The sequence below is a fragment of the Metabacillus mesotrionivorans genome (assembly GCF_052171315.1).
GTDB lineage: Bacteria > Bacillota > Bacilli > Bacillales > Bacillaceae > Bacillus_P.
On record NZ_JBQMFF010000013.1, the window covers coordinates 1 to 56,444 of the forward strand.

At 45.3% G+C, this 56,444-nt stretch carries 57 protein-coding genes and 2 tRNA genes; 58 read left to right on the forward strand and 1 reads right to left on the reverse strand.

From position 1 onward, the window contains the following. Positions 1–609 precede the first annotated feature (609 nt). The 11 genes from ACTSEZ_RS19960 (at position 610) to rsmI (ending at position 8,320) form a co-directional block, all read left to right on the forward strand. The gene (locus ACTSEZ_RS19960; RefSeq protein WP_369736010.1) at positions 610–813 is read left to right on the forward strand and encodes a sigma factor G inhibitor Gin; all 204 of its coding nucleotides are present in this window, start codon (positions 610–612) and stop codon (positions 811–813) included. Positions 814–1,010: 197 nt separating this feature from the next. Next, positions 1,011–2,435, forward strand: coding sequence for an aminotransferase class I/II-fold pyridoxal phosphate-dependent enzyme (locus ACTSEZ_RS19965; protein ID WP_369736011.1), 1,425 nt, complete (start codon positions 1,011–1,013; stop codon positions 2,433–2,435). Positions 2,436–2,440: 5 nt separating this feature from the next. Then, positions 2,441–3,067 carry a dTMP kinase gene (gene tmk, locus ACTSEZ_RS19970; RefSeq protein ID WP_369736012.1) on the forward strand — a complete coding sequence of 209 codons (627 nt, stop codon included), beginning with the start codon at positions 2,441–2,443 and terminating at the stop codon, positions 3,065–3,067. 86 nt (positions 3,068–3,153) lie between these two features. Further along, positions 3,154–3,483, forward strand: a complete 330-nt coding sequence (gene darA / locus ACTSEZ_RS19975; RefSeq protein WP_029286018.1) for a cyclic di-AMP receptor DarA — start codon at positions 3,154–3,156, stop codon at positions 3,481–3,483. 9 nt (positions 3,484–3,492) lie between these two features. Then, complete coding sequence (locus ACTSEZ_RS19980) at positions 3,493–3,930, forward strand: YaaR family protein (RefSeq protein ID WP_369736013.1); 438 nt, start codon at positions 3,493–3,495, stop codon at positions 3,928–3,930. 18 nt (positions 3,931–3,948) lie between these two features. Next, positions 3,949–4,938: a DNA polymerase III subunit delta' gene (gene holB / locus ACTSEZ_RS19985; RefSeq protein ID WP_369736052.1), complete on the forward strand. Its 990-nt coding sequence runs from the start codon at positions 3,949–3,951 to the stop codon at positions 4,936–4,938. A 2-nt stretch (positions 4,939–4,940) separates the two neighbouring features. Then, the gene (ricT, locus tag ACTSEZ_RS19990; RefSeq protein WP_029286024.1) at positions 4,941–5,768 is read left to right on the forward strand and encodes a competence/sporulation regulator complex protein RicT; all 828 of its coding nucleotides are present in this window, start codon (positions 4,941–4,943) and stop codon (positions 5,766–5,768) included. Between the two features lie 13 nt (positions 5,769–5,781). After that, on the forward strand, positions 5,782–6,150 hold the full coding sequence (yabA, locus tag ACTSEZ_RS19995) for a DNA replication initiation control protein YabA (RefSeq protein WP_029286025.1): 369 nt from the start codon (positions 5,782–5,784) through the stop codon (positions 6,148–6,150). Between the two features lie 266 nt (positions 6,151–6,416). Next, a complete protein-coding gene (locus ACTSEZ_RS20000; protein ID WP_369736014.1) occupies positions 6,417–7,160 on the forward strand; it encodes a tRNA1(Val) (adenine(37)-N6)-methyltransferase in 744 nt (247 codons plus the stop codon). Then, positions 7,147–7,470 carry a GIY-YIG nuclease family protein gene (locus ACTSEZ_RS20005; RefSeq protein WP_369736015.1) on the forward strand — a complete coding sequence of 108 codons (324 nt, stop codon included), beginning with the start codon at positions 7,147–7,149 and terminating at the stop codon, positions 7,468–7,470. Before ACTSEZ_RS20000 ends, ACTSEZ_RS20005 begins: the two co-directional genes overlap by 14 nt. Next, a complete protein-coding gene (gene rsmI / locus ACTSEZ_RS20010) occupies positions 7,442–8,320 on the forward strand; it encodes a 16S rRNA (cytidine(1402)-2'-O)-methyltransferase (RefSeq protein ID WP_369736016.1) in 879 nt (292 codons plus the stop codon). Before ACTSEZ_RS20005 ends, rsmI begins: the two co-directional genes overlap by 29 nt. A gap of 42 nt (positions 8,321–8,362) precedes the next feature. Here the strand turns inward: rsmI and abrB are convergent, their stop codons facing one another. Continuing rightward, positions 8,363–8,641, reverse strand: coding sequence for a transition state genes transcriptional regulator AbrB (gene abrB / locus ACTSEZ_RS20015; RefSeq protein WP_029286033.1), 279 nt, complete (start codon positions 8,639–8,641; stop codon positions 8,363–8,365). A gap of 594 nt (positions 8,642–9,235) precedes the next feature. On the opposite strand from abrB, the gene metG reads away from it, so the two are divergent. From metG to lysS, 47 genes are all read left to right on the forward strand, one after another. Then, positions 9,236–11,194 (forward strand): methionine--tRNA ligase, encoded by a 1,959-nt coding sequence (gene metG, locus ACTSEZ_RS20020; protein WP_369736017.1) that lies wholly within the window; start codon positions 9,236–9,238, stop codon positions 11,192–11,194. Between the two features lie 91 nt (positions 11,195–11,285). Then, complete coding sequence (locus ACTSEZ_RS20025; RefSeq protein WP_369736018.1) at positions 11,286–12,056, forward strand: TatD family hydrolase; 771 nt, start codon at positions 11,286–11,288, stop codon at positions 12,054–12,056. A gap of 233 nt (positions 12,057–12,289) precedes the next feature. Then, complete coding sequence (locus ACTSEZ_RS20030; protein WP_369736019.1) at positions 12,290–13,504, forward strand: ubiquitin-like domain-containing protein; 1,215 nt, start codon at positions 12,290–12,292, stop codon at positions 13,502–13,504. A gap of 151 nt (positions 13,505–13,655) precedes the next feature. Next, on the forward strand, positions 13,656–14,219 hold the full coding sequence (rnmV, locus tag ACTSEZ_RS20035) for a ribonuclease M5 (protein ID WP_369736020.1): 564 nt from the start codon (positions 13,656–13,658) through the stop codon (positions 14,217–14,219). After that, entirely contained in the window at positions 14,212–15,093 is an 882-nt protein-coding gene (gene rsmA, locus ACTSEZ_RS20040) for a 16S rRNA (adenine(1518)-N(6)/adenine(1519)-N(6))-dimethyltransferase RsmA (RefSeq protein WP_369736021.1), read from the forward strand. The genes rnmV and rsmA overlap by 8 nt, the downstream gene beginning before the upstream one ends. Positions 15,094–15,324: 231 nt before the next feature. Beyond that, positions 15,325–16,215: a sporulation peptidase YabG gene (yabG, locus tag ACTSEZ_RS20045; RefSeq protein WP_369736022.1), complete on the forward strand. Its 891-nt coding sequence runs from the start codon at positions 15,325–15,327 to the stop codon at positions 16,213–16,215. A 230-nt stretch (positions 16,216–16,445) separates the two neighbouring features. Continuing rightward, entirely contained in the window at positions 16,446–16,715 is a 270-nt protein-coding gene (veg, locus tag ACTSEZ_RS20050; RefSeq protein ID WP_029286047.1) for a biofilm formation stimulator Veg, read from the forward strand. Between the two features lie 174 nt (positions 16,716–16,889). Continuing rightward, positions 16,890–17,075: a small, acid-soluble spore protein, alpha/beta type gene (locus ACTSEZ_RS20055; protein ID WP_029286049.1), complete on the forward strand. Its 186-nt coding sequence runs from the start codon at positions 16,890–16,892 to the stop codon at positions 17,073–17,075. A 169-nt stretch (positions 17,076–17,244) separates the two neighbouring features. After that, complete coding sequence (gene ispE / locus ACTSEZ_RS20060) at positions 17,245–18,114, forward strand: 4-(cytidine 5'-diphospho)-2-C-methyl-D-erythritol kinase (protein ID WP_369736023.1); 870 nt, start codon at positions 17,245–17,247, stop codon at positions 18,112–18,114. Positions 18,115–18,169: 55 nt separating this feature from the next. Continuing rightward, a complete protein-coding gene (gene purR, locus ACTSEZ_RS20065) occupies positions 18,170–18,994 on the forward strand; it encodes a pur operon repressor (protein ID WP_203289318.1) in 825 nt (274 codons plus the stop codon). Between the two features lie 324 nt (positions 18,995–19,318). Then, entirely contained in the window at positions 19,319–19,693 is a 375-nt protein-coding gene (locus tag ACTSEZ_RS20070) for a RidA family protein (RefSeq protein WP_369736024.1), read from the forward strand. Positions 19,694–19,884: 191 nt separating this feature from the next. Then, a complete protein-coding gene (gene spoVG, locus ACTSEZ_RS20075; protein ID WP_029286057.1) occupies positions 19,885–20,175 on the forward strand; it encodes a septation regulator SpoVG in 291 nt (96 codons plus the stop codon). Positions 20,176–20,391: 216 nt separating this feature from the next. Then, positions 20,392–21,747: a bifunctional UDP-N-acetylglucosamine diphosphorylase/glucosamine-1-phosphate N-acetyltransferase GlmU gene (gene glmU, locus ACTSEZ_RS20080; RefSeq protein WP_369736025.1), complete on the forward strand. Its 1,356-nt coding sequence runs from the start codon at positions 20,392–20,394 to the stop codon at positions 21,745–21,747. Positions 21,748–21,839: 92 nt separating this feature from the next. After that, positions 21,840–22,793, forward strand: coding sequence for a ribose-phosphate diphosphokinase (locus ACTSEZ_RS20085; protein WP_029286061.1), 954 nt, complete (start codon positions 21,840–21,842; stop codon positions 22,791–22,793). Positions 22,794–24,115: 1,322 nt separating this feature from the next. Next, positions 24,116–24,766: a 50S ribosomal protein L25/general stress protein Ctc gene (locus tag ACTSEZ_RS20090; protein WP_369736026.1), complete on the forward strand. Its 651-nt coding sequence runs from the start codon at positions 24,116–24,118 to the stop codon at positions 24,764–24,766. A 184-nt stretch (positions 24,767–24,950) separates the two neighbouring features. Further along, a complete protein-coding gene (gene pth / locus ACTSEZ_RS20095) occupies positions 24,951–25,508 on the forward strand; it encodes an aminoacyl-tRNA hydrolase (protein ID WP_029286065.1) in 558 nt (185 codons plus the stop codon). Between the two features lie 62 nt (positions 25,509–25,570). Continuing rightward, positions 25,571–25,801, forward strand: coding sequence for an anti-sigma-F factor Fin (gene fin, locus ACTSEZ_RS20100; protein ID WP_029566237.1), 231 nt, complete (start codon positions 25,571–25,573; stop codon positions 25,799–25,801). Positions 25,802–25,939: 138 nt separating this feature from the next. Then, positions 25,940–29,476 (forward strand): transcription-repair coupling factor, encoded by a 3,537-nt coding sequence (gene mfd / locus ACTSEZ_RS20105; RefSeq protein ID WP_369736027.1) that lies wholly within the window; start codon positions 25,940–25,942, stop codon positions 29,474–29,476. Between the two features lie 188 nt (positions 29,477–29,664). After that, complete coding sequence (spoVT, locus tag ACTSEZ_RS20110; RefSeq protein WP_369736028.1) at positions 29,665–30,201, forward strand: stage V sporulation protein T; 537 nt, start codon at positions 29,665–29,667, stop codon at positions 30,199–30,201. A gap of 160 nt (positions 30,202–30,361) precedes the next feature. Continuing rightward, positions 30,362–31,954: a putative polysaccharide biosynthesis protein gene (locus ACTSEZ_RS20115; protein WP_369736029.1), complete on the forward strand. Its 1,593-nt coding sequence runs from the start codon at positions 30,362–30,364 to the stop codon at positions 31,952–31,954. 20 nt (positions 31,955–31,974) lie between these two features. Then, positions 31,975–33,438, forward strand: coding sequence for a bifunctional methyltransferase/pyrophosphohydrolase YabN (gene yabN, locus ACTSEZ_RS20120; RefSeq protein WP_369736030.1), 1,464 nt, complete (start codon positions 31,975–31,977; stop codon positions 33,436–33,438). 18 nt (positions 33,439–33,456) lie between these two features. Continuing rightward, the gene (locus ACTSEZ_RS20125; protein ID WP_029286077.1) at positions 33,457–33,720 is read left to right on the forward strand and encodes an RNA-binding S4 domain-containing protein; all 264 of its coding nucleotides are present in this window, start codon (positions 33,457–33,459) and stop codon (positions 33,718–33,720) included. 82 nt (positions 33,721–33,802) lie between these two features. Next, on the forward strand, positions 33,803–34,108 hold the full coding sequence (gene yabP / locus ACTSEZ_RS20130) for a sporulation protein YabP (RefSeq protein ID WP_029286079.1): 306 nt from the start codon (positions 33,803–33,805) through the stop codon (positions 34,106–34,108). Beyond that, on the forward strand, positions 34,105–34,734 hold the full coding sequence (gene yabQ / locus ACTSEZ_RS20135; RefSeq protein ID WP_369736031.1) for a spore cortex biosynthesis protein YabQ: 630 nt from the start codon (positions 34,105–34,107) through the stop codon (positions 34,732–34,734). The genes yabP and yabQ overlap by 4 nt, the downstream gene beginning before the upstream one ends. A 12-nt stretch (positions 34,735–34,746) precedes the next feature. Continuing rightward, on the forward strand, positions 34,747–35,127 hold the full coding sequence (locus tag ACTSEZ_RS20140) for a septum formation initiator family protein (RefSeq protein ID WP_369736032.1): 381 nt from the start codon (positions 34,747–34,749) through the stop codon (positions 35,125–35,127). An 81-nt stretch (positions 35,128–35,208) separates the two neighbouring features. After that, positions 35,209–35,661 carry a S1 domain-containing RNA-binding protein gene (locus tag ACTSEZ_RS20145; protein ID WP_029286085.1) on the forward strand — a complete coding sequence of 151 codons (453 nt, stop codon included), beginning with the start codon at positions 35,209–35,211 and terminating at the stop codon, positions 35,659–35,661. A 170-nt stretch (positions 35,662–35,831) separates the two neighbouring features. After that, a tRNA-Met gene (locus tag ACTSEZ_RS20150) sits at positions 35,832–35,908 on the forward strand. Between the two features lie 9 nt (positions 35,909–35,917). Next, positions 35,918–35,989, forward strand: a tRNA-Glu gene (locus ACTSEZ_RS20155). Positions 35,990–36,255: 266 nt separating this feature from the next. Then, complete coding sequence (spoIIE, locus tag ACTSEZ_RS20160) at positions 36,256–38,736, forward strand: stage II sporulation protein E (RefSeq protein WP_369736034.1); 2,481 nt, start codon at positions 36,256–36,258, stop codon at positions 38,734–38,736. A gap of 103 nt (positions 38,737–38,839) precedes the next feature. Next, positions 38,840–39,577: a VWA domain-containing protein gene (locus ACTSEZ_RS20165; RefSeq protein WP_029286089.1), complete on the forward strand. Its 738-nt coding sequence runs from the start codon at positions 38,840–38,842 to the stop codon at positions 39,575–39,577. Next, positions 39,543–40,625, forward strand: coding sequence for a serine/threonine protein kinase PrkT (gene prkT / locus ACTSEZ_RS20170; protein WP_369736036.1), 1,083 nt, complete (start codon positions 39,543–39,545; stop codon positions 40,623–40,625). Before ACTSEZ_RS20165 ends, prkT begins: the two co-directional genes overlap by 35 nt. 108 nt (positions 40,626–40,733) lie before the next feature. After that, positions 40,734–42,122, forward strand: coding sequence for a tRNA lysidine(34) synthetase TilS (gene tilS, locus ACTSEZ_RS20175; protein ID WP_369736037.1), 1,389 nt, complete (start codon positions 40,734–40,736; stop codon positions 42,120–42,122). A 21-nt stretch (positions 42,123–42,143) separates the two neighbouring features. Then, entirely contained in the window at positions 42,144–42,686 is a 543-nt protein-coding gene (gene hpt, locus ACTSEZ_RS20180) for a hypoxanthine phosphoribosyltransferase (protein WP_029566244.1), read from the forward strand. 103 nt (positions 42,687–42,789) lie between these two features. Further along, positions 42,790–44,721: an ATP-dependent zinc metalloprotease FtsH gene (gene ftsH / locus ACTSEZ_RS20185; protein ID WP_369736038.1), complete on the forward strand. Its 1,932-nt coding sequence runs from the start codon at positions 42,790–42,792 to the stop codon at positions 44,719–44,721. Positions 44,722–44,935: 214 nt separating this feature from the next. Continuing rightward, positions 44,936–45,703, forward strand: a complete 768-nt coding sequence (locus ACTSEZ_RS20190; RefSeq protein WP_029286099.1) for a type III pantothenate kinase — start codon at positions 44,936–44,938, stop codon at positions 45,701–45,703. 18 nt (positions 45,704–45,721) lie between these two features. Further along, the gene (gene hslO / locus ACTSEZ_RS20195) at positions 45,722–46,597 is read left to right on the forward strand and encodes an Hsp33 family molecular chaperone HslO (protein ID WP_369736039.1); all 876 of its coding nucleotides are present in this window, start codon (positions 45,722–45,724) and stop codon (positions 46,595–46,597) included. Between the two features lie 23 nt (positions 46,598–46,620). Continuing rightward, positions 46,621–47,529 carry a peptidyl-prolyl cis-trans isomerase gene (locus tag ACTSEZ_RS20200; protein ID WP_369736040.1) on the forward strand — a complete coding sequence of 303 codons (909 nt, stop codon included), beginning with the start codon at positions 46,621–46,623 and terminating at the stop codon, positions 47,527–47,529. Positions 47,530–47,649: 120 nt separating this feature from the next. Further along, positions 47,650–48,573, forward strand: a complete 924-nt coding sequence (gene cysK, locus ACTSEZ_RS20205; protein ID WP_369736041.1) for a cysteine synthase A — start codon at positions 47,650–47,652, stop codon at positions 48,571–48,573. A 112-nt stretch (positions 48,574–48,685) separates the two neighbouring features. Then, on the forward strand, positions 48,686–50,104 hold the full coding sequence (trpE, locus tag ACTSEZ_RS20210; protein ID WP_369736042.1) for an anthranilate synthase component I: 1,419 nt from the start codon (positions 48,686–48,688) through the stop codon (positions 50,102–50,104). Positions 50,105–50,115: 11 nt separating this feature from the next. Further along, positions 50,116–50,700, forward strand: a complete 585-nt coding sequence (pabA, locus tag ACTSEZ_RS20215) for an aminodeoxychorismate/anthranilate synthase component II (RefSeq protein ID WP_369736043.1) — start codon at positions 50,116–50,118, stop codon at positions 50,698–50,700. Next, the gene (gene pabC / locus ACTSEZ_RS20220) at positions 50,700–51,560 is read left to right on the forward strand and encodes an aminodeoxychorismate lyase (protein ID WP_369736044.1); all 861 of its coding nucleotides are present in this window, start codon (positions 50,700–50,702) and stop codon (positions 51,558–51,560) included. Before pabA ends, pabC begins: the two co-directional genes overlap by 1 nt. Positions 51,561–51,574: 14 nt before the next feature. After that, positions 51,575–52,432, forward strand: coding sequence for a dihydropteroate synthase (gene folP, locus ACTSEZ_RS20225; RefSeq protein WP_369736045.1), 858 nt, complete (start codon positions 51,575–51,577; stop codon positions 52,430–52,432). Then, positions 52,425–52,787 carry a dihydroneopterin aldolase gene (folB, locus tag ACTSEZ_RS20230; protein ID WP_369736047.1) on the forward strand — a complete coding sequence of 121 codons (363 nt, stop codon included), beginning with the start codon at positions 52,425–52,427 and terminating at the stop codon, positions 52,785–52,787. The genes folP and folB overlap by 8 nt, the downstream gene beginning before the upstream one ends. Next, positions 52,784–53,311, forward strand: coding sequence for a 2-amino-4-hydroxy-6-hydroxymethyldihydropteridine diphosphokinase (gene folK, locus ACTSEZ_RS20235; RefSeq protein WP_369736048.1), 528 nt, complete (start codon positions 52,784–52,786; stop codon positions 53,309–53,311). The genes folB and folK overlap by 4 nt, the downstream gene beginning before the upstream one ends. Continuing rightward, entirely contained in the window at positions 53,260–53,469 is a 210-nt protein-coding gene (locus ACTSEZ_RS20240; RefSeq protein ID WP_369736049.1) for a helix-turn-helix domain-containing protein, read from the forward strand. Before folK ends, ACTSEZ_RS20240 begins: the two co-directional genes overlap by 52 nt. A 22-nt stretch (positions 53,470–53,491) precedes the next feature. Then, entirely contained in the window at positions 53,492–54,493 is a 1,002-nt protein-coding gene (dusB, locus tag ACTSEZ_RS20245) for a tRNA dihydrouridine synthase DusB (RefSeq protein WP_369736050.1), read from the forward strand. A 109-nt stretch (positions 54,494–54,602) separates the two neighbouring features. Further along, positions 54,603–56,102, forward strand: coding sequence for a lysine--tRNA ligase (lysS, locus tag ACTSEZ_RS20250; RefSeq protein WP_369736051.1), 1,500 nt, complete (start codon positions 54,603–54,605; stop codon positions 56,100–56,102). The last annotated feature ends 342 nt before the right edge of the window (positions 56,103–56,444 follow it).

Genomic DNA, 56,444 nt, shown 5'->3' on the forward strand with positions numbered 1-56,444 from the left:
ACGTTGCCAGGCACGCAATTAGAAGGAACAGCAGAGATGCTGTTCTTTTTTCGTGTTTATAAAAACAGATTCCTTAAACCCGGGAGGGTTTGGGAAGGGTAAGCAAATGCTTCAATCGCACCCTCCAAAACCGTAAAACGATAACGGAGGGTAAGCAACCGCCTGAATCGTACCCTGTAAAACCGTAAATCGATATTAGAGGGTAAGCAACCGCTTGAATTGTACCCTGGTAAACTGTAAAACGATAACGGAGGGTAAGCAACCGCCTGAATCGTACCCTGTAAAACCGTAAATCGATATTAGAGGGTAAGCAACCGCCTGAATCGTACCCTGTAAAACCGTAAATCGATATTAGAGGGTAAGCAAATACTTCAATCGTACCCTCCAAATCCGTAAATCGATAACAGAGGGTAAGAAAAGACCTAAATGAAAGCAAGTAGATCCTGCATGTTCTATAAAATAAGAACGCCTCCCCTGCAGCCCGGTTATTTTATATAGACATACACGATTTGGGCTCACCGGCATACAATGGGAGAGGGAATGAGTATTCGAAATTTTGTATACAACAGTGGATCTGTGGCAAAACTGCTTGTATGGAGGTGGAGAACTGTGAATTCGGAAGATGTGAAGAAACCGGCTGGGGAAACGTGTATTATATGCGATACAGAAAAGGTGAAGGGAATTCATCTCTATACAAGTTTTGTTTGTACAGATTGCGAGACTGATATGATTCAGACAGAAACGGAAGATCCCAAGTACGCCTATTACGTTGATAAACTGCGGAGGGTGAAAACACCGCCGCTCTATTCTTAAGCTGCCGTCACAGGCGGCTTTTTTGTTTTATGCTCATTGGAAGTCCATGTTTTTTCTCAGGCGCAAGCGTCCGCAAAACAGACTGGACCGAATCTTCCTGCCAGGTCTGTCAGACCTGACTCCGGCGCTTGCGCTTTTTTCGGCGGGCTTCTATTGATATAATGGCAATAAGACATAATAAAGGACGGTTTGGTTAGATGGCAGCACCGCTGTATGAAGCATTAAAGAAGCATGAGCTTCAAAACCCGGTTTCGTTTCATGTGCCGGGGCATAAGTATGGAAAAGTTTTTCCTGAGGACGCTGCAGGAGATTTCAGGGGCGTTCTCAGGCTTGATGCCACGGAGATCACGGGACTTGATGACCTTCATGATCCAAGCGGCCCCATAATGGAGGCGCAGAGGCTGGCTGCTGAGCTGTATCAGGCAGATGAAACATTTTTCCTTGTGAACGGGTCAACTTCCGGGAATTTGGCGATGATTATGGCTTGCTGTGAGCCTGGAAAGCCTGTTTTGGTTCAGCGCAATAGCCACAAGTCAATCATTAATGCCATCAGGCTCTCCGGGGCAAAGCCGGTATTTCTATCACCAAGGATGGACGAAGCGTACGGTGTTCCCTCCTATGTGGAGACAGAGACGGTGAAAGAAGCTGTAAAAAGGTTTCCGGAGGCAAAAGCACTCATTTTGACAAATCCGAATTACTACGGCATCACTGCAGACCTCAGAGAAGCGGTGGAACTTGCTCACAGGGAAGGAATTCCTGTTTTGGTGGATGAAGCTCATGGCGCTCACTTCGTTCCCGGCATGCCATTCCCCGCTTCTTCAATTGAAGCAGGGGCTGACGCTGTTGTTCAGTCCGCTCATAAAACGCTTCCTGCGATGACAATGGGGTCATTCCTCCATGTGAATGGCGGGCTGATTAATCGTGACAGGCTTTCATACTATCTGTCTGTTTTTCAAAGCAGCAGCCCTTCTTACCCTATTATGGCCTCGCTTGATTTAGCAAGAGAGTATATGGAGAAGCTTGTTTTATCCAAAGATGCGGATGAAATCTTGCAAGCAGTGGACGTCTTTAAAAAAAGCGTGGAGGCCAACAAAGAGGTTGAAATTGTCACGACAATGGATAATCGAGCAATCATCGATCCTTTAAAACTGACAATCAGGTCTGCAGCCGGGCTTTCAGGGTTTGAGCTTCAGCGCCGCCTTGAAGAGCAGGGAGTCTATACTGAACTTGCAGATATTCAAAATGTTCTTCTTGTTTTGCCTCTCAGCAGCAATCAGGCAGATTCATTCCTCTTTTCTTCTGATAAGGGCGATGAGGGAAGAATTCCATTTGATCCGCTTTTATATAAGGAAGAAAATCAAAAAATCAGTATGCTTCCCCTATCGTACGGGGAATTAAATGGGTATAGTAAAGAAGTCGCGTCATTTGAGGATGCAGCCGGGCTGTTAAGCGGAGAGGCTGTTATTCCGTATCCGCCGGGTATTCCTCTTTTAATGGAAGGGGAAATTATAACGGAGGAGCATGTGAGGCAGATCAGAACATTAATGGCTTGCAAAGCGCGCTTTCAGGGCGGACAGGCGTTGAAAGATGAACAGCTTGCTGTTTATATACAGAAAAGGTGATTGTAGTGAAAGGGACGTTTATTACATTTGAAGGGCCCGAGGGAGCAGGTAAAACAACTGTTCTGCAAAAGGTTCATGAGGAGTTTAACCAAAAAGGCATTGAGGCTGTTTTTACAAGAGAACCCGGAGGAATCCGGATTGCCGAACAGATCCGTGAAGTGATTTTAAATAAAGAAAATACGGAGATGGATGCAAGAACAGAAGCGCTGCTATACGCAGCTGCCAGAAGACAGCATATGGTCGAAAAAGTCATTCCGGCATTAAATGAAGGAAAGCTGATCATCTGCGACCGTTTCATTGACAGTTCTCTTGCTTATCAGGGATATGCGCGCGGGATTGGCACAGAAGAGGTTTACTCCATCAATCTATTTGCCATTGACGGGGTCATGCCTGATCTTACGGTTTACTTTGATATCGCTCCTGAACGCGGTTTGATGAGGATCAGCGGCAATGACGGCCGTGAAGTGAACCGGCTTGATCTTGAAAAGATGGATTTTCATGAGAAAGTTCAGGAAGGGTATAAACAAACGATAGAAAGATTTCCGGACCGGATCAAAGTGATCAACGCCGATCAGAGTCTTGAAGATGTGTGCCGGGACGTAATGGAAGTTTTAATTCCTTATTTAAAGTGAACGCTGATATAATGGGAATACAATTACCATAAATGAAACAATGCTTTATAGAAAGATAGCTGTTAAACTAGAAGGAGGCATAAATGATGAAAATGATCATTGCGGTTGTACAGGACCAGGACAGCAATAAGCTGTCGAGTGCATTGGTTGAACATAATTTCAGAGCGACAAAGCTTGCATCAACCGGCGGTTTTTTAAAATCGGGGAACACAACGTTCATGATTGGGACAGAAGATGCCCGGGTTGAGAAGGCATTGTCTGTCATCAGGGAAAATTGCCAGTCAAGAGAACAGCTGGTGGCACCCGTCTCTCCAATGGGAGGAAATGCGGATTCCTATGTCCCTTATCCTGTTGAAGTAGAGGTCGGCGGAGCGACGGTGTTTGTTCTTCCGATTGAACAGTTTCACCATTTTTAAGGTGACGATATGAAAATTAATCAGGATCTCCGCACAGCGCCGGATAAACGAAATGCAGGCCCTATGCCTTCCGGTGCAGGCCGGCCGTTTTCCGAGCTTGTGCAAAAACAGGAGACGAAGCTGCATCTGCATCAGCTGAACGGAATGCTTGCAAGTGTGGAGGAAGCCGGCCGCCGTGTAGCCAAGTCCCGCAATATGAGGGACCTTGCGCGGTACAAATCCCTTGTAAAGCGGATGATGAAAGAAGCTGTAGAATACGGACTGCAGCTGAAACAGTCTTCAAGTTTTGATTTCACCGGCAGCAGCAGAAATCATACAACCGTAATGGAAATTGACCGGCAGCTGATTGAACTGACAGAGGCTTTGCTTCAGGAGGAGCAATCCTCCATTGACATACTGGCAAAAATAGGCGAAATTAAAGGCCTTTTAATGAACCTTTATACGTAAAGAGTGATAGAAATGACGATGAGCACATGGAATGATTTAGAAGAGTACCAGCCCAGAGTCCTTAAACTGCTTGGAAACAGCTTTGAGAAGAACCGCCTTGCTCACGCGTACCTTTTTGAAGGGAAAAAAGGGACCGGGAAAAAGGAAGTGAGTCTTCTTCTAGCCAGAAGTTATTTTTGTGAAAAACCGGACGGGCATAAGCCGTGTGAGACATGCAGAAACTGCAAGCGCATCCATTCCGGAAACCATCCTGATCTGCATCTGGTGGAGCCGGATGGACTATCGATAAAAAAATGGCAGATTCAAAGTCTTCAGGAAGAGTTTACAAAAACAGGGGTAGAATCAAACAAAAAGCTGTATATCATCTCCCACGCTGATAAAATGACGGCAAATGCCGCAAACAGCCTGCTTAAATTCCTGGAGGAGCCAAACGCGGACACGATGGCCATTCTTTTGACCGAACAAGTGCATCAGATGCTTGACACCATTCTCTCAAGATGCCAGACGCTGACTTTCATGCCTCTCCCCGTCTCAGCCATTGAAAAGGAGCTGCTAAAGCAGGATGTGCCTGCTAATTATGCAAGACTCGCTGCAAGAATGACCAACAGTTCTGAAAAAGCGCTCGAATTAAGTCGAGATGATTGGTTTGCACAGGCAAGACGTGTAGTGATAAAATTGTATGAAGTGATCGTTAAGCGAAATGGACAGGCGTTCGTCCAGGTTCAAACGCAATGGGTGCCTTTTTTCGCTGAAAAAGAACAGCAGGACATGGCTTTTGACTTGCTTTTATATGTATATAAAGACATTCTTTCCATCCAAATAGGCAATACAGATCATGTTATCTATCAAGATCTGCTTCCACAGTTAGAACAGCATGCCATTCAAGTATCCAGACAAAAGATCCTTGAAAAAATCACTTCTATATTAGAAGCAAAAAAAAGACTCCAGATGAATGTGAGTCCACAATTACTGATGGAGCAATTGGTTTTATCTTTGCAGGAGGGATAGAATTGTACGATGTAGTGGGTGTCCGCTTTAAAAAAGCGGGTAAAATATATTATTTCGACCCGAATGGGCTTCAAATAGAAAATGAAGATTTTGTGATTGTCGAAACAGTAAGAGGCGTTGAGTTCGGCAAAGTCGTCATTCATAAAAAGCAGGTTGGAGAGAATGACATCGTTCTTCCTCTGAAAAAAGTGCTGAGGGTGGCTGATGCAAAAGACCGCCTGATCGTAGATGAAAACCACCATGCAGCAAAAGAGGCGTATGAGGTCTGCCAGCATAAGGTGACAGAGCATCGGCTTGATATGAAGCTTGTAGATGTTGAGTATACATTTGACCGGAACAAGGTTATTTTTTATTTCACAGCAGATGGCCGCGTGGACTTCAGGGAGCTTGTAAAGGATCTAGCGGCTATTTTCAAAACGCGCATCGAACTGCGCCAGATTGGCGTCAGAGATGAGGCGAAGATGCTTGGAGGCATCGGACCCTGCGGGAGAATGCTTTGCTGCTCCACATTCCTTGGCGATTTTGAACCAGTTTCCATCAAGATGGCGAAAGATCAGAACCTTTCGCTCAATCCAACAAAAATTTCCGGCTTGTGCGGAAGGCTTATGTGCTGCCTGAAATATGAAAATGATGAATATGAATCTGCCAAAGAACAGCTTCCTGATATCGGTGAGTCAATCGGCACGCCGATAGGCACAGGAAAAGTAGTCGGGTTAAATATATTGGAACGGGTTTTGCAGGTTGAACTTTCAGAAAAAGACCGCGTGGTTGAATTTACTTGGGAAGAATTAATGAAAGAAGGCGCTGTTCCAATGAAATCCACAGATTGATGAGGTGGAACAAGTGGATAAAAAAGAAATCTTTGAATCTGTAAGCAGCATGGAAGAACAAATCGGTTCCCTGTACAGACAGCTTGGAGAGCTGAAGCATCACCTTGGCGGCCTGCTTGAGGAGAATCATCATCTTCAGATTGAAAATGATAACCTCCGGAGACGCCTGAATGCAACAGCAGCTGCAGCAGATCAAAAGAAGCAGATGAAACAGCATACAGATAAACAGGGAATGGATTCAAAGATTGTGGACATTGGAGAGGGCTATGATAACCTGGCCCGTCTCTATCAGGAAGGTTTCCATATATGCAATGTTCACTATGGAAGTGTCCGCAAAGACGGAGACTGTTTGTTCTGTCTTTCCTTTCTTAATAAGAAATAACCGGGCTTTCCTGCGAGGGGAAGCTTTTTTTAAGGTCTGAAAAGAAATATTCTGAACGGATTTGTTCTTGTTAAGGATATTATAATGAATGTAAGGATATGGATAGTATATCCTCGGCAAGCGTAAGCGCCTAGATCCTCTGTCAGAACAAATCCGGCAAAAAAGGCGGGACCCGGACTTTTCTGCCGGATTCTTATCTGCCTGTCGGAGCGGGCCTTGGCACTTGCGCTTTTGTTGATATTTATATAGAAAGAAAGGATTTTACGATGGTCGATTTAACAGGAGATGAGCGTTTGGATTACCTTCTGGCTGAGGATTTAAGGATTGTGCAGAGTCCGTCTGTTTTTGCCTTCAGTTTAGATGCGGTTCTTCTATCCAAGTTTGCTTATATGCCGATTCAAAAAGGGAAAGTGCTGGATTTATGCTCAGGGAATGCCGTGATTCCGCTGCTGCTTTCGACAAGATCTAAAGCAGACATTACCGGTGTTGAAATTCAGGAGCGGCTTTTTCAAATGGCTGAAAAAAGCATTGCCTATAATAACCTCCAGAATCAAATCACGATGATTCACGGTGATTTAAAGGATATGCCGGGCGTACTTGGCCACGGAAAATTTGATGTCATCACGTGCAACCCGCCTTATTTTAAAACGCCGAAGAAGGATGAACAAAATCAGAATGAATATTTAGCGATTGCGCGGCACGAAATTCTCTGCACGCTTGAGGATGTCATTTGCGCGACCAGCAAGCTTGCCCGAATGGGTGCAAAGATCGCCTTTGTTCACCGGCCTGGCAGACTGCTTGAAATTACGGAGCTTATGAAAAAATACAAAATCGAGCCGAAACGGATTCAGCTCGTATATCCTAAGCAGGGAAAAGAGGCAAATACCCTGCTGATAGAAGGAATTAAAGGCGGACAGCCGGATTTAAAGATTCTTCCTCCGCTTTTTGTTTACAATCAGAACAATGAATACACAGATGAAGTGAAAGAGATCCTGTATGGAAAGCAATAGCACTCATTTTTTCTATGTGCTTGAGTGCCGGGACGGAAGTTATTATGCAGGCTATACGAATGATCTTGCCGCCCGCCTGGAGAAGCATAATGCCGGAAAGGGTGCCAAGTATACACGGGCGAGAGGCCCTGTGAAGCTCCTTTATGCGAAGCAATTTTCCTCAAAAAGGCCGGCGATGAGGGCGGAATATGCTTTTAAACAGCTCCCGAGGAGAAAGAAGGAAGAGTTTCTTGCTGATCCTGAACGCTTTACAGCTTGGGATTTCTGGCAGGGAGAGGATGATGAAGATGCAGGAACAGAAAAGCTTTAATGCGGACACAGAGTGGGGCTCGCTCTACCTTGTGCCAACGCCGATCGGCAATCTGGAGGATATGACCTTCCGCGCCGTTTCCATTTTGAAAGAAGTGGATGTGATTGCTGCAGAGGATACACGGGAGTCTAAAAAACTCTGCAATCATTTTGAGATTGGCACACAGCTGATCAGCTATCATGAACATAATAAAGAATCAAGCGGCTTTAAAATTCTGGAACTAATGAAACAGGGAAAAAATGTAGCGCTTGTCAGCGATGCTGGCATGCCGATTATCTCGGACCCCGGAAGCAAGCTTGTGGAAGATATCCTTGCTGAAGGCGGAAAGGTGATCCCTCTTCCCGGTGCAAATGCAGCACTTACAGCACTTGTGGCATCAGGCATAACTCCCCAGCCCTTTTACTTTTTCGGTTTTTTGGACAGGCAGAAAAAAGAAAAGAAAAAACAGCTGGAAGCTTTGGCAAACCGGACGGAAACGATGATTTTTTATGAATCTCCGCACAGGCTGAAAGAAACACTTGCCGCAATGGCGGAGATTCTGGGAGAACGCCGTATCTGTCTTTCTAGAGAGCTCACAAAACGATTTGAAGAATTCATCAGAGGGACAATACCTGAAGCTGTGAAGTGGGCTGAGGAAAACCAGATCCGCGGAGAGTTCTGTCTAATTGTGGAGGGACAGGATATCAACAGCATCCCTGCTGAAGATGAGTGGTGGGATTCTCTGTCGCTTGAAGAGCATGTTGCGCATTATGTGAACGAGGGAATGTCATCGAAAGAGGCAATCAAACAGGTTTCAAAGGAGCGGAATGTTCCGAAGAGAGATGTGTATCAGTCTTATCACGTTGAATAGGATAAAAAAAGACCTGGCGGATTTCCGCCAGGTCTTTCGTACTTATTTTACTAAGTTGCTTTGGATTTCTTTAAGGATCTGCTCTGCACCTTCACGGCTTAGAACTAATTTTCCGTTGCCAAGAGTGAAGTTATCGTCAGATACTTCGCCAGTTACAGCGCAAGTCATGTTTGGTTTATATTTTTTAAGGATAATTCTTTCATCATCCACATAGATTTCAAGAGCGTCTTTTTCAGCGATTCCAAGTGTGCGGCGCAATTCGATCGGAATTACCACTCGGCCAAGCTCGTCAACTTTACGTACAATACCTGTAGATTTCATATTTTGTTCTCCTCCCAATAATAAAGGTTCTATATGTGTTTTTTCTTAAACTTCGTCATAATTCGACAAAATCTTCATCCTCATAAGCATAACAGTGTTTCCAATAAACGTCAATCAGAAACTATTCAATAGGCTGCGAAAATAAGTGAAAGTTTCGTGAACCTCTACAGCCTTAGCGGTATTAAGATATATACCCGTCAAAAAAGGAAAATAAACGCATAAAAGGGAATATATAATTATACATAGAATAGTATTAATTCAAAATATTGTTAACTATATTATAACGATTGTTCGACAAGAATCAACAAAAATTATTCATTAGGAAACATTTGGCATAATTATGCCACTCATACTATTCCTTGGGGTCTTTGTTTTTTTGTCCATAGAAGGTATATTTTCTTGATATTAAAGGCTAAGATGGTATCATAAAGAGTATAATTCGATTGAAAATCTATTAAGGATAAGCGCTCTCGTCCATTGGGCGGGGGCTTTTTCCAGAAATAAGAATATATAGATGCGCATTGCCGGCATCAGACGCCTGCGCTTTTCTTATCTCTATCCTAGAGACAGTCACCATTACCGGGAGGGAAACCGATGGAAGATCAGAGAAAATCGTTCTACCTTACAACACCTATTTATTATCCAAGCGGAAAGCTTCATATTGGACATGCATATACAACCGTTGCCGGTGATGCAATGGCCCGCTATAAACGCATGCGCGGATTCGACGTCATGTATCTGACAGGAACAGATGAGCACGGCCAGAAAATACAGCGTAAAGCAGAAGAAATCGGCGTCACTCCACAAAAGTATGTCGATGACATTGTCAGCGGAATTAAAGATCTGTGGAGCAAGCTCGACATTTCTTATGACGATTTTATTCGAACGACTCAGGACCGCCATAAAGAAATTGTAGAGAAAGTGTTTGCGCAGCTGCTTGAGCAGGGCGATATCTATCTTGACCAATACGAAGGATGGTACTGTACGCCTTGTGAGTCCTTCTTTACGGAAAGACAGCTTGAAAACGGCAACTGCCCTGACTGCGGACGTCCTGTTGAAAAAGTAAAGGAAGAGTCCTATTTCTTTAAAATGAGCAAATATGCAGACCGTCTTCTTGCGTACTACGAAGAAAATCCGGAATTCATTCAGCCTGAATCACGCAAAAATGAAATGATCAACAATTTCATTAAGCCCGGCCTTGAGGATCTTGCTGTTTCCCGTACGACATTTGACTGGGGAGTGAAGGTTCCCGGTGATCCGAAGCACGTCATATATGTATGGATTGACGCTCTTTCCAACTATATAACTGCTCTTGGATACGGGACAGAAAACGATGAAAAGTACCGGAAATACTGGCCGGCGGATGTTCACCTCGTCGGCAAGGAAATTGTCCGCTTCCACACGATTTATTGGCCGATCATGCTGATGGCCCTCGATTTGCCGCTGCCAAAGAAAGTGTTCGCACACGGCTGGCTGCTGATGAAAGACGGTAAAATGTCCAAATCAAAAGGCAATGTTGTGGATCCGGTCACGCTTATTGACCGATATGGCCTTGATGCTCTCCGCTACTACTTGCTTAGAGAAGTGCCTTTTGGCTCTGACGGTGTTTTCACTCCGGAAGGATTTATCGAAAGAGTGAATTATGACCTTGCTAATGACTTAGGGAACCTGCTGAACAGAACGGTTGCCATGATTCAGAAATACTTTGACGGCGAAATTCCTGCCTACAGCGGAGCGCAAACCGAATTTGACGGCACGCTTGCTGCATTCAGCGGGGAAACGATTAAGAAGTATGAAGAAGCGATGGAAAAGATGGAATTCTCGATTGCACTTAATGCGCTATGGCAATTTATCAGCAGAACAAATAAATACATTGATGAAACACAGCCATGGGTTCTGGCAAAAGATGAGGAAAACCGCGGTAAATTAGGTTCAGTGATGGTGCATTTAGCTGAGTCTCTCCGCATCTCTGCCATTTTGCTGAAGCCGTTTTTGACCAAAACACCTGAAAAGATGTTCGAACAGCTTGGCATTTCGGATGCTTCCCTGAAGGAATGGGACAGCCTGTCCTCATTCGGCAGCATCCCACAGGTGAAGGTTGCAAAAGGAGTTCCGATCTTCCCTCGTTTAGAGGTTGAAGAAGAGGTTGCCTATATTAAAGAACAGATGCAGGGTACGGCTCCTGAACCAGCTGAGGAAGCTAAAAAAGAAGAACAAGCAGAAACGGCACCGGAAATAACGTTTGATGAGTTTATGAAGGTTGAAATGCGTGTAGCTGAAGTCATCCATGCAGAGCCTGTAAAAAAAGCAGACCGTCTGCTCAAGCTGCAGCTTGATCTTGGCTCGGAAAAAAGACAGGTTGTATCAGGGATTGCAAAAAGCTATCAGCCTGACCAGCTTGTAGGGAAGAAAGTTATCTGTATTACAAACCTTAAACCGGTTAAGCTTCGCGGAGAGCTGTCACAGGGAATGATTCTTGCCGGCGGCGGAGAAGGAAACTTGTCGCTTGCTACTGTCGATTCAAGTCTTCCAAATGGTACAATTATTAAATAAAAAAGAGAAAAAAAGAGGTGTTTCACGTGTAACAATCGGGGATAACGCCTCTTTTTTTCTGTTTCAAATCGTGAAGAAAGGATGTCGAAAGATGTTATTTGATACACATGCACACTTGAACGCCATCCAGTATCAGGATGACCTTGAAGAAGTGATTGAAAGGGCGCTCCATGAAGGCGTGACCCATACTGTTGTTGTTGGCTTTGATACAGAAACGATTACAAAAGCGATTGAACTTGCCGAAGCATACGATTTTATTTATGCAGCAGTAGGCTGGCATCCGGTTGATGCGATTGATATGACGGATGCCGATTTAGAATGGATTAAAGAGCTTGCGTCTCATCCTAAAGTAGTTGCTATAGGGGAGATGGGCCTTGACTACTACTGGGACAAATCACCAAAGGATGTTCAAAAAGAGGTATTCAGAAAGCAGATTGCTCTCGCAAAGGAAGTGAATCTTCCGATCATTATCCATAACCGGGATGCAACAGCAGACGTGGTGGAGATTCTTCAGGAAGAAGGCGCGAGTGAAGTTGGCGGAATCATGCACTGTTTTACAGGAAGCCTTGAAGTGGCAAAGCAATGCATGGAGATGAATTTCTACATTTCATTCGGCGGGCCTGTCACGTTCAAAAATGCCAAAAAGCCAAAAGAGGTCGCAGCTGAAATTCCAATGGAAAGACTTTTGATCGAAACGGATTGCCCTTATTTAACCCCTCATCCGTTCAGAGGAAAACGAAATGAACCAAGCTATGTAAAGTATGTAGCGGAGCAGATTGCGGAGCTTCGCGGTATGGATTATGCGGATTTTGTAAAACAAACGTCCGACAATGCAAAGAGAATTTTCGGCATTTCTCGCTAAGGGATTTTGTCATTTTTTGCGGGAGCCTGTCCGAAAACTCACTGGAAATATGAGGTTCTACCCGTCTTCTTTTTCTCATAGGATATATTTGTCGACAAGAAATTCTTCACTTTTTGATCTTTTTTTAGCATAATAGTGTTTACGATTAGAAAAAAATGAAAAAAGTGGGTGAGGGTTGACAGCAAGATCGTTACTCTATATAATCCTCGGAGGAGAAGGAGGCGTTTTTCATAGTGATAAACCATATGAAAAAGCTGTTATCCGAAAGACTAAGCATGAACAAGATTGTCCTCGCAATTGTCAGTTTAGTCGTTTTAGCTACGGGTACCGCGTTCGCTACATTTGAAGCGACGAAGAACACCGTAACTGTCACGATGAACGGCAAAAGCGAGAAGCTCAGGACACATGCACGTACAGTAGATGAATTACTCCAAGATTTAAACATAGATAGAAAAAAAGAAGATAACGTATCACCGGAAGGCGATGCTGAAATCAAAAACAACCTGAACGTTGTTTATGAGGCTTCGAAACCTGTACAGTTAACTGTGGATGATGAGAAAAGGACAATAAGGACAACAGCCAAAACCGTAGAAGAATTTTTGAAGGAACAGAACATAAAGATTACCGGGCACGATAAGATGAATGCTTCAAAAGATACGAAGATATCAGATAATCTTAAGCTCAACATTGAGAAAGCCATACAGATTACACTAACAGTTGGAGATAAAAAACAACAAGTATGGTCAACTTCGACTACTGTCGCTGACTTTTTGAAAGACCAAAAAGTACAGGTAAATGAACTTGATAAGGTTGAACCCCAAATTCATGAAACATTGAGTGCAAATGATGCCGTAATCGTCACACGTGTAGAAAAAGTCACCGATGTAGTGGAAGAACCAGTTGCGTTTTCAGTTGTAACAAAGAATGACCAAGACATTCCTAAAGGAAAACAGGAAGTTATTAAACCTGGTTCAGAAGGCAAAGTTGCGAAACATTTTGAAGTTATGCTTGAAAATGGAAAAGAAGTGTCTAGAAAGCTGATCAAAGAAGAGACTGTAAAAGAAAGTCAGGATCGTGTAGTGGCACTGGGCACAAAAGCTGCGCCTAAACCGGCTGCAGGCAAACCGGAAACAGTGTCCAGATCTAATGATTCTGTATCCAAAGAGTTTTACGTAACATCAACAGCATACACAGCACACTGCAACGGATGTTCAGGCACAACGGCGACAGGTGTGGATTTGAGATCAAATCCAAACGCCAAGGTCATTGCCGTTGATCCGAGCGTGATTCCGCTTGGCACAAAAGTGTATGTTGAAGGCTACGGGTATGCCGTTGCCTCTGATACAGGCGGCGCTATTAAAGGGAAAAAGATTGATGTATTCTTCTCTGATAAGGGAGCAGCCTACCGATGGGGAAGAAAGACCGTTAAAATAAGAGTACTGAACTAATCATATGACGGGCAGGGGGATGTAAGTCCCTCTGTCTTTTTGTGTTTGAATGGGGTACAATTACGTTTTAACCAGACAGTGAAGCACAAATCGCTATTTATAAATTAGACGTTTGACTACTCAAAAAAGTTTCACCTTTTTGGAGGAAAATATGAAAATCAAAGAAATTATTGTAGTGGAAGGCAGAGACGATACGACGGCCATCAAACGGTCTGTTGACGCCGACACAATCGAGACGAACGGCTCTGCGGTCGGAGATGCGGTCATTGAACAGATCCGTCTTGCACAGAAGACGCGGGGAGTTATTATTTTCACAGACCCTGACTTTCCGGGTGAAAAAATACGCAAGATGGTTGCCGAACAGGTTCCCGGCTGCAAGCATGCCTTTTTGGCAAAGCCTGATGCACGGCCGAAAAACGGCAGAGGCATAGGCGTAGAGCATGCTTCAAAAGAGGCCATCAGGAACGCTCTGAAGGATGTTAAAGAAGAAATGGCGGATACCGATCCTGTCATTCATAAAAGCGATTTGCTGGCAGCGGGTCTGATCGGAGGTCCAAAAGCAAAGGACCGGAGAGAAAGACTTGGCGTGCTTTTAAAAATAGGATACACAAACGGCAAGCAGCTTGAAAAAAGACTTCATATGTTCAAGATAACAAGAGAAGCTTTTGCACAAGCTATTGAGGAGATTGTTCGGGAGGAGCAGCAGAATGATTAAAGATATTGCAACACCGGTCCGCACGAAGGCCATTTTAGAAAAGTACGGCTTTTCATTTAAAAAGAGTCTTGGGCAGAACTTTCTGATCGATCCGAATGTCCTGACAAGAATTGTTGACCATGCGGGGGTAACGGAAGAAACGGGTGTTATAGAAATCGGCCCAGGTATTGGGGCATTGACTGAGCAGCTGGCAAAGCGGGCTAAAAAAGTCGTTGCCTTTGAGATTGACCAGAGGCTGATCCCGATTTTAAAAGATACTCTGTCTCCTTATGATAACGTTTCAGTCATTCATCAGGATGTTCTCCAGGCAGATGTCAAAACGGTAATGGAAGAGCAGTTTAAAGACTGCAGGGAAGTCATGGTCGTTGCCAATCTGCCTTACTACGTAACGACTCCGATTATTATGAAGCTGCTTGAAGATCAGCTTCCATTAAAAGGCATCGTTGTTATGCTCCAAAAAGAAGTCGCAGACAGAATTGAGGCGTCTCCGTCTTCTAAAGACTACGGATCGCTTTCTATAGCAGTACAGTACTATACAGAGGCCAAAACCGTTATGACAGTGCCGAGAACAGTCTTTATGCCGCAGCCGAACGTCGACTCGGCCATCATCAGGCTGCTGCTCCGAAACGAAGCGAAAGTAACGGTAAAAGATGAGACGTTTTTCTTTAAAGTGGTCAGAGGAAGCTTTGCTCAAAGAAGAAAAACCCTGCTCAACAATTTGCAGCACTCCCTCCGAAACGGCAAAGAAAAGAAAGCCGCTATTGAAGAGGCCCTTGAGAAGGCCGGCATCGACGGCAGAAGACGGGGAGAAACACTTTCCATCGAAGAATTTGCTTTGCTCAGTGATCAGCTCATTGGGGAATTTAAGGAATAACGGCACGGTGAACCCTGCAGTCCATGAGGCTGCAGGGTTTTTCTATGTGTATGCAGCGGACTGAAGGAAGGAAGCTTCCAAATTATCACACTTTTGCTGAAATGTCATAGGCTAGAAAAGGAGTTCTAAGCACACTGATGTTTACGGACCCGGCACAGCAAGTCCTCTCTTGGTCTGTGCGGTGTCCTCTATGGGAAGGTTTCAGCGAATCGGTCATTTGGAGTGAAGAACATGCAAGTTAAAATAGGTGATATTGTAGCCCGCAAATCGTATCAGTGCGATGTCCTGTTCAGGGTCATAGATCTGAAGCAGACAGAAGACGGCAATTGGGCTGCTATTTTATACGGAGAAGAAGTACGTCTGATCGCTGATGCTCTCTGCGATGATTTAGCGGTGATCGATGACCGTGAGCGCATGGAGAGGAAAGTGCACGAAAAAGAAAAGCTTGAGCAGTCTCTCTATCTCCTGAAACAGGATTACCGGCTGCTGCAGGAGAAGAGGGAGTACCAGGCAACAGCAAACTACAGCCACAATGAGGAGTTTTTTCATCTTCCGGGAAAGGTTCTTCACCTGGACGGAGATCCGACATACTTGCAAAAGTGCCTGTCGCTTTACGAACGGGTGGGCGTTCCTGTTTTTGGCGTTCATGTAAAAGAAACAGAAATGGAAAATGTAGTGGAAGAACTGATTGAAGAATACCGGCCGAATATTCTGGTCATAACTGGCCATGATGCCTATTCAAAGCATAAAGGGCCGATCAATGACCTGAATGCTTACCGCCATTCCAAGCATTTTGTTCAAACGGTCCGCAATGCGCGGAAAGCGGTGCCCCATCTTGATCAGCTGGTCATTTTTGCCGGTGCGTGCCAGTCTCATTTTGAATCGATTATAAGAGCGGGAGCCAATTTTGCCAGTTCCCCGTCAAGAGTGAATATTCATGCGCTTGACCCTGTTTATATTGTAGCGAAAATAAGTTTTACGCCATTTTCAGAGCGAATCAACGTCTGGGATGTGCTGCGCAATACCCTGACAAGAGAAAAAGGGCTTGGCGGCATCGAAACAAAGGGAGTACTAAGAACAGGAATGCCTTATCGCAGGCACGAAGACACCAGTTCTTCGTGAGACCGCTTCTCGTGAGACAGCGGTCTTTTCCCTCTTAAATCTCTTTAAGGAAACAATTTTTCCTTTCTTTACATAAAACAAGAGAATTAGGTAAATCCTACATTGTAGAGATAGAGGGAATTTTGTTGAAAATATTTTGTTGACAGTGATCTTTCATCACTGATATAATTTAAATTTTATTTGACTTAAATTGGGCGGTAGTGTATACTGAATGTAGTGAGGTGGTTGCAATGGCAAAAACGTTAGGCGATATCAAAAACTCCCTGGAGTCCAATCTTGGCAAGCGGCTTACGCTGAAAGCAAACGGCGGCCGAAGAAAAACGATTGAACGTTCAGGTGTTCTTACAGAGACGTACCCAGCTGTTTTCGTTGTACAACTAGATCAGGATGAAAATGCATTTGAACGCGTATCATACAGTTATGCAGATGTCTTAACTGAAACCGTGCAATTAACTTTTTTTGAAGATACATCAGGTTCAGTAGCAGTTGCTGGGCAGTAGACACTCGTTTGCTGCTTTTTTTGTTGCCTTAAAAAGCGCTGTCCCGTCAATTGAAGGATATACCTGCTTGAAGCGGCACATACTAATGGTGCTGCTTTTTTATTTGTATAAAGGAAGCAGACTGCAGTCCATTACCGGGCGGCAGCAAATGCCAGAGGATAGGAGTGTTCTGTGATGGGAAGACGTCGTCAAGGAATTATGTCCGAAGAGTTTAAATACGAGCTGGCAAAGGATTTAGGGTTTTACGACACGGTCAAACAGGATGGCTGGGGGGCAATCAGATCCCGTGATGCAGGAAATATGGTAAAACGGGCAATTGAATTTGCTGAACAGCATATGGCCGGTCAGGTGAAAAAGTAACGAACTTATAAAGCCGGGGCGCATTCCGCTCCGGCTTTTTCTGCAAGAAAATCTTTTGAAATACTGAAATATCGCGCCTTATAGCGGTTTTGCCGGAAAAACCCGTTATATTCGCCTTTTTTGTGGTACAATGTGGATAATTTCAGTTCGTTAAAAGTAGGTGAAAATGTTGCGTATTTTGGAAAAAGCGCCGGCTAAAATCAACCTTTCGCTTGATGTGCTCCATAAAAGACAAGATGGATTTCATGAAGTGAAGATGATTATGACAACAATTGATTTAGCCGACCGCGTTGAACTTGTGGAACTGCCTGAAGATACGATTCAAATTATCTCCCACAACCGCTTTGTTCCGGATGATCAGCGGAACCTCGCGTATCAGGCCGCCCTGCTTCTGAAAACGAGGTACGGGGTGAAAAAGGGCGTTTCCATCTCCATCACGAAAGTCATTCCGGTCGCTGCGGGCCTTGCAGGCGGAAGCAGCGATGCGGCTGCCGCTCTAAGAGGGCTGAACCGGCTGTGGAAGCTGGGTTTAAGCCTGGACGAGCTTGCAGAGCTTGGAGCGGAAATTGGTTCTGATGTATCGTTCTGTGTATATGGCGGAACGGCCCTTGCTACAGGCCGCGGGGAAAAGATTCAGCATATTGATACCCCTCCGCACTGCTGGGTGGTGCTTGCCAAGCCGACAATCGGCGTATCAACGGCAGATGTATACCGGAACTTGAAGCTTGACTCTGTTAAACATCCTGATGTTGACGGAATGATAGAGGGAATTAAGGAGCAGGATTTTGACAAAATCTGCAGCCTTCTCGGCAATGTGCTGGAAGATGTCACGCTGAATATGTACCCTGAGGTTGCAAATATTAAAGATCAGATGAAACGCTTTGGTGCCGATGCCGTTCTGATGAGCGGAAGCGGACCCACTGTTTTCGGTCTGGTCCGCTATGAGTCAAGGCTGCACCGGGTGTATAACGGATTAAGAGGTTTCTGTGATCAGGTTTTTGCTGTGAGGTTGATTGGAGAACGGAATAGCCTTGATTAAATCCGTATATTAAGTTATATTTACTTTAAAATATTCGGATTTTGGAGGTTATTCCATGAAATTTCGTCGCAGTGGACGGCTTGTTGATATGACTTATTACTTGCTACAACATCCACATGCACTTGTTCCTTTAACTTTTTTCTCTGATCAGTACCAATCTGCCAAATCGTCCATCAGTGAGGATTTGACTATTATAAAGCAAACATTTGAACAAAGAGGCATTGGTTCTCTTTTAACGGTGCCGGGAGCAGCTGGAGGGGTAAAGTTTATCCCGAGAATCGGAGCTTCAGAAGCAAGAGAGATTATTGACGAGCTGTGCAGTCTTATGGCTAAACCCGAAAGACTGCTGCCTGGAGGGTATTTATACTTAACAGATATTCTTGGCAACCCTTCCATTGTGAACCAGATTGGAAGACTTTTCGCGTCTGTTTTCGCGGACCGGAAAATCGACCTGGTCATGACGGTTGCTACGAAGGGAATTCCTGTTGCCTATGCTGTGGCTAATCAGCTTGATGTGCCTGTTGTCATTGTCAGACGCGACAGCAAGGTAACAGAAGGTCCTACAGTCAGCATTAATTATGTCTCAGGCTCTTCAAAACGGATTCAAACGATGGTTCTCTCTAAGAGAAGCCTCAAGACAGGGTCAAATGTCCTGATCATTGATGACTTTATGAAAGCCGGCGGGACCATTAACGGAATGGTCAGCATGCTCGAGGAATTCAATGCAAATCTTGCAGGCATCGGTGTACTGGTAGAATCAGAAGGCGTTGAAGAGCGTCTGGTTGACGAGTACATATCTGTGGTCAAACTGACAGACGTTGATGTAAAGGAAAAACAGATAGAAGTTTCGGACGGGAATTATTTCCGGTTTTTAAAATAGGATTTGTAAGTTTTGCTGCTTCAGTATGGAACCGAATACTCCAGCTGCAGCGCTCAGGCTTCTCTGTCAGAACAAAATCCCCCAAAAAGGCGGGACCCGGACTTTTCGGGTGATTTCTTATCTGACTGCCGGAGCAAAACGGGCGCTTCCGCTTTTCTACGGGATGAAGAGGGCACGGAAGATCCCGCAAGCGCAGCGAGGAAGCATTCGGCACTCCCAGCGGTAATCTTGTTTCTGGAGCGGAAAGAAACGGGTACGACTTCATACCCAACATTTATGCAAAAACAGCATCATAATATATGAACTGACAGGGGAGAGGGTAAGATGAGAACAATCAATACGAAAAAGGCGCCGGCTGCCATTGGTCCATACTGCCAGGGGATCGTCATCAACGGATTATTTTACAGCTCCGGCCAGATTCCGCTTACTCCAGAAGGAGAAATGGTTACAGGCACTGTTGAAGAGCAGACTCATCAAGTTTTCTCAAACCTGAAGGCTGTCCTTGAAGAAGCGGGCGCTTCACTTGAAAGTGTCATTAAAGCCACTGTTTTCTTAAAAGATATGAATTCATTCGCCGCTTTCAATGATGTCTATGGCCAGTATTTCAGCGGGCACAAGCCTGCTCGTTCATGTGTAGAAGTTGCGAGACTTCCGAAAGATGCGCTTGTGGAGATAGAAGTTATTGCTTCTGTGAGCTAACTTACGTGCTGCTGATCGGTCTGTAAACCTTTTGTACCATGCAAACCTGATGAAGGAATTTGCAAGGGTCTACAAGACTCCATAAAATCACCTGATTTTTCAAAATATTTTTCTGTTCTTGCAGGAAATAGAAAGATTCCGTTGAATAACTTAACTAAAGTTTTTCATACAGGGAAAAGGTGGTGAACAGAATGGAAGTTACTGACGTAAGATTACGCCGCGTAAACACCGAAGGCCGCATGAGAGCGATTGCATCCATCACACTTGATCATGAATTTGTTGTTCATGACATCCGCGTTATTGATGGCAACAACGGGCTGTTTGTTGCAATGCCCAGCAAAAGAACTCCTGATGGTGAGTTCCGTGATATCGCGCATCCGATCAATTCTGGAACTCGAGGGAAAATTCAGGAAGCTGTATTAACCGAGTATCATCGTTTAGGTGAACTTGAAGTTGAATTTGAAGAAGCAGGTGCTTCTTGATTATATGAAGCTTAAAAAAGCCGGTCAGGACAGGATCCTGACCGGCTTTTTCCGTAGTACAAAAAGATTTTTCAAAATAGGGAATGCTAAAAATAACGCTTGACAGATCATGACAATTTTATGAAATATTATGTACTTTCTCATGTTTTCTTGAAATAAAGGGTTATTTGAGATATATTTTTCTATGGATAAAAAGGGATACTGGAGGCCTCGATAATGGATAACCGATACGCAGTTATTTTAGCTGCAGGACAAGGCACAAGGATGAAATCAAAGCTTTATAAAGTGCTTCATCCAGTTGGCGGCAAGCCAATGGTTCAGCACGTAGCAGATGAAGTTTCAAAACTTGATTTAAGCAAAATCGTTGCTGTAGTTGGTCACGGAGCGGAGAAAGTAAAAGATCAGCTTGGCGATACAGCGGAATATGCCCTTCAAAGTGAACAGCTTGGAACGGCTCATGCTGTTATGCAGGCTGCATCCCATCTGGAAGGCAAAGAAGGGACAACCATTGTTATTTGCGGCGATACACCGTTAATTACGGCAGATACAATGGCATCCCTGCTTGCTCATCACGCAGAAACACATGCAAAAGCAACGATTCTTACAGCTAAAGCAGATGATCCTGCAGGCTATGGACGTGTTGTGCGAAACGCTGAAGGACATGTTGAGAAGATTGTTGAACACAAAGATTCAAACGAAGAAGAACTTCTTATTACGGAAATCAACACTGGAACATACTGCTTCGACAATAAGGCTCTTTTTGACGCACTGAAAAAAGTGTCCAATGAAAATTCCCAAGGTGAATACTACCTTCCGGATGTTATTGAAATTTTAAAATCGGAAAATGAAATCATCTCGGCTTTTCAGACGGCATCTTTTGAAGAGACTCTCGGTGTTAATGACAGAGTGGCTCTTGCCCAGGCAGAACAGTTCATGAAAAAGCGCGTTAATGCGTTTCACATGAAGAATGGTGTTTCCATCATTGATCCTGACAATACGTATATCTCAAGCGATGCAGTAATCGGAAGAGATACGGTTATCTATCCAGGTTCCGTCATTTCGGGGAACACCGAAATCGGTGAAGATTCTGTTATCGGACCTCACACGGAAATCAACAACTGCAAAATCGGAGACCGGACAACGATCCGCCAGTCCGCTGCACACGACAGCGAAATTGGCCATGACGTAAACATCGGACCGTTTGCACATATCAGACCGGATTCTTCAATTGGTGACGAAGTTAAGATCGGAAACTTTGTTGAAATAAAGAAATCATCAATGGGCAAAGCGAGCAAAGCTTCACATCTGAGCTACATCGGAGATGCTGAAGTGGGTGCAGACGTAAACCTTGGATGCGGCTCGATTACAGTCAATTATGACGGCAAAAATAAATTCCTCACTAAGATTGAAGACGGAGCTTTCATCGGCTGCAATTCGAACTTGATCGCACCTGTAACAGTGGGCCAGGGAGCTTATGTTGCTGCAGGTTCTACGATTACGGATGATGTGCCGGGCAAAGCCCTTTCCATCGCACGTGCAAGACAAGTCAATAAAGATGATTATTTAAAATAAGAAGGTCAAAGAGGAGCGGCAGGCATTCTGCTGCTGTTCACCCGGCTTATACAGAATTAACCAATAAAACCCAGTGGAGGTCTCCTTTAAAAATGTCAAATCGTTATGCAGATTCAAATTTAAAGATTTTTACATTAAACTCAAACACTGCCTTGGCTCAGGAAATTGCAGATGAAGTCGGTGTTGATTTAGGTAAATGTTCGGTAACACGCTTCAGTGACGGCGAAGTTCAGATCAACATCGAAGAAAGTATCCGCGGCTGTGATGTTTTTGTCATTCAGTCAACGAGTGCTCCGGTAAATGAGCACCTGATGGAAGTTCTAATCATGATTGATGCGTTAAAGCGTGCTTCTGCAAAAACAATCAACATTGTTATGCCTTACTACGGATATGCACGCCAGGACCGCAAAGCCCGTGCACGCGAACCGATTACAGCTAAGCTTGTTGCAAACCTCCTTGAGACAGCAGGAGCCGACCGCGTGATCACTCTTGACCTGCACGCTCCTCAAATCCAAGGTTTCTTTGACATTTTAATTGACCATTTAATGGGTGTTCCAATTCTTGCTGAGTACTTCCAGGAGAAAGATCTGAAGGATATCGTCATTGTTTCTCCTGACCACGGCGGCGTAACCCGCGCCCGCAAACTTGCTGACCGTCTGAAAGCGCCGATCGCCATTATCGATAAGCGCCGCCCAAGACCGAATGTTGCGGAAGTCATGAACATTGTCGGTAACATCGAAGGCAAAACAGCCATCCTGATTGACGACATCATCGACACAGCCGGAACAATCACTCTTGCTGCAAATGCACTAGTAGAAAACGGCGCAACAGATGTGTACGCCTGCTGTACGCACCCTGTACTTTCAGGACCGGCCATCGAACGCATTCAAAACTCAAATATTAAAGAACTTGTAGTAACAAACTCTATTGCTCTCGGCGAAGAGAAAAAAATCGACAAGCTTAAGCAGCTGTCTGTTGCCCCGCTGATCGGCGAAGCTATCATTCGTGTACACGAAGAGCAATCTGTTTCTACTTTGTTTGATTGATTATCACAGCCCCTTCTGTTTAGAGCAGGAGGGGTTTTTTATTTGTTTTTTGCCATTTTTTAGCTGGGTAAATGCCTATTGCGGGATGAAAAGGGCACGGGAGATCCCGCAAGCGCCGTGAGGAAGCTCACGGCCCTCCCCGCGGAAAGCAAGATCCTGGAGCGGAAGGGAACGGGTACGATTTTACAAAGGAAAGTAATTGAGAACCCTCAAGCCGAGGAATTAGAGAGTTGATGGCACTTATCGAGGAGAACAGAACCCTCAAGCAGAGGAATCAGCGAGTTGATGGCACTTATCAGGGAGAACAGAACCCTCAAGCCAAGGAATCAGCGACTTGATGGCACTGATCGGAGAGAATAGAGCCATCATGCCGAGTAATCAGCGAGTTGATGGCACTGATCGGGAAGATTAGAACCCTCAAGCAGAGGAATTAGAGAGTTGATGGCACTTATCAGGGAGAACAGAACCCTCAAGCCAAGGAATCAGCGACTTGATGGCACTGATCGGAGAGAATAGAGCCATCATGCCGAGTAATCAGCGAGTTGATGGCACTGATCGGGAAGATTAGAACCCTCAAGCAGAGGAATTAGAGAGTTGATGGCACTTATCAGGGAGAACAGAACCCTCAAGCCAAGGAATCAGCGACTTGATGGCACTGATCGGAGAGAACAGAACCCTCAAGCCGAGTAATCAGCGAGTTGATGGCACTTATCAGGGAGAACAATACCCTCAAGCCGATGAACCAGCGAGTTGATGGCACTAACCGGGGAGAATGGCACCCTCAAGCCAAGAAACCAGAGAATTGATGGCACTTATCAGGGAGAACAGAACCCTCAAGCAGAGGAATTAGAGAGTTGATGGCACTTATCGAGGAGAATAGCACCCTCAAGCCGAGTAATCAGCGAGTTGATGGCACTTATCAGGGAGAACAATACCCTCAAGCCGATGAACCAGCGAGTTGATGGCACTAACCGGGGAGAATAGCACCCTCAAGCAGAGGAATTAGAGAGTTGATGGCACTTATCAGGGAGAACAATACCCTCAAGCCCATGAACCAGAGAATTGATGGCACTATTCGAAGAGAACAGACCCCTCAAAAAGAGAGAGCCAGATGTTGAAAGCACTGATCCGGAAGTGATACAATTTTAGGTGATCGGCGAAGATTTTCTTATCAGGCACCGCTGAATACATGCTGTTTCATGTGAAAAAAGCACGGTCCCGAGCCAAACAAATCCCCCCTTTAAATAAGAAAGATGTTTAGACCCATTCAATAATGGGAATTAAATAAGACATAACTTATCGTTAGGAAGGTGTTTTGGACTATGACAACTCTAAAAGTAAAAGAACGTACAGAATTTACGAGCTCGGCGAGAAGAAAGGTCCGCGAAGAAGGACAGGTTCCCGCTGTTATTTACGGTAAAACAACAGAACCCAAATCAATCTCTATAGATAGCATAGAATTAATAAAGACGCTGCGCGACGAAGGCCGCAACGCAATTATAAAACTGGATCTTGACGGAAAGTCCCATTCTGTCATGCTGTATGAAATGCAGACAGATCCTCTTAAAAACGAAATCACTCATGCAGATTTCTACGTTGTTAACATGAAAGAGGATGTAGAAGTCGATGTTCCGATTACTCTTACTGGAGATGCACAGGGAGTTAAGGACGGCGGCGTACTGCAGCAGCCTCTGTACCAGGCTTCCATTACAGCTAAGCCGAATGAAATCCCTCAGACAATTGAGGTTGATATTTCAGAGCTTGGCGTAAATGACACGCTGACAATCGGCGATGTGAAGATTTCAGGCAAATACTCATTCAACCATGAAAAGGATGAGGTCGTTGCTTCTATTCTTCCTCCACAGCAGGAAGAGGAAATCGACAGCGGTGAAGAGCAGGAGCCAGGAGAGCCTGAGAATGCTGAAGGCAGAGAAAACGAAGAGGATGCTGCTGAAGGCGAAAAACAAGAGTAAATTACAAACGCAGCCGTTTTATGGCTGCGTTTTTTATGGTATTGTTGAACTGAAGAAACATTGAAAATGACGGCAGCCTGATCTTAGAAGCTTGAGCTTCATTGGCGCCTGATTCTAAACCCTTCCGGATGGATGGGCATACTGACAAAGAGCCGTTTGGCTTAAAGAATGGGCAGGTACAATCATGAAACTTTTCATTGGACTCGGAAATCCGGGAAAACAATATGAAAACACACGTCATAACGTAGGCTTTATCGCGATTGACGAGCTTTCCAGACGGTTCGGCATTCCTCTGGACCGCACGAAATTTAACGGGATTTACGGAATGGGGCATGTTTCGGGAGAGAAAGTCATATTATTAAAACCACTTACCTATATGAATCTCTCCGGTGAATGCATCAGACCGTTAATGGACTATTATGAGATAGATGACCAGGATCTCGCTGTCATCTATGATGACCTTGATCTGCCGGCAGGGAAGGTCAGACTGAGAACAAAAGGAAGCGCCGGGGGACATAACGGAATCAAGTCGATGATCCAGCATTTAAATACACAGGAATTCAACCGCGTGAGAATCGGGATCGACCGTCCCTCAGGAGGGATGAGTGTATCCAATTACGTGCTTGGCTCTTTTGGGAAAGAAGAATGGCCGAGCATTCAGGATGCAGTCGCTCTTTCTGCAGATGCATGCGAGAGTTTTATCAAAGAGCCTTTCCTTCAAGTGATGAACAAATACAATTGATTTAGTATAAGCGCCCCCCTGAAGGTTCATACTGTTACTAAAACCTTTCAGGAGGGGCTAAAATGGCGCTACACTATACATGCCGCCATTGCGGCGTTAAGGTCGGAACAATTGACAGCGTTTCAGTATACAGCGAGCAATTGGGTTTTCAGCACCTGTCGCAGGAAGAGAGACGAGAGATGATCTCATATGAACAAAATGGCGATATTCAAGTAAAAACCATCTGCGAGGATTGTCAGGAAGCGCTGGAACGCAATCCGGACTATCACCAGCTGCAGCGGTTTATTCAATAAGCGACGCTTTGGCTTTGTTATAAAGTCAAGGCATTTTTCTGTTAGTTGGCAGGCGGGGAGAAAGACGGCAGAATTCCTGTCCTGCTTCATTCGGATAGATAAACGGCTGAAACACTGCCGAACGGGGAGGTTCCACCTTTGCAAAGTTTGCAGCATTACTTTTATGAAAACGATGATTTTCAAACCATCTTACAGGGGATACAGGGAGGGTTAAAAGAGCAGCTTGTTGCCGGACTGTCAGGTTCTGCACGCTCTTTGTTCACTTCTTCGCTCTTTAAGCATGCAGACAAACCGCTCCTTGTGATTACCCATAACCTTTTTCAGGCTCAGAAAATTTATGAGGACCTGACGAACCTGGCCGGCGATCAGGTGCTTCTCTACCCGGTCAATGAACTCGTTGCATCTGAGCTTGCGATAGCAAGCCCTGAGCTTAAAGCACAGCGGATGGATGTTTTAAACCAGCTTTCTCAGGACAAAAAGAGAGTGGTTGTTGCACCGATTGCGGCGCTGAGACGATTTTTGCCGCCAAAAGAAGAATGGACAAGAAATCAGTTTCATCTAAAGCTCGGTCAGGATCTTGACCTGGATGAAATTCTCGCCTCATTGGTGACAATGGGCTACGCAAGGGCAGGCATGGTTTCTGCACCGGGTGAGTTCAGTCTGCGCGGAGGGATTATCGACATTTATCCGCTGACAGAAGAATATCCTGTCCGCATCGAGTTGTTTGATACAGAAATTGATTCAATCCGCACCTTTAACAGTGAAGATCAGCGTTCGATTGAAAAATTGAAAGAGATCCACATAGGACCTGCAGAAGAGCTCGTTGTTGACGGGGAGCGAATCAAGATATGCATTGAAAAACTGGAACAGGCGCTTGCATACAGCCTGAAACGGCTTAAAGACGATAAGCAAAAAGAAATCCTTGCAGAAAATATCGGGTATGAGCTTGAACAGCTAAGAAACGGCCAGTTTAATCAGGAAATGGTGAAATATCTCACCTTCTTCTATGAGCAGCCTGCTAGTTTACTAGATTATTTTCCGGAACAGACCATTGTTGTAATGGATGAGATCAGCCGGATACAGGAAATGTATGAAAGTCTTGAAAAAGAAGAGGCAGACTGGTATACAAGCCTGCTTGAGCACGGGAAGATCGTGAACAATATAAAGCTGTCGCACGACTATTCAGATGTGCTGACAAAAACGAAGCATCCCCTTGTCTATCTCTCGCTGTTTGTGCGCCACGTCCCGCATACTAGCCCGCAGAACATACTGAATGTCTCGTGCAAGCAGATGCAGAATTTCCACGGGCAGATGAATGTGCTGAAAAGTGAAATTGAACGCTGGAAGAAAGCGAATTTTTCCGTTGTTTTCCTTGGAGCTACAGAAGAGCGGGTCAAAAAGCTTGAAGCTGTTTTAAGTGACTACGAAATCAATGCTGCCTTTTTAAAGAAAAATGAAACACCAAAGCTTGGGAATCTGTACATGATGGAGGGCGACCTTCAGACGGGCTTTGAGCTTCCGATGCAGAAACTTGCAGTCGTAACGGAGGAGGAGCTCTTTAAGAAGAGGGTTAAAAAGCAGCCGAGAAGCCAGAAAATCTCGAATGCTGAACGAATTAAAAGCTACTCTGAACTTCAGGTCGGCGACCATGTTGTGCATGTTAATCACGGGATCGGGAAGTACCTCGGAATCGAAACGCTTGTCATTAACGGCGTTCACAAGGATTATCTTCACATCCGCTATCAGGGAAGCGACAAGCTTTATGTTCCTGTTGAGCAAATTGACCTTATTCAGAAATATGTTGGATCTGAAGGCAAAGAGCCTAAGATTTATAAGCTTGGCGGAAGTGACTGGAAGCGTGTAAAACGGAAGGTTGAATCGTCTGTACAGGATATAGCAGATGATCTGATTAAGCTCTATGCTGAGCGCGAGGCAAGCGTCGGGTATGGATTTTCGCCTGACAGCGAAATGCAGCGCGAGTTTGAAGCCGCTTTCCCTTATCAGGAAACAGAAGATCAGCTTCGCTCGATTCATGAAATTAAACATGATATGGAGCGGGAACGGCCGATGGACCGGCTGTTGTGCGGAGACGTGGGCTACGGAAAGACAGAGGTTGCCATCAGGGCTGCCTTTAAAGCGGTTGCTGACGGCAAACAGGTCGCCCTGCTTGTACCTACGACCATTCTTGCCCAGCAGCACTATGAAACCGTCCGTGAGCGTTTTCAGGACTATCCGATTAATATCGGTCTGTTAAGCAGATTCAAAACGAGAAAAGAGATGAATGAGACTGTCAAAGGTCTTAAAAACGGAACGGTGGATATGGTTATAGGTACCCACCGCCTTCTCTCAAAAGACGTGCAGTATAAAGAGCTCGGACTCCTCATCATTGACGAGGAACAGCGTTTTGGCGTTACGCATAAAGAAAAAATCAAGCAGATGAAAGCAAACATTGACGTGCTCACGCTTACGGCTACACCGATTCCGCGAACGCTTCACATGTCCATGCTCGGAGTGCGCGATTTGTCTGTAATTGAAACGCCGCCTGAAAACAGGTTTCCGGTTCAGACTTATGTCGTTGAATACAACGGCGGTTTTGTCCGCGAAGCCATCGAGCGGGAACTTGCACGCGGCGGACAGGTCTATTTCCTCTATAACAGAGTCGATGATATTGACCGTAAAGCAGATGAGATTTCCATGCTTGTCCCTGACGCAAGGGTGACCTATGCACACGGAAAAATGACGGAAAATGAACTTGAGTCAACCATGCTTAATTTCCTTGACGGACAATTTGATGTGCTTGTCAGCACGACGATTATTGAAACCGGCGTTGATATTCCAAATGTAAATACGCTGATTGTCCATGATGCAGACAAGATGGGCCTCTCTCAGCTCTATCAGCTTAGAGGCCGGGTCGGACGTTCAAGCAGAATTGCCTATGCATATTTCACTTACCGGAAAGATAAAGTTCTGACTGAGGTGGCAGAGAAACGTCTGCAGGCGATCAAAGAATTTACGGAGCTTGGTTCAGGCTTTAAAATTGCCATGCGGGACCTCTCCATCCGGGGAGCTGGAAATCTGCTTGGTGCCCAGCAGCATGGATTTATTGATTCCGTCGGATTTGACCTGTACTCTCAAATGCTGAAAGAAGCAATTGAAGAGCGGCGCGTGGAAGGGCCGAAAGAAAAACCGTTCCAGGTTGAAATTGACCTTGAAGTCGATGCGTACCTTCCTGAGACATACATTTCAGACGGCAGACAGAAAATCGACATCTACAAGCGCTTTAGAGCAATCTCTTCTCTCGCCGATCTAGAAGAGCTGCAGGAGGAAATCATTGACCGCTTCGGAGATTATCCTCAGGAAGTAAACGACCTTATGCAGATTGCCAAGCTTAAAGTGTTTGCCGTTCAGGAAAAAGTGGAGATGATCAAGCAGGAGAAGGACACGGTGTCCATCTATGTCAGCGAAGAGACAAGCGCGCAAGTAGACGGCCAGAAGCTGTTTGATCTGAGCAATCAATATGGACGCGCGGTCGGTCTTGGCATGGACGGGAAACGCCTGAAGATGACGATTCAAATCAAGGGAGTTAAACCGGATAAATGGCTCAAAATCGCTGAAGGACTGCTGAACGGTCTTGGATCGGCAAAAAAAGAAGAGATTTCTGCAAAAGGGGTTTAGATCTGCCTCGGACTGTCTAAGCTGTTGAAGAAAATACTGCCTAATCAAGAAAATTTCACTGATGTTGTGTATATTGCGTGTATGGCTGAAGGATACTATCCGTAAGAAATGGTGGTTGTTGCAAAGAGTTCCTGCGAGCAAGCAATCATCAACTACTCAATCATCAAGTGAAAGTGAGGCAGCATTAGATGAAAGCAACTGGTATAGTACGACGTATTGATGATTTAGGCCGCGTGGTGATTCCAAAGGAAATCCGCAGAACTCTGCGCATCCGTGAGGGAGATCCGCTTGAAATCTTTGTCGACCGCGACGGTGAAGTTATCTTAAAGAAATACTCCCCAATCAGTGAACTGAGTGACTTTGCAAAGGAATATGCCGACGCTCTGTATGACAGCCTTGGACACCCAGTCCTGATTTGTGACCGTGATACCTACATAGCAGTATCAGGCGGTTCAAAGAAGGAATATATGAACAAAAACATCAGCGAGCAGGTTGAAAAAGCAATGGAAGACCGCAGCTCTTTGCTGAATACTGAGGGCGGCAGCGTCGAGCTGATTGACGGCAATGCAGAAGAACTTAAATCGTTCACAGTCGGACCGATCGTTGCAAATGGAGATCCAATCGGAGCAGTAGTCATTTTCTCGAAGGATCAGTCTGTTGGGGAAGTTGAACATAAAGCAGTAGAAACAGCTGCAGGCTTTTTAGCCCGTCAGATGGAACAATAGTCTTTATTTATACCGTTTTAATTAGGCAGCAGCTTTTGCTGCCTTTTCTTATGCCCTAAAGAGGGAAAAATAGACAAAAAGGGCCGCTGAGTAAGATTTGAAGGGAGTTTCTTGTGATATAATAGGCTCGGTTAGCTTACTATGGAAGGAGAATTGGACGATGGACGTCCGTTCCGGGCCATCAAAACATCTTTTTTTGCAGGGGACAGCGGTTTTAACCATTGCCGCTCTGCTCATTAAAGTCATGAGTGCGGCATACCGTGTGCCTTATCAAAATATAGTCGGTGACATCGGCTTTTATATTTACCAGCAGGTCTATCCGTTTTACGGAATAGCCATCATGCTCGCTACGACGGGATTCCCGGTCATCATTTCGAAGATGATGATTGAGTTCGGAGAAAAAGGAAATGCGTCGTCAAACTCGAAAATTTTAAGAGTATCCTTTCTGTTTTTATTTGCAGCGGGACTTATCTTTTACCTGACCTTATACATAGGCTCCGATCAGCTCGCTTCGTTCATGGGGGACCTTGAGCTTGCGCCGTTAATCAGAGTAATCTCTTTTTCTTTTTTGCTTGTTCCGTTTGTATCTATTTTAAGGGGCTATTTTCAGGGAGAGGAAAACATGCTGCCGACTGCCGTATCCCAGGTGGTGGAGCAGGGAATCAGAGTTTTGACGATTCTCATCTTTTCCTATTTGCTCATTAATAACGGGTACTCATTGTACGAAGCAGGACAAGGAGCCCTTTTCGGTTCCCTTACAGGAGGGTTTGCTGCTTTCATTCTGCTGGCCTTTTTTTTGTCAAAAGACAAAAGGGGAGTATCCTTTTTGGGGAAAAATGACTCTTCAATAAGGACTGCGCGCATCCTCTCTTATTTGGTTAAGCACTCCCTTACCATTTCGATTACAAGCCTGATGATTATTTTTATTCAGCTGATTGATGCTATGCAGCTGTATTCGGAGCTATTAAAAAACGGCTTTGAGATGTCTGATGCCAAGAGGATGAAAGGGATCTACGATCGGGGCCAGCCTTTGATTCAGCTGGGAACCGTGGTTGCTACTTCCTTTTCGCTATCGCTCGTCCCTTTGATTGCTTTTGCTAAGCGGAACGGAAATCAGGCAGTTATCTTTGAGAGGATCACAGCTTCATTAAAAATTTGTACCGTAGTCGGAGCTGGAGCATCAGCCGGTCTGATTATGATAATGGAACCGCTGAATATTATGCTTTTCAAAAATGATTCGGGGACAGAGGTTCTTGCTGTTCTGAGCCTGTCTGTCATCTTTACTTCCTACTCTCTGACGCTCACCGCTATACTACAGGGTTTGAATTATACTGTTTTTCCTGCATTTGCTGTCCTAATTGGAACCGCAGCGAAACTCGCTTTGAATGAGCTGCTCGTTCCGGAATTTGGTACGGCAGGTGCAGCGGCTGCCACTGTTATAGCTTATGGTGTGATTGCGGGACTGAATGCCGGCTATCTGAAGTCAAAAGGGTACAGGCTTGCCGGAAGGGTGAATACAGGTAAGATTGCGGCTGCAGCGCTTATTATGATGGGAGCTCTCTTTGCCTATTCGGCTCTTTTTTCAGAAAGCTGGATGGCGGGAAACCGTTTGGCCGCATCAGCAGGGGCTCTTTGCGGAGCACTATTCGGGGGATTGATCTACTTGATTGCCATCCTGAAATTATCTATATTTACACAAAAAGAACTTGAAGCTTTTCCGGGCGGAAAGAAGCTCGGAACGTTTTTAAAATAAAGGAAACGGGGTATGAATATATGGCCAGGAAGATTACGGTTGTTGGACTTGGCGGCTCTGACGCAAGCCATATGCCGCTTGGGGTATACCGCAGACTCACTTCAGCATCTGCGCTGTACTTAAGAACAAAGGAGCATCCTGTTGTTGCGGAGCTTGGGGCAGAGCTTCCGGGCTATGTGTCCTTCGATTCTGTCTATGAAGAAAACAGCCAGTTCGGTGATGTATATAAAAAAATTGAAGAAGAGCTTTATAAAGAAGCAAATGACAGGGACATTGTTTATGCTGTTCCCGGACATCCCCTTGTTGCAGAGCAAACCGTTCAGTATCTTCTGCAAAACGGAAGAAAAAGAGGCTATGAGGTTGAGATTGCAGGAGGACAAAGCTTCCTGGATCCGACATTTACAGCACTCGGAATCGATCCGATTGACGGCTTTCAGATGGTGGACGGACTGACGATGAAAAGAGAGCAGCTGAACTACAGGCAGCACCTGATTATCTGCCAGGTATATGATCAGATGGTTGCTTCTGAAGTAAAGCTGACGCTGATGGAAGATCTGCCTGATGAGTATGAAGTGATGATCGTCACAGCAGCCGGAGGACGGGACGAAAAGATTGTTAAAGTCCCTTTGTATGAACTGGACAGAGCCGCGGCGGTGGATAATTTAACAAGTGTCTATGTTCCTCCGATAAAAGAAGAAGAGCGGCTGAATCATCAATTCCAGACTTTGCGTTCAGTCATTGCCGAGCTTCGTGGGCCAAACGGCTGTCCATGGGACAAAAAGCAGACACACAGCTCTCTTAAGCGGTACTTAATTGAAGAATGCTATGAGCTGATCGAAGCGATTGACGAAGAGGACGACGACCACATGGTTGAAGAGCTCGGGGATGTACTGCTTCAAGTCATGCTGCATGCCCAAATCGGATCTGATGAAGGCATGTTTTCCATAGATGATGTGATTCGGACGCTGACGGATAAAATGATCCGGAGACACCCTCACGTCTTTGGGACGGCAGAGGCCCGTGATGAGGGAGAAGTCCTTGCCAACTGGCAGGAGATTAAGCGCGCGGAAAAAGGCTCACAGCAGAAGGAGCCGTTCCTGAAATCTGTAGCAGCTTCACTGCCTGCCCTGTCAAAGGCTTTTCATCTTCAGAAAAAAGCGGCCAAGGCAGGCTTTGACTGGGATGATGTGAACCCTGCATGGGACAAGGTGCAGGAGGAAATACAGGAATTCAAACACGAGGCAAAGGGAGCAGATTCCAAAAAAGTGCTTGAAGAATTCGGGGACATCCTGTTTGCGCTCGTGAATATCGGAAGATTTTATGACGTAGAGCCAGAAACAGCGCTGACGTCTACTAACCATAAATTCACAAGACGATTCGAATATATTGAAAAGCGGGCTGAAGAGCTGAACAAACCGCTTGAGGACATGTCTTTAGAAGAAATGGACTCTTACTGGAATGAAGCGAAACAAAAGGGCCTGTAAAAAGGGAGTGCTTAAATCATGAGACTGGACAAATTTTTAAAAGTATCAAGATTGATTAAACGCCGGACGCTTGCAAAGGAAGTATCCGACCAGGGCAGGATTACTGTGAACGGAACGGTTGCAAAAGCCAGTTCAACTGTGAAAGAAGGGGATGAGCTCGCAATCCGCTTCGGACAAAAACGCATTACGGCCAAGGTCGAAAAACTGCAGGATTCTTCTAAGAAAGAAGATGCAGCCGGCATGTTCACAATCATAAAAGAAGAAAAGCTAAGCGAAGAATAGTCAGTAAGGGCTTGTTCTATTTTGCCCCCCTTTCTCATAGAAATAGATAAGAATATTTCTAAGAAGAATGCGGGGGCTGGCTATGAATCAATATTATGATAATGGATCACAGTCTAAAGGAACCATCCAGGAGCATGACGTGATTATGAGGGGCCGCAAGCTGCTGGACATCACAGGTGTAACCCATGTGGAAAGTTTTGACAATGAAGAGTTTCTTCTTGAGACGGTCATGGGCGCGCTTGCCATTCGCGGGGAAAATCTGCAAATGAAAAACCTGGATGTCGACAAAGGCATTGTCTCCATCAAAGGGAGAGTTTTTGACCTTGTCTACCTGGATGACCAACAGACGGAGAAAGCTAAAGGACTCTTTAGCAAGTTGTTTAAATGACGCTGTCCGTTCAATTTCTGACCATGCTCAGCATGGTCGGATCCGGCTGTTTTATCGGAGTTTCCCTTGATACATACAGCCGTTTCCTCATGCGGTCAAAAAGAGCAAAATGGATTGTGTTTATAAATGACGTCTTTTTCTGGCTGTTTCAGGGCCTTCTTTTATTTTACGTTCTTCTCCAGGTTAATGAAGGCGAGTTCAGGGTATACATTCTCCTTGCCCTGCTGTGCGGATATGCTGCCTATCAGAGTCTTTTGAAAAAAATGTATCTGGCTGTTTTGGAATGGATGATAAGGTTTACTGTCGGACTGTACAGGACAGCTTTAAGAATCGGAGATTTTATGTTGGTCAAGCCTGTCACAGGGCTGACAAAATTGCTCATTGCCATTGTCACCGGACTTGTCATCTTTTTATGGAAGTTGGTAAAATGGCTTTGCAGGCTGATATTCGGAACGTTTAAAGTGCTGATGGCTCCTGTCATTTGGATACTGAAAGGAATGCTTAAACTTGTTCCGGCACGCATACGGAAATTCTTTCACATTTATTTCAAAAAAGCGGCAGGATTTTGTTTGAAAATCTTGAATATGTGTGGTAACTTATGGATTTTACGGAAAAAGAAGAAGTAAGGAGGCTAATGAATGAGTCTCGCTAAAGAACGGAAAATTACCCAGCTTCAGTCACAGTACGTGCAGCAGCAGGAGCGAAAAGACCAGATCTTGAAACGGCGGAAACGCGGCCTTATCAGACGGCTGACGTTATTTGGAATAATTGCAGCGGTAACTTCTGTTATTGTCCTTTCGACCCTGATTTCCCAATCAAGCGCCATTGAAGAAAAGGCAGAAGAAAAGAAGAAGCTTGAGAGTAAGCTTGCTGAGCTTGAGAAAGAAGAAAAGGTGCTCGAAGAGGAAATTGTGAAGCTGAACGACGATGATTATATTGCGAAAATCGCACGCCGGGACTATTTTTTATCGGATGAGAACGAAATTATCTTCTCTTTGCCAAAAAAAGGTAAAGAGTAGTGTTGTTGACACTTGATTTTTACATTATGTATAATTAACTATAATGAGTTTTTATGTTTATTAAGGAGGAGCATTTTTTTTATGTCGATAGAAGTTGGCAGCAAGCTGCAAGGTAAGGTAACGGGCATTACAAATTTCGGAGCGTTCGTAGAGCTTTCTGGCGGCACTACAGGACTAGTCCATATCAGTGAAGTCGCTGATAATTACGTGAAGGATATTAACGATCACTTAAAAGTAGGTGACGAAGTTACTGTAAAAGTCATCAACGTAGAGAAAGACGGAAAAATCGGTTTATCCATCAAGAAAGCTATTGATCGTCCTGAGCGCCCAGAACGTCCAGACCGCCCGAACCGCTCAGACCGTCCAAACCGCCCAGATCGTCCAAGAGGAAGATCAAACACAAATGAGTTCCGTCCTAAAGAGAATTTCGAACAAAAAATGAGCAGATTCCTTAAAGACAGCGAGGATCGCTTATCATCTCTAAAACGCAACACGGAATCAAAACGCGGCGGTCGCGGAGCAAGAAGAGGTTAACTTGCTGCTATCTGATATAAATGCTTAATCGTCAGGAGAGCACATGCGCGTGTGCTTTCTTTTTTTATGGAAAAAATGGCTCCTGAAAACTTTTTTAAACTTTTTGTTGACGAAAGAGACAATCCTTTGTATTATATATCTTGTGCCTAATACAAATGGCTTTTAAAAATGGCGGTGTAGCTCAGCTGGCTAGAGCGTACGGTTCATACCCGTGAGGTCGTGGGTTCGACTCCCTCCGCCGCTACCATTTTTAACTGGCCCGTTGGTCAAGCGGTTAAGACACCGCCCTTTCACGGCGGTAACACGGGTTCGAATCCCGTACGGGTCATCATACAAACCCCGGTTCTCTAATTTGAGAGCCGGGGTTTTTTGTATGCTTTCTCCTTTTGGTTTCCTGCAATTTCCCCCGGTTGCGACTCATTTCTCAGACTGCTTACCCCCTTTTCCTGTAAAATGACCCTGTTTTTCGTGCATTTTGTCGCTATTCAAAAAAACAGTCGAACGTTTCTTGGTATACCGGCCCCTCGTTTGACAAATTCTTTTTTGAGCCTTCTATATAATAGCCGTAATATCAAAAAACGGGGGAATGAAAATATGGAAAAGGTAGAAAGAAGGGTAATCGAGCCGATGACAGAAGTCAGCCTTGAAAGAACGCATCAGTGGTTCAATCGTTCTTTGAACCGTTTTGGGACAAGAATGCAGCTTCTTTTTTTACATAGAGGCCTGCTGTTTGTGCTGATTGGCTTTCTTCTTGGACGGGCTTTAATCCTGACAGAGGTGCTTCCGTTTGCATTGCCGTTTTTCGGAGCCGTTCTGCTGATGAAAAAAGATAAAGCGCTTTTTGCTTCGCTTGCTCTGATCGGAGGAGCAGCCACCATCTCCTGGCAAACCTCTCTCTTTGTCACCGCCTCAATCTTCGTCTTCCTGGTGATGAAAAAGCTGACATCCTTTCTTTATAAAGACAAGATGAAGGCACTGCCGTTTGTTGTCTTTCTTTCTATGATGGTGACGAGGGTCGGGTACTTTTATCTCCAGGGCCCGCTTACTCTTTACGATTATATGATGGCAGGGGTCGAGTCCGGCCTTGCCTTTATCCTGTCGCTCATCTTCCTGCAGAGTCTGCCCCTTCTTTCTGCAAAGAAGTACAAGCAGTCACTTAAGATAGAAGAAATCATCTGCATTATGATTCTTCTTGCCTCTGTCCTGACAGGGTTTGTCGGTGTCACTTATCAGGAGCTTCAGGCCGAGCACATCTTTTCACGCTATATTGTCCTGCTGTTTGCCTTTATCGGGGGCTCAAGCATCGGGTGTACGGTCGGTGTGGTAACGGGATTGATTTTGAGTCTCGCAAACGTAGGGAATTTATATCAGATGAGCCTCCTTGCATTTTCGGGGCTTCTTGGAGGCCTGCTAAAAGAAGGGCAGAAGTTTGGGGCGGCAATCGGCCTGCTGATTGGATCACTGCTTATCACTTTGTACGGAGAGGGTTCAACGGATCTGATGAAAAACCTGACAGAGTCCGTTATTGCCATCGGCCTGTTTTTGCTGACCCCGAAGGCGATCACCAATAAGCTGGCCAAGCACATTCCGGGTACAAACGAGCACACCCAGGAGCAGCAGCAGTACGTGCGGAAAATCAGGGACGTAACCGCGCACAGGGTTGATCAGTTTTCACAGGTTTTTTATGCTCTTTCTGAAAGCTTTGCCACCTTCTATGAAAAAAGCGAAGAATCAGAAGACCAGCGGGGGACAGACCTGTTCTTAAGCACGATTACGGAAAAAACGTGCCAGACCTGCTTTAAAAAAGAAAGGTGCTGGGTTCAGAATTTCGATACGACCTATGAGTTTATGAAGGCTATTATGGATGAAAGCAAAGAAAATACGTATCACAGCAACCGCAAGCTGAAAAAAGAGTTTGAAAAGTATTGCTCAAAACCGAAAAAGGTGGAAGAGGCTATTGAGCAGGAAATCAACTATTATGATGCGAACGAAAAGCTGAAGCAGCAAGTGCAGGAAAGCAGGCGGCTTGTAGCGGAACAGCTGCTTGGCGTGTCTCAGGTCATGGAGGATTTTTCAAAAGAAATCAAGCGTGAACGGGAGAATCATTTCGTGCAGGAGGAGCAGATTCTCGAAGCGCTCCAGAGCTTTGGTATTGAGATAGGGCACGTTGATATATACAGTCTTGAACAGGGCAATGTCGATATTGAAATGAGCATCCCGTTTTGCAATGGCCACGGGGAGTGCGAAAAAATCATAGCTCCGATGCTGTCTGATATTCTAGAGGAATCCATTATTGTGAAACGTGAGGAATGCTCAAGCTATCCGAACGGCTACTGTCATGTATCGTTCGGGTCTTCAAGAACGTATCGGGTCGATTCGGGTGTTGCCCATGCGGCAAAAGGAGGAGGTCTCGTTTCGGGAGACAGCTACTCAACTATTGAGCTTGGTTTCGGCAAATATGCGATTGCAATCAGCGACGGTATGGGAAACGGAGTAAGAGCCCATTTTGAGAGCAATGAAACCATCAAGCTGCTTCAGAAAATTCTTCAGTCCGGAATTGAAGAAAAGGTCGCGATTAAAACGATAAATTCCATTCTGTCCCTGAGAACGACAGATGAAATTTTTTCCACGCTTGACCTTGCGATTGTCGATCTGCAGGATGCTACGTGCAAGTTTCTTAAAATCGGTTCTACGCCAAGCTTTATTAAACGCGGAGACCAAATCATGAAGATACAGGCAAGCAATCTTCCGATGGGCATCATCGATGAGTTTGATGTGGAAGTCGTGGGAGAGCAGCTGAAAGCGGGAGATCTGCTGATTATGATGAGCGACGGCATCTTTGAAGGGCCGAAGCATGTAGAGAACCACGATCTTTGGATGAAGCGGAAAATCAAAGAGCTTGAGACAATGGATCCTCAGGAGGTCGCAGATTTAATTATGGAGGAGGTTATAAGGACACGGGGCGGGAAGATTGAAGACGATATGACCGTTGTCGTTGCTAAAGTCGACCATAATACACCGAAATGGGCATCCATTCCGACTGCGAGACATATTAAAAAGCAAGGGGCGGTTTAACGCTTTAAAGCCTTCTTTCAGAGTATAAAACTCTTTATTACTGGCGAGGATGATACTACATTATTTCCTTGGTGATAAGAGGATATCTGGAGGGGCTGAACCAATGAATAAAGGGAAACTGAAACAAATACTGCTGATAACTGACGGGTGTTCCAATCATGGCGAAGATCCGGTCGCGATGGCTGCTCTTGCAAAAGAACAGGGGATTACGGTTAACGTCATTGGGATACTGGAAGAAAACATTGTAGACCAGGATGCGATCAATGAAATCGAAGGAATTGCCATGTCCGGAGGCGGAGTGAGCCAGGTGGTATATGCGGAGCAGCTGTCACAGACGGTTCAAATGGTCACAAGACAGGCGATGACTCAAACTCTGCAGGGTGTTGTGAACTCCGAACTGCAGCAGATCCTGGGCAAAAAAGTGACAATGGAGGAGCTCTCCCCGGAAAAACGGGGCGAGGTCATGGAAGTGGTCGATGAGCTTGGAGAAACAATCGGCATGGAGATCCTGATTCTTGTTGATACAAGCGGAAGCATGAAACCTAAGCTTCCGACCGTTAAGGAATCTCTGCTTGATTTATCAATCAGCCTGAATTCGAGAATAGGAGAAAATCAATTTTCAGTGTCTGTATTTCCTGGGAAAAAGGAAGAAGTTGAAACGGTCCTTGAATGGACGCCGAAACTTGAATCTCTCTCTTCTATTTTCCCAAAGCTGACAACAGGCGGCATTACGCCTACGGGACCTGCCATTCGCGATGGCATCCATTCGTTTAAGAAAAAGCGTTCATTAAGGAGCCTGCTTTCAGATGATGAACAATACTTCAATGAATCAAACATGTAATCTTCTGCCCGGCACTGTCGTTGAAGGAAAGTGGCATCATAACAAGTACCGTATTGTAAAGCCGCTTGGACAGGGTGCTACAGGGATCGTTTACTTGGCAGAAGGGAGAAGTGGACTTGCCGCTTTGAAGGTAAGCGGGAACAGCATGTCCATTACGTCCGAAGTGAATGTTCTTAAGCACTTTTCAAAGGTCCGGGGGAGTTCCCTTGGGCCTGCTTTAGTTGATGTAGATGACTGGATACATCCTAGAACGGGGGAGCAGGTTCCGTTTTATGTGATGGAATATATCAGCGGAAAGCAATACCTGGATTTCATCAGCAATCAGGGATTGGAATGGATAGGGGTGCTGACGGTTCAGCTGCTGTCGAATTTAGAGGAGCTGCACAGGGCCGGATGGGTATTCGGCGATTTGAAGCCTGAAAATCTGATGGTGGCAGAACGGCCGGTAAAGCTGCGGTTCATTGACGTTGGGGGTACAACTTTGAATGGGAGGTCGATCAAAGAATTCACCGACTTTTTTGACAGAGGATACTGGGGTCTTGGCACCCGCAGGGCTGAGCCATCCTACGATTTGTTTGCAGCTGCCATGATCGTCATTAACTCTGTTCATCCCAAACGGTTTAAAAAGCAGGATGAGGGCGGCAGACAGCTCCTGGAAGTCATTCAGGACCACCCTTATTTAAGAAAGCATTCAGCTGTTTTGAAAAAAGCGTTATTGGGAAAATACCACTATGCTGCTGATATGAAAAAGGACTTCCTGACGTCTCTCTATGAGCAGGGTTCAGCACCGCAAAAGCTGCAGAAGAGCCGCGTGCAGACAGGACAGGCTCAAGCGGCAAAACCGTCTCAGGTGCATGGACGGCAAAGCAGAACGTCCAAACAGGCGAAAGCAGTGAGACCCGGGCCATCAGGCAATGCCGCAAGTCAGGGGCCGGTCCGTGTAAAAGCAAAAAAGAAAAGCAGGGCCGGAGGATGGGTGGAAACCGTCATGATCCTTGCTGCACTTTGCATTATCTACTCGTTTTACGTCTATCACTATCTGATGTAACTCGGATTTATGGTAAATATGTGAACGGGGGACTTCTTTTTTGCAGGGGTGAAAGCTGTCATGATAGTATGAAGGTACGCAAAGACTATGCTATAAAAGAGGAATGCCATGCTAGAACGTTTCAGACGTTTTCTTACACGCTATCAAGTGAAAGACACAGCAGTCGTCATAGGTGTATCAGGAGGTCCTGATTCACTCGCCCTGCTTCATTTATTTATCCGGCTTAGGTCCGAATTCGGCCTGAGTCTTGCTGCGGCTCATGTTGATCACATGTTCCGGGGAGCTGAATCCGCTCTTGAAATGGAATTTGTAAAGGACTTTTGCCGGAGCCATCATGTTCTGTGCGAAGCTGTGCAGATCGATGTCTCGAAGTATGCGGAGGAAAACCCTGAAATGAGCCTTCAGAGCGCGGCAAGAGAATGCCGCTATTCCTTTTACGAAAGAGTCATGAAGAAGCATCAGGCTTCGTTCATAGCTTTAGGCCATCATGGCGATGATCAGATCGAGACGATTCTGATGAGAATGACAAGGGGCAGCGCGGGAACAGCGCTTGCCGGGATACCGGAACACAGGGAGTTTGCAGGCGGAAGCATTATCCGGCCTCTGCTTTCAGCTGATAAAAGTGAAATCCTCGAATACTGCAGCCTGAACCATCTGGCTCCAAGGTTCGACCCGAGCAACGAAAAGCTTGATTACACCCGCAACCGCTTCCGTAAACAGGTTCTTCCATTCCTGAAGGAAGAGAACCCTAAAGTGCACGGGAGATTTCAGTATTTCAGCAGGACTTTCAAAGAAGATGAAGAGTTCTTACAGGAATTATCGAAAGAAAAGTTGAATACAGTGTTGAAAAGGAAAGAAAAGCACGAAGCCGAACTCGATATCGATTTGTTCAACACCCTGCCTATGCCTTTACAAAGAAGATGTATTCAACTAATATTAAACTATCTTTATGAAGACCAACCATCTTCCCTTTCTTCTATACATATTGAGAGTCTACAATCCTTACTCTCGCATACACATCCTTCCGGTTCACTAGATTTTCCAGACGGCCTTAAAGTAATCAAATCCTACCAAACGTGTTTGTTTACTTTTGAACAAATAAAGGACCAGTCATTTTCAAGGACAGTGCAGATCCCGTCAAGCACAGTACTTCCAGACGGGCATCTCCTCACTTGTGAAATCATCAGCGGAAAACCTGATGAATGGATAGCTGGAAACGATGTGTTCGTCATGCCGGCCGAGTCTTTGACCAAGCCTCTGCTTATAAGGACAAGAAAGCAGGGCGATAAAATCAAACTGAAGGGCATGAACGGTACGAAAAAAGTAAAAGATATATTTATTGATGCAAAAGTACCGGTCCATAGAAGGAACAGCTGGCCTGTTTTAGAAGATGGCAGCGGCAAGATCCTTTGGCTTCCCGGCCTTAAAAAGTCTTCATTTGAAGATGCCGGGTGCGGCGCAGGTGACTACGTTGTTTTGCAATATAAAGAGCAATGATTTTGTAGGGGGCAACTTGTAATGAAGCAGGATATCGAAAAAGTATTAATTACAGAAGAAGAAATCAGCCGAAAGGTAAAGGAACTGGGAGCTCAGCTTACTGAAGAGTATAAAGACCGTTTCCCTCTTGCTATCGGAGTGCTGAAAGGCGCTATGCCGTTCATGGCAGATCTGCTGAAGAACATTGATACATACTTGGAAATGGACTTTATGGATGTTTCAAGTTATGGTACTTCTACAGTATCTTCCGGTGAAGTGAAAATCCTGAAGGACCTTGACACTTCAGTAGAAGGCAGAGACATCCTGATTATTGAAGATATCATCGACAGCGGGCTTACACTGAGCTACCTTGTAGAGCTTTTCCGCTACCGCAAGGCAAAAACGATCAGCATCGTGACGCTTCTTGATAAACCAACAGGACGCAAAGCAGATATTCAGGCTGATTATGTGGGCTTTGAAGTGCCGGACGCATTTGTTGTAGGTTATGGACTTGACTACATCGAACGCTACCGCAATCTCCCTTATATCGGGGTGCTGAAGCCTGAAATTTACGAAAATAAGTAAATGCAGCATTTGTCAAGTACCAAAACGGCCAATCAGTTGTATTGGAATGATTTTCTATGATACTATTTAAAATAGTTGTGTTTACTGTGGGAGGAGGTAAGGAATGAATCGGATCTTCCGTAATACCATATTTTATTTATTAATCTTTTTAGTGGTTATTGGAGTCGTCAGTTTTTTCCAGGGAAACAACACAAAAACTGAGCCATTAACTTACAGTACGTTCATTTCCAAACTTGAAGCTGGTGACGTGGATAATATTACGATACAGCCGCTTCGCGGAGTATATGAAGTAAAGGGCCAGCTGGATGATTATAAAAAAGAAGAGCAGTTTGTAACACATGTACTGAGCGACAAAGCTCTGGACCGTGTTGATGCTGCAGCGCAGGGCAAAACGAGTGTTAAATTTGTTCCTGCAGAAGAAACGAGCGGATGGGTAACATTCTTTACATCCATCATACCGTTTGTCATTATCTTTATTCTTTTCTTCTTCCTGCTCAACCAGGCTCAGGGCGGCGGAAGCCGTGTCATGAATTTCGGCAAGAGCAAAGCGAAGCTCTACAGCGAAGAAAAGAAAAAAGTGCGTTTCAAAGATGTTGCCGGTGCTGATGAGGAAAAGCAGGAGCTTGTCGAGGTTGTTGAATTCCTTAAAGACCCTCGCAAATTTGCCGAGCTTGGCGCCCGTATTCCAAAAGGCGTTCTGCTTGTAGGACCTCCGGGTACAGGTAAAACCCTGCTTGCCCGTGCTGCAGCAGGTGAAGCCGGCGTTCCGTTTTTCTCTATAAGCGGATCTGACTTTGTTGAAATGTTCGTAGGTGTGGGAGCTTCCCGTGTCCGCGACCTTTTCGAAAATGCAAAGAAAAATGCTCCTTGTATCATCTTTATCGATGAAATCGATGCTGTTGGACGCCAGCGCGGCGCCGGTCTTGGCGGCGGCCATGACGAGCGCGAGCAGACGCTGAACCAATTGCTCGTTGAAATGGATGGATTCGGCGGAAACGAAGGCATCATCATGATTGCTGCAACAAACCGTCCGGATATTCTTGACCCGGCACTTCTGCGTCCGGGACGATTTGACCGTCAAATCACAGTTGACCGTCCGGATCTTAAAGGCCGTGAAGCGGTGCTTGAAGTTCATGCCCGCAATAAGCCTTTAGATGATACGGTAAACCTCAAATCCATCGCAGCACGTACACCTGGTTTTTCTGGTGCAGACCTTGAGAACCTGCTGAACGAAGCAGCGCTTGTTGCAGCACGCCGCAACAAGAAGAAAGTGGATATGACGGATATAGACGAGGCGACAGACCGCGTAATTGCCGGTCCAGCCAAGAAAAGCCGCGTCATTTCCAAAAAAGAACGCAATATTGTTGCCTATCATGAAGGCGGACATACGATTATCGGTGTTGTTCTTGATGAAGCCGACATGGTTCATAAAGTAACAATCGTGCCTCGCGGGCAGGCTGGCGGCTATGCCGTTATGCTTCCAAAAGAGGACCGTTATTTCATGACGAAGCCTGAACTTCTTGATAAAATTACAGGACTTCTTGGCGGCCGTGTGGCTGAGGATATCGTCTTCGGCGAAGTGAGCACGGGTGCGACGAACGACTTCCAGCGTGCCACTGGCATTGCAAGACGCATGGTAACGGAGTTCGGTATGAGTGATAAGCTTGGACCGCTTCAGTTCGGACAGTCCCAGGGACAGGTATTCTTAGGCCGCGACTTTAACAGCGAACAGAATTACAGTGATGCGATTGCCCATGAAATCGACATGGAAGTACAGCGCATTATCAAAGAATGCTACGAGCGCGCTAAGAAAATCCTTACTGAAAACCGCGATAAGCTTGAACTGATTGCTCAAACCCTGCTTGAAATTGAAACTCTCGATGCAGAGCAGATCAAGCACCTGGTGGATCATGGCACACTGCCTGACCGTCCGGTTTCAGAACATGAAAAGAAAGAAGATGTAAAAGTAAACATCCTTCCAAAAAAGGATGAAGAGCAGACATCTGAGATTCACGAAGACCGAAAAGAAGACTGATCATACATCAAAACCGCATGTTCACATTGAACATGCGGTTTTTTAACGCTGTTTCAGGTTCTTCCTTTTGCAATCCGCTGCCTAAAAAGACTAAAATGAGTGAGGGAAGACAGGGCTGCACACATAAATTTTGCATAAATTCAGGGCGGCTTCATGATATGATGAAAGAGTATTGAATACAGAGAAAAAGAATTTGGATAAAGTGGTGATACATATGTTTTTAGTGCTGGATGTAGGGAATACAAATACCGTTTTAGGCGTTTTTGAAGGGGATGCTCTGAAGCATCACTGGCGCATTGAGACGACGCGCAACAAAACAGAAGATGAGTTTGGCATGCTCATTAAATCCCTCTTTGAACATGAAGGCATTCATCTGACCGATATTAAAGGAATCATTATCTCCTCTGTTGTTCCGCCGATTATGTTCTCGCTTGAGCGGATGTGCACGAAATATTTCAAACAAAAGCCCCTCGTTGTCGGACCTGGCATCAAAACAGGCTTGAACATTAAATATGAGAATCCCCGTGAAGTAGGTGCAGACCGGATTGTGAATGCAGTGGCAGGCATCCATTTATACGGCGGTCCTCTGATTATTGTCGATTTCGGCACAGCCACAACCTACTGCTATATCAACGAGGAAAAACAATATATGGGCGGTGCGATTGCTCCGGGAATCAATATCTCAACTGAGGCTCTCTATTCGAGAGCAGCCAAGCTTCCAAGAATCGAAATTGCGCGACCTGATGATATTATCGGCAAAAATACGGTCAGCGCTATGCAGGCGGGCATTCTTTACGGGTATGTCGGACAGGTTGAAGGCATTGTCGGGAGAATGAAACAGCAGTCTAAAGCAGAGCCTAAGGTTATTGCAACAGGAGGACTTTCAACGCTGATTGCTTCTGAGTCGAAGGTGATTGACATCGTTGATCCGTTCCTCACACTCAAAGGACTTCAGCTGATTTTTGAACGAAACAGCATTTAATTGGAAAGGTGATAAAACATGGATTATCTTGTAAAGGCACTTGCGTATGACGGACAAGTGCGTGCATACGCAGCTAAAACGACAGACACAGTTGGAGAGGCACAAAGAAGGCATCAGACATGGCCGACTGCATCTGCAGCCCTGGGCCGTTCAATGACGGCTGGTGTCCTGATGGGCTCAATGCTTAAAGGTGACAGCAAAATGACGATTAAAGTGGAGGGAGGCGGGCCTATAGGCGTGATTGTCGTTGACAGTAATGCAAAAGGCGAGGTTCGCGGCTATGTGACAAACCCTCAAACACACTTTGATTTGAATGCAAAAGGAAAGCTTGATGTAGCAAGAGCGGTTGGTACATCCGGAACGCTTTCTGTTGTAAAGGATCTTGGCATGAAAGAACATTTCACAGGTTCAGTTGAACTTGTGTCGGGTGAACTTGGCGAAGACTTTACCTATTATCTTGTCAGCTCTGAGCAGGTTCCCTCATCCGTTGGGGTAGGCGTACTTGTTAACCCTGACAACACAATCCTCTCGGCAGGCGGCTTCATCATTCAGCTCATGCCCGGCACGGACGAATCAACGATTGCGGAAATTGAAAAACGGCTTGGAAGTGTAGAGCCAATCTCGAAACTGATCCAAAAAGGGCTTTCGCCGGAAGAAATTCTGTTTGAGGTTCTCGGCAAAGATCATGTGAAGATTCTTGATCAGCACCCAGTTGCTTTTCACTGCCCTTGCTCACGCGAAAGAATCTCAAATGCCATTATCAGTCTTGGGGCGGATGAAATCCAAAGCATGATTGAAGAGGACGGCAAAGCAGAAGCAGAATGCCACTTCTGTAATGAACGGTATCATTTTTCAAAAGAAGAACTGACAGAGCTGAAAGACGAAGCGCGCTGAACATGCGGTCAGGAGATGGAGAGATGAACAGAAAAGCGGTCTGGCTGATTATCTTCGGACTCGTGATCATCAACTGTTTTACTCTGGCATATTTTCTAACAAAGGATGACAGCATCGCTGCAATCGGACCTGCTTCAAAGGGAAGCTCAGAATCCATTGCATCTGTCGGGGATAAGGAAATAACAAGAGAGCAGTGGATGGCAGAGCTTGAAGATCGATTCGGCAGGGAAACACTTGAAGAGATGATTAATTTTACGGTTGTTGAGGAGCTTGCTGAAAAACATGACATCAAAATTCCTGATGAGGAGCTTGAACGTGAGCTTACGATGTATAAATCCATGTATAATTCACTCGACAACGAGCAGCTTTCAGAAGACGGAGAGCTGCGCGAACAGATCAGGTATAGCATGCTGCTTGAAGAGCTGCTGACAAAAGATGTTGAAATTCCGGAGAAGGAATTAAAGGCTTATTACGAGTCCAATCAGGATCTCTATTCCATTAAGGATACGTATCACCTTTTTCACATTGTGACGAAGACTGAAGCAGAAGCGATAAAGGTAATCGAAGAGCTTGAGGGCGGCTCGAGCTTTGAAGCGCTCGCTGCGGAAAAATCAATCGATGAGTTTTCTGCCAACGAGGGCGGAGACCTTGGTTATGTTTCATCAGAAAACGATTATCTCCCGGCTCAATATATCGAAGAAGCTGAAAAGCTCAAAAAAGATAAGTGGAGCGAGCCTATTAAAACTGAAAACGGCTATTCTGTCATCCTCCTGAAAGAGAAGGTTAACGGCGTGCAGTATTCATTTGAAGAAGCTAAGAACCAGATCAGACGGCAGATTGCCCTTGAGCAGATGGAATCAGCCGTTTCTGTAAAGCCTCTATGGGAAGAAGCGGGAGTAACGTGGTTTTACGGCAGCGACACACCCCAATGATAAAACAGAATTGAGTATTTTGCCCTATCCGAGAAGTAAGAAAAGATTGACAATTCAGACTGAGGTTTGGTACATTCTTTTTAAAGCCAATAAAAATACTCGGAAATAGAGGTGGTCAGATTGACGCGTGTAGCAAATTCTATACACGAACTGGTTGGGGAAACACCTATTGTCAAATTAAACCGCATTGTAGATGAAAACAGTGCAGATGTATACCTTAAACTTGAATTTATGAACCCTGGAAGCAGCGTAAAAGACCGCATAGCGCTTGCGATGATTGAAGCTGCCGAAGAAAAAGGGCTTCTTAAAGAAGGCGATACGATTATTGAACCGACAAGCGGAAATACAGGCATCGGACTTGCGATGGTTGCAGCTGCAAAAGGGATTAAATCCATCCTGGTTATGCCTGAAACAATGAGCATGGAGCGCCGAAACCTTCTTCGGGCTTACGGTGCCGAGCTTGTTCTTACTCCTGGTCCTGAGGGCATGGGCGGAGCCATCAGAAAAGCGGAAGAACTTGCAAAAGAGCATGGCTATTTCATGCCTCAGCAGTTTAAAAATGAAGCAAATCCTGAGGTCCACCGCCGGACGACAGGTCCTGAGATTGTCAGCCAGATGGGCGGCCAGCTTGATGCATTCATAGCGGGAATCGGAACGGGCGGAACCATTACAGGTGCCGGCGAGGTTCTTAAAGAAGCTTATCCTGATATAAAAATCTATGCAGTGGAGCCTGCTGACTCACCTGTCCTTTCAGGAGGCAAACCGGGTCCTCATAAAATCCAGGGCATTGGAGCAGGATTTGTTCCGGATATCTTAAAAACGGATATTTACGACGGTGTCATTCAAGTGAAAAATGAAGAAGCTTTTGAAGTGGCGCGGAAAGCGGCTAGAGAAGAGGGTCTTCTTGGAGGCATTTCTTCCGGTGCAGCGATTAAAGCAGCGCTTCAAGTAGCGAAAGAGCTTGGTAAAGGCAAAAAGGTTCTTGCCATTATCCCAAGTAACGGGGAAAGATACTTAAGCACGCCGCTTTATCAATTTGATTAATCAAGAAACAGCCCTTGGGCTGTTTTTTTGTTTATGGGAGAAATTTTCAACATGTATTCTTTCCTCGTTTTATGTAAAATGAACTTATGAGTTTTTAAGGAGAGGGTTAAGCATGCACCTTGAGAGAAAACCGCTTGCAAAGAAGGCGGCTTACAATCTTGATTTCTTCAGACAATATCAGCATCTTTCCCAAAACGAGGAGCGCCACGCAATCCTTGAAAGCGGCAGGGGCGGCCGGTACAGCATCGCGGGCCTTCACCCGGCTGCGGTCATTAAAGGGAAAGATTCGGTTCTTTCAATTTGGACAAAGGACGGAACTGAGCAGCGGACAGGAAATATTCTTGATGAATTCAGGAGCTGGTTCAGTCAGTTTAATACCGTAAAAAATGATGAGCTTCCGGATTTTCAGGGCGGGGCAATCGGGTTTTTCAGCTATGATTGTGTAAGAGCGTTTGAGAAGCTTGAAAGCCGTTCGATTGACGATCTTGAAACGCCGGATCTATATTTTCTGCTATTTGATGATTTGGCCGTTTATGATCATCAGACAAAGGAAATCTGGTTCATTACCCACTATTCATCTGAAGCTGACCTAAAAGAGGCGCAAAACAGAATAGCTGAAATGGAAAAGAGCTGGTTTGAAAAACAGACAGCTGCATTTGTTCATAAGCCTGCAGGCGGAACCGGAAATCCTGCATCCCCGCACCGGTTTACAAAAGAGTCGTTTATGGATGCTGTTGAGACAATAAAGGATTACATTGCAAACGGTGATGTTTTTCAGGTGAATCTGTCTGTCAGGCAGACAGAACCGCTCAAGGTGCATCCGCTTAAAGTGTATGAAACCCTGAGGAAAGTGAATCCATCTCCGTACATGGCTTATCTGGATCTCCTGGATTTCCAGATTGTCAGCGGCTCGCCTGAGCTGTTGGTAAAAATAGACGGCGAACACGCAAGCACGAGGCCGATTGCGGGAACAAGGTCAAGAGGGGCAAGTGAAGAAGAAGATCAGAAGCTTGCTTTAGAACTGATTGAAAATGAGAAAGAACGTGCTGAGCATGTTATGCTCGTCGATCTTGAACGGAATGACCTTGGAAGAGTGTGCAAATACGGTACGGTTGAAGTAAACGAGTTTATGGTCATTGAAAAATATTCACATGTGATGCATATCGTTTCAAATGTCCGCGGCCTGCTTGCAGAAGGCAAAGATTATCTCGATGTCCTAAAAGGTGTTTTTCCGGGAGGGACGATTACGGGAGCTCCCAAAATCAGAACGATGGAAATTATTGAGGAGCTTGAGCCGACAAGAAGAGGCATTTATACAGGATCGATCGGCTGGATTGGGTATAATGGAGATATGGAAATGAACATTGTCATCCGCACGCTGCTTGCGAAGGACGGACATGCTTACATCCAGTCAGGAGCAGGAATTGTCATCGATTCCAATCCTAAACACGAATATAAAGAATCGCTCAAGAAGGCGCAGGCCTTGCTTAGGGCGAAAGAGCTGAGCGAAGAAGAGACTATGACAGTATGAGGTGAGAGAGAATGATTTTAATGATTGATAATTACGATTCGTTTACGTTTAACCTGGTGCAGTATTTAGGGGAGCTTGGAGAGGAGCTTATCGTTCGCAGGAACGATGAGATCACGCTCGATGAAATTGGAGAGATGGCTCCTGATTTTCTTATGATATCCCCTGGTCCATGCAGTCCGAACGAAGCTGGAATCAGCATGGCTGCCATTGAGCGCTTTGCTGGGAAAATTCCGATTTTCGGAGTTTGTCTTGGACATCAATCCATTGCGCAGGTTTTCGGGGGAGATGTTGTCCGCGCAGAACGCCTGATGCACGGGAAAACATCCGAAATGCACCACGACGGCCAAACGATCTTTAAGGATATTGAGAATCCATTTACAGCTACCCGCTATCATTCACTGATTGTGAAAAAAGAAACCTTGCCTGACTGCTTTGATATCACAGCATGGACAGAAGAAGGCGAAATCATGGCGATCCGCCATAAAACACTTCCGGTTGAAGGTGTGCAGTTCCACCCTGAGTCAATCATGACATCATTTGGGAAGAACCTGCTCGGCAATTTTATTCAAACGCACCGGCCTGCTGAAAAGGTCTGATGTATATTTACTTGAACTCCGAATTCATTCGGGCAGAGGATGCCAGGATCTCTCCCTTTGACCACGGGTATCTTTATGGTCTTGGGGTGTTTGAAACGTTCAGAGTCTATAAGGGGCATCCTTTTTTGCTTAATGATCACATGAGTAGGCTGAAAAAAGCCATGGGAGAGCTGAATATTAAGCTGGATGAATCCAGCCTGAATATAGAAGAGGTCATTCAGCATCTGCTTCTGCTTAACGATCTGCAGGATGAGGATGTGTCGGTGCGCCTCAACGTATCAGCGGGAGACGGCGGACTGATGTTCGGTGCCCTGGAATATCGTGAGCCCACTGTCATGATGTTTATGAGGAAACTGCCGGAATTGCCGACTGACCTTGAAAAACGCGGGGTGCTTCTGTCTGTTCCGAGAAATACCCCTGAGGGAAAAGAACGGATCAAGTCCCATCATTATCTGAACAATGTTCTGGCGAAGCGTGAAGCAGGAAATGATCCTTCGGTTGAAGGGATTTTTCTTACGAAAGACGGGTTTGTGGCAGAAGGGATTGTCTCAAATCTCTTCTGGGTAAAAAATGAGTGTGTGTATACACCTTCTCTGGATACAGGGATCTTGAACGGCATCACCCGGCAGTTCGTCATCCGCTGTCTGGAAAAAGAGAGAATGAGATGGGTGGAAGGCAGGTTTACAGCAGATGAGCTGCTTCAGGCTGATGAAATATTTGCCGTGAACTCTGTTCAGGAAATCATTCCGCTGAAAGAAATTGGCTCTAGCGTTTTTTCAGGAAAGAATGGCGCTGTAACGCAAACACTAAAAAGGATTTATAAGCAAAGCAGAATGCTGAAAAGCAGAGAAGAGCTGTAAAGGATTGATGATAAATGGACACCATTTTAGCTGATGATAAAAAGGATCTGATCTGCGGTCCGTACCGATTAAATCCTTATGAAAAGACATTGATTATGGGGATTTTAAATCTGACGCCTGACTCTTTTTCAGATGGAGGCAGGTTTAACCGCATAGAAACGGCGCTAGCCCACGCGAAGGAAATGATTGCAGACGGAGCGGATATCATCGATGTCGGAGGAGAGTCTACACGCCCCGGCGCGGATTTTGTCCCTGCTGAAGAAGAAATCCGGAGAGTTGTTCCAATTATAAAAGAACTTTCTAAAGAAATCAGTGTTCCAATCTCCATTGACACATACAAAGCAGAAGTGGCAGAGGAGGCTGTTCTTGCCGGAGCAACGATTCTAAACGATGTATGGGGGGCAAAAGCAGATCCTGAAATGGCTGCTGTTGCTGCCAAATACGATGTGCCGATTATCCTCATGCATAACCGGCCGGAACGGAATTACACCGCGCTTATTCCGGACATGATCTCAGATTTGAATGAAAGTGTCTCAATCGCCAAACGCGCAGGTGTTAAGGACAGCAAAATTATTCTTGACCCGGGCATCGGGTTTGCGAAGACGATGGAGGATAATCTTGAGGTCATGAGAAATCTGGAGACTTTTTCTCAATTGGGGTATCCGGTCCTGCTCGGAACATCAAGAAAATCCTTCATCGGCCGCATACTCGATCTCCCGCCTTCTGATAGAATGGAGGGTACAGGGGCTACAGTGTGCCTTGGAATCGAAAAAGGATGCAGCATTGTGAGGGTGCATGATGTGAAAGGAATTGCAAGAATGGCAAAAATGATGGATGCCATGATTGGAAAAGGAGCGGCTGAGCTTGGATAAAATTTTTGTGAACGGGATGGAGTTTTACGGATATCATGGCGTTTTTCCTGAAGAGACGAAGCTTGGCCAGCGTTTTCGGGCTGACCTGACCATTGAGCTTGATTTGAAGCAGGCAGGGCAGACAGATGATCTGCAGCACACGGTCAATTATGCTTCGCTTTATAAAATTTGCAAAGGTGTTGCTGAAGGAAAGCCGTTCAAGCTTGTAGAAGCTGTCGCCGAGAAAATTGCGGCAGAGGTTCTTGAAGAATTTCAGCATGTAAGCTTCTGCACAGTAAAACTTTACAAGCCGGACCCGCCGATACCCGGCCATTACGACTATGTGGCCGTGGAGATCAGGAGAGGACGCTCATGAACAGAGCCTTTCTTGCGCTTGGCAGCAACATCGGAGACAGAGAGCGCTATTTAAAAGATGCGATCCTGAGCTTGAATGAACATTCTTCTATTGAGGTGGAGGAAATTTCCTCTATCTATGAAACAGATCCAGTGGGTTATGAGAATCAGGATGCATTTTTAAATATGGTGCTCTCCGTCCGCACAGATCTGACAGCGTTTGAGCTGCTGTCTGTCATGCAGGGGATTGAACAGAGTCTCGGAAGAAAAAGGGATATCAGGTGGGGTCCCCGGACTTTGGACCTTGACATTTTACTCTATAATCACGAAAATATTGAAACAGAGCAACTAATTATTCCACACCCTAGGATGTTAGAGCGTTCGTTCGTATTAATCCCGTTATATGAGATAGACCAGAATATTCATATACAAGCAAGCAGTCAGCCGCTTTCAGTCATAATCGATCAACTACCGGACAAAGAAGGGGTACGAATATGGAAGCAGCAGAAAAATGGGGAAGACGTATTCGCGCTTTTCGAAAATTAAAAGGATATACCCAGGAAGGGTTTGCAAAAGACCTTGGCATATCTGTGTCTGTTTTAGGCGAGGTTGAACGCGGGAACAGGCTTCCGAATGATCAGCTTATTCAAGAAGTAGCGGCCGCGCTGAACGTCACGATAGAAGAGCTTTCACCGAGAGAGTAAGGCTCTGAAAGGAGGTAACCCGATGTTTAAAATCGGCGATATCCAATTAAAAAACCGCGTTGTCCTTGCACCCATGGCCGGAGTCTGCAATTCGGCATTCCGCCTGACGGTGAAGGAATTCGGAGCGGGACTTGTCTGCGCTGAAATGGTCAGTGATAAAGCCATCCTTTTCAACAACGCAAGAACGATGGACATGCTCTACATTGATGAGCGGGAAAAGCCTCTCAGCCTCCAGATCTTCGGAGGAGAAAAAGAAACACTTGTAGAAGCTGCCAAGTTTGTCGATAAAAACACTACGGCCGATATCATTGATATCAATATGGGCTGTCCTGTTCCGAAAATCACAAAATGTGATGCCGGGGCTAAATGGCTGCTTGATCCGGATAAAATCTATGACATGGTTTCTGCCGTTACAGATGCAGTAGATAAACCGGTTACCGTGAAAATGCGCATTGGATGGGACGACCAGCACATCTTTGCTGTCAAGAATGCGCAGGCTGTAGAAAAAGCCGGAGGCAGCGCAGTAGCTGTTCATGGGCGTACAAGAGTTCAGATGTATGAAGGAACGGCGGATTGGGCTATCATTAAAGAAGTAAAAGAATCTGTCGGCATTCCGGTTATTGGGAACGGGGATGTGGAAACACCTCAGGATGCCCAGAGAATGCTTGATGAAACAGGTGTAGACGGCGTGATGATCGGCCGTGCCGCACTGGGAAACCCCTGGATGATTTACCGAACGGTTCACTATCTTGAAACAGGTGAACTGATCGGCGAACCTTCAGTACGCGAAAAAATGGATGTGTGCAAACTTCATCTCGACCGTCTGGTTGCCCTTAAAGGCGAAAAAACAGCTGTCAGAGAAATGAGGAAGCATGCTGCATGGTACTTGAAGGGAATCAGAGGGCACGCCATTGTAAGAAATGCCGTAAATACGACTGAAACAAGAGACGAGCTTGTGAATCTGCTTGATGAATTTACATTGCAGGCAGAAGCGAAAGAACAAAGCAGCATACAGGCAGGATGAACTGCCTTTCCCCGCAGTGATTGCACACTGCCAGTTTGAACTGGCAGTTTTTCTGCATTCGCCGGTATAATTGACTAACAAGCCTTATAGAGGACAGGAGCTGATTTTTTTGAGTAATGAAGAATTAACCCATGAAGAATTAAATGACCAGCTGAAAGTAAGACGGGAAAAGCTGAGCGCACTGCGTGAGAAGGGTCTCGATCCGTTTGGAAAACGCTTTGAGCGTACAGGATACACATCGCAGCTCGTCCGTGAATACGGCGAAATTTCAAAAGAAGACCTTGAGGAAAGAGCCATTTCTGTCACACTGGCAGGAAGAATCATGACAAAGCGCGGTAAAGGAAAAGCCGGATTTGCCCACATTAAGGACATTGAAGGTCAAATTCAAATTTATGTGCGCAAGGATGCAGTCGGTGATGAGCAGTACGAATTGTTCAACACAGCTGATCTTGGGGACATTGTCGGCGTTACAGGTGTTATGTTTAAAACGAAAGTCGGCGAGCTTTCCATCAAGGCTACAAGCTTCGAGCTTTTAACGAAGTCTCTTCGTCCGCTTCCTGATAAATTCCATGGCTTAAAAGACATTGAACAGCGCTACCGCCAGCGTTATCTCGACCTCATCATGAATGATGAAAGCAAAAGCACGTTCATTGCACGCAGCAAAATCATTCAATCCATGCGCCGCTACCTTGACCAAAACGGCTACCTTGAAGTTGAGACGCCAACAATGCACACCATAGCAGGCGGAGCTTCAGCCCGTCCGTTCGTGACACATCACAATGCTCTTGATATGCAGCTCTACATGAGGATTGCAATTGAGCTTCACCTTAAGAGACTGATAGTAGGCGGTCTTGAAAAAGTATATGAGATTGGCCGTGTATACAGAAACGAAGGAATCTCTACCCGTCATAATCCTGAGTTCACAATGATTGAACTTTATGAGGCTTATGCAGACTACAAAGATATCATGTCATTGACAGAGAACCTGATTGCCCATATTGCTAAAGAAGTGACTGGCTCTACAAAAATTACGTACGGTGAACATGAAATCGATCTTCAGCCGGAGTGGAAGAGACTTCATATGGTTGATGCGATCAAAGAGCGCACCGGCGTGGATTTCTGGGCTGAAATGTCAGTGGAAGACGCCAGAGCGCATGCGGCTGAGCATGACGTGGAAATCAACAAAAACATGACTGTCGGCCACATCATTAATGAATTCTTCGAGCAAAAAGTAGAGGAGCACCTGATTGAGCCTACATTTATCTATGGCCATCCGGTTGAGATTTCGCCACTTGCCAAGAAGAACGATGAAGACCCTCGTTTTACAGACAGATTTGAATTGTTCATTGTTGCCCGTGAGCATGCAAATGCTTTTACTGAGCTGAATGATCCTATTGATCAAAAAGAACGCTTTGAAGCACAGCTTCAGGAAAGAGAACAAGGAAATGACGAAGCGCACATGATGGATGAAGACTTTATTGAAGCGCTGGAGTATGGAATGCCTCCAACAGGCGGTCTTGGCATTGGAATTGACCGTGTAGTGATGCTTCTGACAAACTCCGCTTCTATCAGGGACGTCCTTCTCTTCCCGCATATGAGACATCGTTAAGTACACACAAAAACCTCCGCTATTTCGGCGGAGGTTTTTTATTTTTATTTTTTATAAAAAAAGCCTTGCTTAATAGTGTCTGCGGTGATATATTATTAAACGTTGCCGCAAAAAACGGCGGCGGCGAGAAATAAAAAAAGTGAAAAGAGTGCTTGACTTTATAATTGAGATTTGATATTATTATAAAGCTGCTCTTGAAGCAAATGATCTTTGAAAACTAAACAAAACCAAAAGCGTACCAAACGTTTTAAATTTTTAAGTCAGCAACATTTATGAGTCACAAATTTTCTTCGGAGAGTTTGATCCTGGCTCAGGACGAACGCTGGCGGCGTGCCTAATACA

What these genes read in the sequence shown, in the direction of transcription:
- ACTSEZ_RS19965 (WP_369736011.1), top strand. Translation starts at nt 1,011, where the DNA reads ATGGCAGCACCGCTGTATGAAGCATTAAAGAAGCATGAGCTTCAAAAC.
- darA (WP_029286018.1), top strand. Translation starts at nt 3,154, where the DNA reads ATGAAAATGATCATTGCGGTTGTACAGGACCAGGACAGCAATAAGCTG.
- ACTSEZ_RS19980 (WP_369736013.1), top strand. Translation starts at nt 3,493, where the DNA reads ATGAAAATTAATCAGGATCTCCGCACAGCGCCGGATAAACGAAATGCA.
- holB (WP_369736052.1), top strand. Translation starts at nt 3,949, where the DNA reads ATGAGCACATGGAATGATTTAGAAGAGTACCAGCCCAGAGTCCTTAAA.
- ACTSEZ_RS20000 (WP_369736014.1), top strand. Translation starts at nt 6,417, where the DNA reads ATGGTCGATTTAACAGGAGATGAGCGTTTGGATTACCTTCTGGCTGAG.
- ACTSEZ_RS20005 (WP_369736015.1), top strand. Translation starts at nt 7,147, where the DNA reads ATGGAAAGCAATAGCACTCATTTTTTCTATGTGCTTGAGTGCCGGGAC.
- rsmI (WP_369736016.1), top strand. Translation starts at nt 7,442, where the DNA reads ATGAAGATGCAGGAACAGAAAAGCTTTAATGCGGACACAGAGTGGGGC.
- abrB (WP_029286033.1), bottom strand. Translation starts at nt 8,641, where the DNA reads ATGAAATCTACAGGTATTGTACGTAAAGTTGACGAGCTTGGCCGAGTG.
- metG (WP_369736017.1), top strand. Translation starts at nt 9,236, where the DNA reads ATGGAAGATCAGAGAAAATCGTTCTACCTTACAACACCTATTTATTAT.
- ACTSEZ_RS20025 (WP_369736018.1), top strand. Translation starts at nt 11,286, where the DNA reads ATGTTATTTGATACACATGCACACTTGAACGCCATCCAGTATCAGGAT.
- rnmV (WP_369736020.1), top strand. Translation starts at nt 13,656, where the DNA reads ATGAAAATCAAAGAAATTATTGTAGTGGAAGGCAGAGACGATACGACG.
- rsmA (WP_369736021.1), top strand. Translation starts at nt 14,212, where the DNA reads ATGATTAAAGATATTGCAACACCGGTCCGCACGAAGGCCATTTTAGAA.
- yabG (WP_369736022.1), top strand. Translation starts at nt 15,325, where the DNA reads ATGCAAGTTAAAATAGGTGATATTGTAGCCCGCAAATCGTATCAGTGC.
- veg (WP_029286047.1), top strand. Translation starts at nt 16,446, where the DNA reads ATGGCAAAAACGTTAGGCGATATCAAAAACTCCCTGGAGTCCAATCTT.
- ACTSEZ_RS20055 (WP_029286049.1), top strand. Translation starts at nt 16,890, where the DNA reads ATGGGAAGACGTCGTCAAGGAATTATGTCCGAAGAGTTTAAATACGAG.
- purR (WP_203289318.1), top strand. Translation starts at nt 18,170, where the DNA reads ATGAAATTTCGTCGCAGTGGACGGCTTGTTGATATGACTTATTACTTG.
- ACTSEZ_RS20070 (WP_369736024.1), top strand. Translation starts at nt 19,319, where the DNA reads ATGAGAACAATCAATACGAAAAAGGCGCCGGCTGCCATTGGTCCATAC.
- spoVG (WP_029286057.1), top strand. Translation starts at nt 19,885, where the DNA reads ATGGAAGTTACTGACGTAAGATTACGCCGCGTAAACACCGAAGGCCGC.
- glmU (WP_369736025.1), top strand. Translation starts at nt 20,392, where the DNA reads ATGGATAACCGATACGCAGTTATTTTAGCTGCAGGACAAGGCACAAGG.
- ACTSEZ_RS20085 (WP_029286061.1), top strand. Translation starts at nt 21,840, where the DNA reads ATGTCAAATCGTTATGCAGATTCAAATTTAAAGATTTTTACATTAAAC.
- ACTSEZ_RS20090 (WP_369736026.1), top strand. Translation starts at nt 24,116, where the DNA reads ATGACAACTCTAAAAGTAAAAGAACGTACAGAATTTACGAGCTCGGCG.
- pth (WP_029286065.1), top strand. Translation starts at nt 24,951, where the DNA reads ATGAAACTTTTCATTGGACTCGGAAATCCGGGAAAACAATATGAAAAC.
- fin (WP_029566237.1), top strand. Translation starts at nt 25,571, where the DNA reads ATGGCGCTACACTATACATGCCGCCATTGCGGCGTTAAGGTCGGAACA.
- spoVT (WP_369736028.1), top strand. Translation starts at nt 29,665, where the DNA reads ATGAAAGCAACTGGTATAGTACGACGTATTGATGATTTAGGCCGCGTG.
- ACTSEZ_RS20115 (WP_369736029.1), top strand. Translation starts at nt 30,362, where the DNA reads ATGGACGTCCGTTCCGGGCCATCAAAACATCTTTTTTTGCAGGGGACA.
- yabN (WP_369736030.1), top strand. Translation starts at nt 31,975, where the DNA reads ATGGCCAGGAAGATTACGGTTGTTGGACTTGGCGGCTCTGACGCAAGC.
- ACTSEZ_RS20125 (WP_029286077.1), top strand. Translation starts at nt 33,457, where the DNA reads ATGAGACTGGACAAATTTTTAAAAGTATCAAGATTGATTAAACGCCGG.
- yabP (WP_029286079.1), top strand. Translation starts at nt 33,803, where the DNA reads ATGAATCAATATTATGATAATGGATCACAGTCTAAAGGAACCATCCAG.
- yabQ (WP_369736031.1), top strand. Translation starts at nt 34,105, where the DNA reads ATGACGCTGTCCGTTCAATTTCTGACCATGCTCAGCATGGTCGGATCC.
- ACTSEZ_RS20140 (WP_369736032.1), top strand. Translation starts at nt 34,747, where the DNA reads ATGAGTCTCGCTAAAGAACGGAAAATTACCCAGCTTCAGTCACAGTAC.
- ACTSEZ_RS20145 (WP_029286085.1), top strand. Translation starts at nt 35,209, where the DNA reads ATGTCGATAGAAGTTGGCAGCAAGCTGCAAGGTAAGGTAACGGGCATT.
- spoIIE (WP_369736034.1), top strand. Translation starts at nt 36,256, where the DNA reads ATGGAAAAGGTAGAAAGAAGGGTAATCGAGCCGATGACAGAAGTCAGC.
- ACTSEZ_RS20165 (WP_029286089.1), top strand. Translation starts at nt 38,840, where the DNA reads ATGAATAAAGGGAAACTGAAACAAATACTGCTGATAACTGACGGGTGT.
- prkT (WP_369736036.1), top strand. Translation starts at nt 39,543, where the DNA reads ATGATGAACAATACTTCAATGAATCAAACATGTAATCTTCTGCCCGGC.
- tilS (WP_369736037.1), top strand. Translation starts at nt 40,734, where the DNA reads ATGCTAGAACGTTTCAGACGTTTTCTTACACGCTATCAAGTGAAAGAC.
- hpt (WP_029566244.1), top strand. Translation starts at nt 42,144, where the DNA reads ATGAAGCAGGATATCGAAAAAGTATTAATTACAGAAGAAGAAATCAGC.
- ftsH (WP_369736038.1), top strand. Translation starts at nt 42,790, where the DNA reads ATGAATCGGATCTTCCGTAATACCATATTTTATTTATTAATCTTTTTA.
- ACTSEZ_RS20190 (WP_029286099.1), top strand. Translation starts at nt 44,936, where the DNA reads ATGTTTTTAGTGCTGGATGTAGGGAATACAAATACCGTTTTAGGCGTT.
- hslO (WP_369736039.1), top strand. Translation starts at nt 45,722, where the DNA reads ATGGATTATCTTGTAAAGGCACTTGCGTATGACGGACAAGTGCGTGCA.
- ACTSEZ_RS20200 (WP_369736040.1), top strand. Translation starts at nt 46,621, where the DNA reads ATGAACAGAAAAGCGGTCTGGCTGATTATCTTCGGACTCGTGATCATC.
- trpE (WP_369736042.1), top strand. Translation starts at nt 48,686, where the DNA reads ATGCACCTTGAGAGAAAACCGCTTGCAAAGAAGGCGGCTTACAATCTT.
- pabA (WP_369736043.1), top strand. Translation starts at nt 50,116, where the DNA reads ATGATTTTAATGATTGATAATTACGATTCGTTTACGTTTAACCTGGTG.
- pabC (WP_369736044.1), top strand. Translation starts at nt 50,700, where the DNA reads ATGTATATTTACTTGAACTCCGAATTCATTCGGGCAGAGGATGCCAGG.
- folP (WP_369736045.1), top strand. Translation starts at nt 51,575, where the DNA reads ATGGACACCATTTTAGCTGATGATAAAAAGGATCTGATCTGCGGTCCG.
- folK (WP_369736048.1), top strand. Translation starts at nt 52,784, where the DNA reads ATGAACAGAGCCTTTCTTGCGCTTGGCAGCAACATCGGAGACAGAGAG.
- ACTSEZ_RS20240 (WP_369736049.1), top strand. Translation starts at nt 53,260, where the DNA reads ATGGAAGCAGCAGAAAAATGGGGAAGACGTATTCGCGCTTTTCGAAAA.
- dusB (WP_369736050.1), top strand. Translation starts at nt 53,492, where the DNA reads ATGTTTAAAATCGGCGATATCCAATTAAAAAACCGCGTTGTCCTTGCA.